The organism is Bauldia sp. (assembly GCA_037200845.1).
In the GTDB taxonomy this organism is placed as follows: domain Bacteria; phylum Pseudomonadota; class Alphaproteobacteria; order Rhizobiales; family Kaistiaceae; genus DASZQY01.
This window is the reverse complement of the sequence record JBBCGQ010000001.1, coordinates 1591595-1647151: the sequence shown is the minus strand read 5'-3', so window position 1 is coordinate 1647151 and position 55557 is coordinate 1591595. Positions and strand designations below refer to the sequence as shown.

Below are 55557 nucleotides of genomic sequence, written 5' to 3'. Positions count from 1 at the left end.
CGAGCAACTGGCCGACGAGGAAGACGCCGACGGTCGCCGCAAGCCACGGCCAGCTCGGCCAGAACTGCACCAGCGCTATGGTGATCGACGTGACGAAGCCGACGGTAAAACCGAGATACGGGATGAAGCTCAGGATGCCCGAGGCGAGACCGATGAGCAGGCCGTAGTTGAGGCCGATGAGGACGAGGCCGGCGGCGTAGAAGATGCCGAGCAGGAAGCCGACGAGAAGCTGGCCGCGGACGAAGGCGGCGACCTTGCGGTCGATCTCGCGGGCGAGGCTGCGGATTTCCTCGGCGTGATCGAGCGGCAGCAGGCGGTCGACACGGGCGACGATCACGTCCCAGTCGCGCAGCAGATAGAACGCAACGAACGGCGTCACCAGCAGCAGCGAAAACAGATCGACCAGCGCGCGCCCGCCGGTCCACACCGAACCGATCAGCGCGGTGGCGACATCGACGCCGCGGCTCATGAAGCTGGCGATCGAGGCGCGGATGCTGTCGGCGTCGATGCCGAGGAACTTGCCCCACTCGCTGTCCAGCGCCGAGCCGAACATTTCCTGCAGCCGCGTGATGTAGCTCGGCAGGCGCTGGAGGAAATCGATGGTCTGGTTGAGCAGCAGCGGCACGAGCAGCACCAGCACCGCGACGAAGGCGACGACGAGCGCCGCGAGGATCAGCGACGTGGCGCCGACACGGTTGAAGCCGTGCCGCTCCAGCCAGTCGGCGGCCGGGTCGAGCGCGTAGGCGATCGCGGCGCCGGCGACGAAGGGCAGCAGGATCTGGCGGAACACCGCCAGCATCAGCAGCAACGCGACGAGCCCGCTGATCCAGAAGACGAGGGTCTGCTGGCGACGCGTCACGCCGCCGTCTCGCCGTCGCGACCGCCGCCGGGCGGCGAGGATGCCGCCTCGCCCGCCCCCATGTGGCGCACCCACTCGACGAGGTAGACGGCGCCGGAGGCGACGGTGAGGACCGCGACCAGATAGATCAGCGTCCAGGTCACCCAGGGCAGATCGATCGAGAAGGCAAGATTCCCGAGCACGAACGCCGCCAGCAGAATCTGCAGGACCGTATTTACCTTGGACAGGCGCAGCGGCTGAACCGAACTCGGCTCGCCCAACACCCACGACAGCACGACCGCGCCGACGATCAGCACGTCGCGCGACACGATCAGGATGGTGAGCCACGCCGGGATCGCGGCAACGACGGCCAGCGTCACGTAGATCGAGACCAGCATGGTCTTGTCGGCGATCGGGTCGAGGTAGGTGCCGAGCTCGGAGCGCAGGTCGAACTGGCGCGCGATGAAGCCATCGACGGCATCGCTGACGCCGGCCACGACCAGCACGGCGAACGCCGCCAGCGGCTGGCTGGCGACGATGAACCAGATGATCAGCGGCACCAGAAGGAGCCGCGCAATGGTGATAAGATTGGGAAGCGTCACGCCGCCGGTCTCCTGATCGTCCCGCCCGAAAGCCCGCCGCCGGGCACGGCCGATCCCGCGAACCCTAGAAATGGCACTCCCGGGCACGGAAGCCAAGCGCCGCGCGGGCCGTCTGGCTTTCGCGCTTCAACGGCAACGGCGCGCCCCACCCACCATGCTTCGCTTGGTCCCCCCCCGGAGCGGGGAGGGATTGGAGTATGCCGACGCGAACTCCGCTTATCCCTCCCCTCCCGCAACAGGAGGGATCGGCGCATGCCGACGCGAACGCCGCTTATCCCTCCCCGTTCCGGGGAGGGGGGACCGCGCGCAAGCGCGGTGGGTGGGGAACCGCCCTCAATTGCGGAGCCAAAGCGAAGCGGAGGTTCAGTCGCCGTCAGCCCCCCCCTCCGCTTCCCCCCGCGAAGGCGGGGGCGCAGGAGCCAGTCTGGCGCGCCGCCGGAGACATCCTCCAGACCTGGATCCCCGCCTGCGCGGGGAAAGCGGAGTTTGGTTAGGGAGCGCTGGACCCCGGCTTTCGCCGGCGTGACCACCGAGGCCCGGTCGCCGTCGGCCCAACTCTCTCCGTTTCCCCCGCGAAGGCGGGGGCGCAGGAGCCAGTCTGGCGCGCCGCCGGAGACATCCTCCAGACCTGGATCCCCGCCTGCGCGGGGGAAAGCGGAGTTTGGTTCGGCAGCGCTGGACCCCGGCTTTCGCCGGGGTGACGACCCGAGGCCCGGTCGCCGTCGGCCCAACTCTCTCCGCTTCCCCCGCGAAGGCGGGGGCCCAGGAGCCCGTTCGGCGCGCCGCCGGAGACATCCTCCAGACCTGGATCCCCGCCTTCGCGGGGAAAGCGGAGTTTGGTTCGGCAGCGCTGGACCCCGGCTTTCGCCGGAGTGACGACCCGAGGCCCGGTCGCCGTCGGCCCCCGCCTTCCCTCGCGAAGGCGGGGGCCCAGGAGCCCGTTCGGCGCGCCGCCGGAGACATCCTCCAGACCTGGCTCCCCGCCTTCGCGGGGAAAGCGGAGTTTGGTTCGGCAGCGCTGGACCCCGGCTTTCGCCGGGGTAACGACCTGAGGCCCGGTCGGCGTCGGTCGACCGTTGCGCCTCCCCCTGAAGCGTGGGCAACCCCATGGCCGGCCTTGCATTCGCCGCCGCCTTGTCGCTCATATGCCGGCACGCGCGGCAACCCCGAATCCCATTGAGAGAGGCACGCGGAATGGCCCAAGAGGCGCGCCGTCCCCTTCGCCCCGTGGCCTATGCCGATTCGGGCGTCAACATCGACGCCGGCAACGCGCTGGTCGAGCTGATCAAGCCGATGGTGCGCTCCACCCGCCGGCCCGGCGCCGACGCCGAGCTGGGCGGCTTCGGCGGGCTGTTCGACCTCAAGGCCGCCGGCTACCGCGACCCGGTGCTGGTCGCCGCCACCGACGGCGTCGGCACCAAGCTGCGCGTCGCCATCGACACCGGCATCCTCGACACGGTCGGCATCGACCTGGTCGCGATGTCGGTCAACGATCTCGTCGTCCAGGGCGCCGAGCCGCTCATCTTCCTCGATTATTTCGCAACCGGCCGGCTGGAGCCGGCGACGGGCGCGCGCATCGTTGCCGGCGTCGCCGAGGGCTGCCGGCAGGCCGGCTGCGCCCTCATCGGCGGCGAGACGGCCGAGATGCCGGGCATCTACGCCGGCAAGGATTTCGACCTCGCCGGCTTCGCCGTCGGCGCAGTCGAACGCGACGGTGTGCTGCCGCGGCCCAACGTCGTGCCCGGCGACGTTGTGCTGGGGCTCGCCTCGTCGGGCGTGCACTCCAATGGCTTCTCGCTGGTGCGCAAGCTGGTCGCCGACAGCGGCCTCAGCTACGAGGACCCGGCGCCCTTCGACAACGCGCGCCCGCTTGGCGCCGCGCTGCTCACGGCGACGCGCATCTACGTCAAGCCGATGCTCGCCGCGATCCGCGCCACCGGCGCGGTGAAGGCGATGGCGCACATCACCGGCGGCGGCATCACGGAGAACGTGCCGCGCGTGCTGCCCGCCGAGATGGCGGCGCGGATCGACCTCGCCGCCCTGCCCGTCCCGCCCGTCTTCCGCTGGCTCGCCGGGCTCGGCGATATCGCCGAAGCCGAGATGCTGCGCACATTCAACTGCGGCGTCGGCATGGCGGTGGTCGTCGCGGCCGACAAGGCCGAGGCTGTCGCGGCGAGTCTGCGAGCCTCCGGCGAGACCGTGGTCGCGATCGGCCGCATCGAGCCGCGCAAGGACGCCGCGGTGGCATACGACGGCGCGCTCGATCTCGGATCGCGCTGATGGCGCGGAAGCGCGTCGGCGTCCTGATCTCCGGCCGCGGTTCCAACATGGCGGCGCTGATCGACGCGGCGGCGAGGCCGGACTACCCGGCCGAGATCGCGCTCGTCGTCTCCAACAAAGCCGAAGCCCTCGGCCTGACGGTGGCGCGCGCCGCCGGCGTTCCGACCGCCGTGGTCGAGGCGACAAACCGCGCCGCGATGGAGGCCGCGATCACCCGCCACCTCGAGGTCGCCGATGTCGAGATCGTGGCACTCGCCGGCTTCATGCGCATCCTGTCGGCGGAGTTCGTGCGCCGCTGGAACCACCGGCTGATCAACATTCATCCGTCGCTGCTGCCGGCCTACCCCGGCATCAACACGCACGCCCGCGCGCTCGCCGACGGCGCAACCCGCCACGGCTGCACCGTGCATTTCGTCACTGCGGAAGTCGACGAGGGCCCGGTCATCGCGCAGGCCGAGGTGCCGGTGCTGGCCGGCGACACGCCGGAGATGCTGGCGGCGCGGGTGCTGGTCGAGGAACACAAACTATATCCCCGCGCGCTGGCGATGGTGGCGGCGCGGGCGGGATAGCTCCTCCTCTCACTGTCATCCCCGCGCAGGCGGGGATCCTGTAGTCATCGGCCGCGATCCTCTTGGATCGGCGGCGAATACTGGGTCCCCGCCTTCGCGAGGACGACAATCGGTATGACCCGCCAGCCTTGCATCGTCCTCCGACAGGTGGCAGGACGCGGCCATGAACTACCGCCACGCCTTCCACGCCGGAAACTTTGCCGACGTGGTGAAGCACGCGACGCTGGCGCTGCTGATCGAGCGGCTGAAGGCGAAGGACACCGCGTTCCGCGTCATCGACACGCACGCCGGCGTCGGCATGTACGACCTCGCCGCCGATGAGGCGACGCGCACGGGCGAGTGGCGTGCGGGCATCGAGCGCGTCTGGTCGGCGACGCGCGCTGCCGAACTCGATGCGTTGCTGGCGCCCTATCTCGCGGCGGTCGCAGCCGCCAACAACGACGACCCCCTCGCCCGCTATCCGGGCTCGCCGTGGATCGCGCGGCATCTGTTCCGCAAGCAGGACCGGCTGACTGCGGTCGAGCTGCATCCGGAAGACGCCGCCGCGCTCGAGGCGCTGTTCGCCGGCGACGTGCAGGTGCGCACGATCGCGCTCGACGGCTGGCTGGCGCTCGGCGCCTTCGTGCCGCCCAAGGAGCGGCGCGGGCTGGTGCTGGTCGATCCGCCGTTCGAGGAGCGCGACGATTTCCGCACGATGTTCGACACCTTCGTCGCCGCCCACCGCAAATGGCCGACCGGCATCTATGCCCTCTGGTATCCGGTGAAGGACCTCGCCGCGGTCGATCGCCTGCGCGTCGATCTCGCCAAGAGCGGCATCCGGCGGCTTCTGCGCGCGGAGCTCACAGTGCGCGACCGCGCCAGCCCGGGCACCTTCAACGGCACCGGCCTGATCATCTGCAACCCGCCGTGGCAGTTCGCCAAGACGCTCGGCGCGCTGCTCCGCGGCCTTACCCCGATCCTGGCGCAGGAACCCGGCGCCGACTGGCAGGTTGACCAGATCGCCGGCGAGTAGCCTCGCCTTGACCGGTTCAGAGCCGGGGCGCATTCTGCTAAGTGGTTCGAATCTAAGGGAGACAGCCCATGCGACGCATCCTGACCAGCCTGCTGTTCGTTGCGTCCCTCGCCGGCACCGCCTCCGCCGCCGACTATTCGACCGGCACCGCCTACCACGGCTGGCATCCCGTCCCCGCCTGCGACTCGTTCAGCGTCACCTGGAAGATCAGCGAGAAATTCGCCTACCAGGACGCGCGCCTGATCCACTCCGGCCTGTCGATCTCGCAGCTCGACGGCATCCACGAAAAGGGCACCGGCGACGTCTGGCAGAGCCGGATCACCCGGCGCTACTGCGGCGCCACGGCGTGGCTGTCGAACGGCAAGAAGGCCGAGGTGGTGTACGTCATCGAGGGTCCGCACCTGTCGGCCTTCTCGAAGGGCTGGCACGTTGAATCGTGCGTCGCGGGCTTCGATCCGTTCCACGTCTACGACGCCAATTGCCGCTCCATCCGCTACTAGCGGCGCTCGCCTGCGCGGCGCTGATCGCGTTCGCGGCGCCCGCCGCGGCTGACGGGCGCGCCGGCGATTTCGATCTCTACGTGCTGTCGCTGTCGTGGACGCCGGCGGCCTGCGCCAGCGGCAAGGCGGACGACGTCGAGTGCGCCAGGCCGCACGCGTTCCTGGTGCACGGCTTCTGGCCCGAGTACGAGCACGGCTACCCCGACTTCTGCGCCACGAGCGAGCCGCGCTTCGTCGATGGCGCGATCCTCAAGGGCGTCGCCGACGTCATGCCGAGCCAGGGCTTAGCCGGCTACGAATGGCGCAGGCATGGCGTCTGCGCCGGCCTCAGCGCCGCCGATTATTTCGGCCTGCTCGGCAAGGCGGCGCGGAAGGTCGCGACGCCGCAGCTTCTCCAGCGGGGCAACGTCCCTGGCCGCACTACACCGGCCAAGATCGAGGCGGCGTTCGTCTCGGCCAATCCCGGCTTGTCGGCGTCCGCCATGGCCGTGCGCTGCGCCGGCAACGAGCTCACCGAGGTGCGCATCTGCTTCACCAAGGATCTGGCGTTCCGCCCGTGCGCCGAGGTCGACGCCGACGCCTGCCGCGCCTCGTCGATCGCGGTAACGCCGATCCCATGAACGACAATACCCCGCCGCGGTGCCGCGACGGGGTATCGGGAAGTCGTCCGATCAGGACGTCAGTAAGCTCAGAACTTGAAGCCGATGCCGACGAGGATGTCGTTCGACGTGTAGTTCACGCCGGTCGACGGGAATTGGCCGAGATCGGTGTGACGATATTCGACGCGGCCGGTGACCTTGTCGGTCAGGGCCATCTCGACGCCGGCGCCTGCGGTCCAGCCGACCTTGGTCGTCGACTCGCTCGGGGCAGTGGAGCCGAGGTTGCCGACAGCCAAACCGCCGGTGCCGTAGATCATGAAGCGATCGACGGCGTACCCGAGGCGGCCGCGAACGGTGCCGTTGAAGTTGTTTGTGATCGTGGTCGTGCCGTTGCTGCCGCTCTTGTTGGCGAACAATGCATCGGCCTCGAGACCGACGACCAGGTTCTGGTTGGTCTGCAGGTTGTAGCCAAGATAGCCGCCGCCGGTCCAACCGCTGTTGGCCGCGGTGCCGCCACCCCAGCCGTAGCCGCCGACGAGGCCGGCGTACGGCCCGGTCCACGTATAGGCAGGCGCCGGCGAGTAGACGGCAGCGGGCGGCGGGACGTAGTTCGGCAAGTCGGCGGCAGACGCGCCGGCGACGGTCGCCAGCGTTGCCCCGGCGCTCACCAGAAGAGTACGGAAATTCAACATCACTTTTCTCCTCGTATCCGGTTCACCGAAAGTGAGCTCGCCCTTGAACGAATTCCGTCCGGTTTCCGGGTGTATGGTGGGGGAGCATTGCGGCGTAACAGTTAACAAAATGCGGCGGCGGACAGGCAAAGCCGTGACCATTCATGGCCGCGCACGGGCGCAGAAAATGGCATCCATGCCTTTGATATCCTTAATCAAACTGCAACGACCCCGTTTTGCTTTCCGTCGTTTGTCCCCTGATGGGACAGCGACTCCTGTTAAACGCGGTTAACCGATGGTTAGTTCCGCGCCTGTGGCGTTAGTCACCGGCGGCGCGCGCCGGGTCGGCCGCGCCATCGTCGAGGATCTCGCCGCCAACGGATGGGCGGTCGCGATCCACCACAACCAGTCGGCGGACGAGGCGAAGGCGGTCGCCGACGCGATCGTGGCGCGCGGCGGCAAGGCGGCGCTGGTCGCCGGCGACCTCGCCGATCCGGGCTGCCACACCGAGATGGTCACCGATGCCGCCAAGGCGCTGGGCACCGTCACGCTGCTGGTCAACAACGCCTCGATCTTCGAGAAGGACACGGTCGGCAGCCTCGACCGCGCGATGTTCGACCGGCACTTCGCGGTCAACCTTGCCGCGCCGGTGTTCCTCGCTGAGGCCTTCGCGGCACAATTGCCGACGGCCGCCGAAGGCAACATCGTCAACCTGCTCGACCAGCGCATCTGGCGGCCGACGCCGGCGTTCTTCTCCTACCAGCTCACCAAATCGGCGCTGTGGGTGGCGACCGAGACGCTGGCGCTGGCGCTCGCCCCGCGCATCCGCGTCAACGGCATCGCGCCCGGGCCGGTGCTGCAGAGCGCCCAGTCGACGCCGGAAAAATTTGCGCAACTGGTCGCCTCGCTGCCGCTGCAACGCGCCCCGGACATCGGCGATTTCGGCCGCACCATCCGCTACATCGTGGCGAACCGGTCGATCACCGGCCAGGTCATCGCGCTCGACGGCGGCCAGCACCTGGAGGCGTGAGCCTGCTGCCGGAATCTTGCCGCAGCCGGGCTACGGTCGCATATATCGCGCATGACTGATCTGCCCCCCGAATCCGAGGCTTCCGGCCGCCCGACACTGGTCGGCGTCGAGGTCATCGCGGACGCCGTGAAGCGGCTGCCGAACGGCCCGGGCGTCTACCGCATGATCGACGCCAAGGGCACGGTGCTCTACGTCGGCAAGGCGCGGAATCTCAAGAAACGCGTCGCCAATTACACGCGCGCCGCCCAGTCGGGCCGCATCTATCGCGCCATCAGCGCGACGGCGTCGATGGAGTTCGTCTCGACGCGCACCGAGACCGAGGCACTGCTGCTCGAGGCGAACCTGATCAAGCGGTTCCGCCCGCGCTACAACGTGCTGCTGCGCGACGACAAGTCGTTCCCCTACATCCTGATCACCGGCGACCACCCTGCCCCGCAGATCGCCAAGCATCGCGGCGCTCGCACCCGCAAGGGCAACTACTTTGGCCCGTTCGCCTCGGCCGGCGCGGTGGCGCGCACCATCAACGCGCTGGAGCGCGCGTTCCTGCTCCGCTCGTGCTCCGACGCCGTCTTCGAAAGCCGGACGCGCCCATGCCTGCTGCACCAGATAAAGCGGTGCTCGGCGCCGTGCACCGGCGAGATTTCGCTGGAGGCGTACGGCCACCTGGTGCAGGAGGCGAACGACTTCCTTTCCGGCAAGAGCCAGGCGGTGCGCGGGGAGATCCAGCGCGACATGCAGGCGGCGTCCGACAAGCTCGATTTCGAGGCGGCGGCACGCTACCGCGACCGCCTCGCCTCGCTGTCCAATGTCGCGACGCACCAGGGGATCAATCCCCAGACGGTCGAGGAGGCCGACGTCTTCGCCATCCACCAGCAAAGCGGGCAGAGCTGCATCGAGGTGTTCTTCTTCCGCACCGGCCAGAACTGGGGCAACCGAGCCTATTTCCCGCGCGCCGACAAGGCGTTCGAGGCAACCGAGGTGCTGGGCGCGTTCCTGACGCAGTTCTACGACGACAAGCCGGCGCCGAAGCTGATCCTCCTGTCGCACGAGATCGAGGAACGGGCGCTGCTCGAGGAGGCGCTGTCGGAGCGCATGGGCCGCCGCGTGCAGGTCAACGTGCCGGAGCGCGGCGAGAAGCGCGATCTGGTGCAGCACGCCCTCGACAACGCGCGCGATGCGCTCGGGCGCCAGTTGGCCGAGTCCTCGACGCAGTTGACGCTGTCGGCCGGGCTCGCCGAACGCTTCGGCCTCGCGGAGCCGCCGCGGCGGATCGAGGTATACGACAACAGCCACATCATGGGCACCAACGCGGTCGGCGCCATGATCGTCTCGGGGCCGGAAGGCTTCGTCAAAAACCAGTACCGCAAATTCAACATCCGCTCGGCCGACCTCACGCCCGGCGACGACTACGGCATGATGCGCGAGGTGCTCGGCCGCCGGTTCTCGCGGCTGGTGCGCGAGAACCCGCGCGACCCGACCACCGTGACGCCGACCGACGACGAGGCGATCGGCCCTTGGCCCGACCTCGTGCTGATCGACGGCGGGCGCGGGCAGCTCGCGGCGGTGACCGAGACGCTGGCCGAGCTCGGCGTCAACGACGTGCCGCTGATCGGCGTCGCCAAGGGACCGGACCGCGATGCCGGGCGCGAGACGTTCTACATGGCCGGCCGCGAGCCGTTCATGCTGCCGCCGCGCGATCCGGTGCTCTATTTCGTCCAACGGTTAAGGGACGAGGCGCATCGATTTGCCGTCGGCTCCCACCGCATCCGGCGGAAATCCGACATCGCGCGCAATCCGCTGGACGAGATCGCCGGCATCGGCCCGACGCGCAAACGCGCGCTTCTCAGCCATTTCGGCACGGCCAAGGCGGTCAGCCGGGCCGATATCGCCGACCTTCGCGCCGTCCCCGGCATCTCGGACGAAATGGCACGGGCAATCCACGGGCACTTTCACGAGAATGCAGAATAGCTTGGCTAGGCGTAGGGTCGCCTCGCGCCGGTCGTGAGGGTAAGGTAGGCGCCCATGGACGATAGCCAGTCGTACACTACACCCGCTCCCGGCTTCCGGCAGTCCGCCCGGTCGCTGGCGCTATCGCTGCCAAATCTCCTGACCTATGCGCGCGTCCTGGCGGTGCCGGCGCTCGTCGTCTGCTTCTATCTCGAAAACAACGCCAGCCGCTGGTTCTCGTTCGCGGTATTCATCGCGGCCAGCGTCTCGGATTTCTTCGACGGCTACCTCGCCCGCGCCTGGCATCAGCAATCGGCCATCGGCCGCATGCTCGACCCGATCGCCGACAAGCTGCTGGTCGCGACCGCGCTGATGCTGCTGGTCGGCGACGGCACCATCGGCTCGTGGTCGATGATCGCCGCGCTGGTCATCCTCATCCGCGAGATCTCGGTCTCCGGCCTGCGCGAATTTCTCGCCGGCCTGAAGAATGTGCGCGTGCCGGTGACGCGGCTCGCCAAGTACAAGACCACGATGCAGATGGTGGCGATCGGCTTCCTGCTCATCGGTCCGGCCGGGGACCGCATCGCGCGCTATTATTTCGGCGACCTCGGCCTGTTCACCTATGTCGGCCTGCTGCTGCTCTGGGTATCGGCCCTGATCACGGTCTACACCGGCTACGATTATTTCCGCGCCGGCGTCCGTCACCTGATGGAAGACGAGGAGCAGACGCCGTGAAGCTCATCTACTTCGCGTGGGTGCGCGAGCGCATCGGCCTGAAGGACGAGGAAGTTTCGCTGCCCGCCGAGGTGACCACCGCCGGCGATCTGCTCGCCTGGCTCAAGCAGCGCGGGCCGGAGTACGAGCACGCGCTGTCGGAGCCGCGCGCCATCCGCGTCGCTATCGACCGCGTGCACGGCGGGCCGGAGACGCCGCTTGCCGGGGCGCGCGAGGTCGCGCTGTTCCCGCCGATGACCGGCGGGTAGCGGTGGCCGAGATCACGGTCCGCATCCACGGCGATCCGTTCGAGATAGCGGCGGAGGTCGCGCGCCTGCACCTGAATCGCGGCATCGGCGCGATCGTCACCTTCACCGGCGTTTGCCGCGATGAAGGCGGACGGCTGAGCGCGCTGGAGCTGGAGCACTATCCCGGCATGACCGAGGCCGAGGTCACGCGCATCGCCAACGAGGCGGCGGAGCGGTGGTCGCTGATCGGGCTGACGATCGTCCACCGCGTCGGCAAGATCGCCGTCGGCGACGACATCGTGCTGGTCGCCGCCGCCGCGACGCACCGCGACGCGGCCTTCGCCGCGGCCGGCTACGTGATGGATTTCCTCAAGACGCGCGCGCCCTTCTGGAAGAAGGAGCACCCGGCCGGCGACTGGGTCGCCGCCAAGGGCTCCGACGACGAAGCGGCGAAGCGCTGGCGCGGGAACGAATAGACACGGGCGTCTGCCGGACGTCGGATCAAGGCACCGCGCCCTCGGGCGCCGGACAGGCGACGCACTCCAGCCGCTGATCGATCCTGGCGATCGCCTCGTCGGTCATCTCGGGCAGCGTCGCCAGATCGAGGAAATTCTGCTCGAAACCGCCCGGCGTGACGACGGTCAGCAGCCGGCCCTGTGTCGTGCCGGTATTCTTCCAGCGGTGCGGGACGTTGGCCGGCAGGACCACGGTGGTGTCCGCACCGGCATCGAACGCCTCGGTCCCGCACCAGAAGCGGAACTGACCGGAGAGAACGTGCATGATCTCAATTTCGCGCGCGTGGACATGCCAGACGGGGCCCGTGCCCGGCTCGATTATCGCTCCGAAGACTCCGACCGCGCCGTTGGTTTCGCCGGCGCGGGCGATCACGTTGATCGCGTCGCCGCGGGTCGTCCTGCCTTTGTGATTTTGCCGCGTCGAAACGATGGCCCTGTCAAAGATGCCCAATTGATCCCCCCGGATTCGTCGCGGCGTGGCGCCGCATGGGGAGGATTCCGCAACCGAGTGACACACTCAAGCCGCATCGGCGCTCCGCCAGGCGACAGGCAAGAGTGCGAAGGAGCGGCAGCCGCGGTTTGCGGCGAACGCAAAGGGGAAGCGCGTAAGCCGCTTACCTGAGCAGGCCGGCGACGCTTTGCACGACCGAGGCCACCGGCTGGGTGACGTTCTGCGCCATCGTCTGCACCGTTGCCGTGACCGGCGCGACGACAGTCGCCGTCGATGCGACCGCAGCGCTGACGGCGCCCTCCGCACCGGTCGTGGTCTGCCGCAACGCATTCCCCGTCTGCGCCACGCTCGTGCCGACCGCGGGCACCACGTCGCGGAGCAGCAGCCGGTCGAGGCTGCCGTCGGCGGCGTCGATCACCGGCGTCGCGATCGCAGCAACGCGCTCCAGCGGGCGCAGGCGCGGCGTCGGCACGGGCGTGGGTGCCGCGACCGGCGGCGCGGGCTCTACGGCGGCAACAGCGGCCGGCGGCGTTTCAAAACTGGATGACGAAGAGGACGGAGCGGCGAACGTGAAGCCGCGGTCGATCATGGCGACGGGCCTGGCGAACATCACCGCGGCGTCCGGCATCGCCGCCAGGGCGCGCGGCGCCGGCACGAGACGGCGCGTCGGCGGGACCAGCGGCGTGGTGGCCGCGACCGGTTCGGTGGCGGCGCTCACCGGCGGAATAAGCTGGGGAATATTGCTGCCGCCGACCATCATGCCGGTCAGGTGGATCGCGCCGAAGGCCAGCGCCACGGCCAGCACATCGACAGCGGCGATGACCGCGATCGGCCTCGCCCGGCCGCGAATTGCGCCGGCAAATCCGGCATAGCCCGCAAGCTGCGCGCGCCTGGCCACAACAAGATCGGTGCCCATGGAAGCTCCCCTCTTCTGCCGCAGGGCAAGCTTCGATTGTGACTGTGGCGATCGTTGGGCTGGTCGTCGAGGCCGAGGTTGTCCCTCCCCACCGCTCATCCCCGCGAAAGCGGGGATCCATGCCACAAAGACGTCAGCCTGATAGTTGCACCCCCAGCCTCCCGGTGGATCCCCGCTTTCGCGGGGATGAGTGGAGGGGGTGCAGAGGATCGCGCCGGATTCCGGCTTTCGCCGGAGTGGTGAAGGTGCGGAGGAAACGCGGAGGAAAGCGGGTCCTACCCGACGATCTCGGTCCCGGAGAACCAATACGCCATCTCTTCCTTCGCGGTTTCGGCGGCGTCCGAGCCGTGGACCGAATTCTCGCCGATCGACAGCGCGAAGTCCTTGCGGATGGTTCCCGGCGCGGCGTTCGCCGGATTAGTGGCGCCCATCACTTCGCGGTTCTTGAGGATGGCGTTCTCGCCTTCCAGCACCTGGACCACGGTCGGGCCCGACGACATGAACTCGCACAGCTCGTCGAAGAAGGGACGCGCGCGGTGCACGGCGTAGAAACCTTCCGCCTGCTTGCGGCTCATCCACACGCGCTTCTGCGCGACGATGCGCAGCCCCGCGGCTTCCAGCTTGGCATTGATCGCGCCGGTGAGGTTACGCTTGGTCGCGTCCGGCTTGATCATGGAGAAGGTGCGCTCGACGGCCATGTCACGTCCTTGTCATCAGAAAGGGTTCGGCGGGTCGCGCTGTTTAGCCCGGCCCGCCGTTCCCTCGCAAGGTGTCGCGTGCGCGCCTCGGTGCTCCCCCGTTTACGGGGGAGTTGTCGGCGAAGCCGACCGAGGGGCATGCCGTGGAGCCCCCCCTCCACCATGCTGCGCATGGTCTCCCTCCCCCGTTTTGCGGGGGGAGGATCATCGGCGCCTATTCCGGAATGAGAATTTCGGTGCCGCTGCCGTCTTCGTCGGCCACCGTCCAGATGCCGTCGAGCGTGCCGTCGTCGCGGATCTCGTAGATGACGAGGCCGACCTTGTCCTCGAGCACGTAGCCGGCGGCGAGGGCGATGCCGTTGCGCATGCAGATGCCGGAAGATTCCGTGCCGACGTCCCAGGTGATGCGGCAGGTGGTGCTCGAGGTGACCTCGATCTCCGCCGTGCCCTTGTATTTCGATCCGTTCGGGTTGGTGCCGCGCACCTCGTACTTGCCGCCGACGTCGGCGGCCATGGCGCCCGTCGCAAAAGTCGCCGCAAGGAAAGCCGCGGCAATTGCCGTCCTGATCATTGTCGTCGCTCCCAAAATCATGAAAACAGCCGAGGGAGCCGACGCTAGGCGCGCCGCGATTTTCCGGCAAGTGGCCGACGACACTCCCGCACCAGCGCCGCCAGCGCGCGGAAATCGCGCTCGCGCGGCGAGCTCCGCCGCCAGGCGACGCCGATGGCGCGATGCGGCGCGGGGTCGGCGAAACGCACCAGCGCCAGGTCGCGGTTGGCGCGCAGCGCCGCGTCGACCGCCATCGCCGGCACGAAGGTAATGCCGTGGCCGGCGGCGACCAGATGCAGCACGGTGGCGAGGCTGGTGGCGCCGTAGCTGCGCAGGCGGCGCGGATCGATGGTGCCGCACACCGCGAGCGCCTGATCGCGCAGGCAGTGGCCGTCCTCCAGCAGCAGCAGTTCGTCGGCGGAGATCAGTTCGGTCAGCGCCGGCTTGCGCTTGGCGTGCGGCGAGTTGGCCGGTGCGGCGAGCAGGAACGGATCGTCGAAGGCCGGCGCCTCGGCGAGGTCGTCGTTGCCGAGCGGCACGCTGGCGACGATCGCGTCGAGATTGCCGGCGACAAGCTCGGCGACGAGCGCGCGGGTGATGCTCTCGCGGATCGTCAGGCGGAGCTCGGGATATTGCTTGGCCCCGGCGGCGATGAGGTGCGGCAGCAAGTAGGGCGCCACCGACGGGATGACGCCGAGGCGCAGCGGGCCGCTCAGCGGATCGGCGCGCGACGCCGGCAATTCCTCGATGTCGCGGATGAGGGCCAGGATGCGGGCGCTCCGCCCGACCACCTCGCCGCCGAATTCGGTGAGCGTCGCGCCGGCGGGGCCGCGCTCGACCAGCGCGCCGCCCAGCGCCTGCTCCAGGTCGCGGATCTGCATCGACAGCGCCGGCTGCGAAATGCCGGCGGCTTCGGCGGCGCGGCCGAAATGGCGGTGGGCGGCGAGCGCATCAAGATAGCGGAGCTGGCGCAGCGTGATCGTCATCAGTTCTGCTTATCATTGATCGCGATCAATGTGATTGGTTTTTATCGGATCAGTTTGGCATCGTTCCACACGACGAAGCCGGCAGAGACCGGCCCGTACCGATTCAAGATGCGAGGGAAGACGGACCATGGACGCGAAAACCGACAAGCGTACGGGCGGCAGGACCAACCGCGACTGGTGGCCGAAGCAGCTCAACATCAACATCCTCAACCAGAATTCCTCCCGGTCCGATCCCATGGGCACGGACTTCAACTACGCGGCGGAGTTCAAGAAGCTCGACCTCAACGCGGTCGTCGCCGACCTGCGCGCCCTGATGACCAGTTCGCAGCCGTGGTGGCCGGCGGATTTCGGCCACTACGGCGGCCTGTTCATCCGCATGGCGTGGCACAGCGCCGGCACCTACCGCATCACCGACGGACGCGGCGGCGCCGGCGGCGGCCAGCAGCGCTTCGCGCCGCTCAACTCGTGGCCGGACAACGCCAACCTCGACAAGGCGCGCCGCCTGCTCTGGCCGATCAAGCAGAAGTACGGCCGCCAGATTTCGTGGGCCGATCTTTTCGTGCTCACCGGCAACGTCGCGCTGGAGTCGATGGGTTTCAAGACGTTCGGCTTCGCCGGCGGCCGCGCCGACACGTGGGAGCCGGAGGAACTCTACTGGGGCCCGGAAGGCACGTGGCTGGGCGACTCGCGCTACAGCGGCGAGCGCCAGCTCGAGCATCCGCTGGGCGCGGTGCAGATGGGCCTCATCTACGTCAACCCGGAAGGTCCGAACGGCAAGCCCGATCCGCTGGCGGCGGCGCGCGACATCCGCGAGACGTTCTTCCGCATGGCGATGAACGATGAGGAGACCGTTGCGCTGATCGCCGGCGGCCACAGCTTCGGCAAGACGCACGGCGCCGGCGATCCGTCGCTGGTCGGTCCCGAGCCGGAAGGCGAAAACATCGCCGCCCAGGGTCTCGGCTGGAAGGGCGGTCACGGCACCGGCATGGCCGGCGACACCATCACCAGCGGGCTTGAGGTGACGTGGACGCAGACGCCGACCAAGTGGAGCAACTACTTCTTCGACAACCTGTTCAATTTCGAATGGGAGCTGACGAAGAGCCCGGCCGGCGCGCAGCAGTGGCAGGCGAAGAATGCGCCGGCGACGATCCCCGATGCGCACGACCCGTCGAAGAAGCGCGTGCCGACGATGCTGACCACCGATCTCGCGCTGCGCTTCGATCCGGCCTACGAGAAAATCTCGCGCCGCTTCCATGAGCATCCCGATCAGTTCGCCGATGCCTTCGCGCGCGCGTGGTTCAAGCTGACCCATCGCGACATGGGCCCGCGGGTGCGCTACCTCGGCCCGCTGGTGCCGAAGGAAGTGCTGATCTGGCAGGACCCGGTGCCCGCCGTCGATCATCCGCTGGTCGACGACAAGGACGTCGCCGACCTCAAGGCGAAGGTTCTGGCGTCCGGCCTGTCGGTGTCCGAACTCGTCTCGACTGCGTGGGCCTCGGCCTCGACCTTCCGCGGCTCCGACAAGCGCGGCGGCGCCAATGGCGCCCGCATCCGTCTCGCGCCGCAGAAGGACTGGGAGGTCAACCAGCCGAAGCAGCTCGCCAAGGTGCTGCCGATCCTGGAGGGCATCCAGAAGGCGTTCAACGGATCGGCTGCCGGCGGCAAGAAGATCTCGCTCGCCGACCTGATCGTCCTTGCCGGCGGCGCCGCCGTCGAGAAGGCCGCTAAGGACGCCGGCATCGACGTCAAGGTGCCCTTCACGCCGGGCCGCGGGGATGCCTCGCAGGAGCAGACCGACGTGCAGTCGTTCGCCGCGCTGGAGCCGCGCGCCGACGGCTTCCGCAACTATCTCGGGCCGCGCCAGTTCATGCTGCCCGAGGAAGCGCTGGTCGACCGGGCGCAGTTGCTGCGGCTGACCTCGCCGGAGATGACGGTGCTGCTCGGTGGCCTGCGTGTGCTTGGCGCCAATGCCGGGCAGTCGAAGCACGGCGTCTTCACGAAGAAGCCGGGCGCGCTCACCAACGACTTCTTCATCAACCTGCTCGACATGAGCACGGAGTGGAAGGCGACCGACGACGCCGAGCAGGTGTTCGAAGGCCGCGACCGCAAGACCGGCGAGATCAAGTGGACGGGAACGCGAGTCGATCTGATCTTCGGCTCGCACGCCCAACTCCGCGCGCTGGCCGAGGTCTACGGCTCCAGCGACGCCCACGCGAAGTTCGTCAAGGATTTCGCCGCGGCGTGGGCCAAGGTGATGAACGCCGACCGCTTCGGCTGACATGTGGAGCGGAGGGTGTACGCCACCCTCCGCTCGTTCATTCCCTTGCTGAAGCTGGCGGAGCGGGAGCCAGCCTCCCCCTACTCCGACAGCAGTATCTTGCTGCGGAACGCCCAGCCCGCGATGGCGCCGCCGATCAGCGGCATCACCAGGAACAGCCAGACCTGCGCCAGTGCCTGGCCGCCGACGAAGATCGCCGGGCCGAGGCTGCGCGCCGGGTTCACCGAGACGCCGGTGACCTGGATGAAGACGATGTGGATCAGCACCAGCGTCAGGCCGATGATCAGGCCGGCCGGATGGTTCGCGGTCGACTGCGAGCGGTGCGTGACGCCGAGGATCACCGCCGTGAAGACGAACGTCGCGATGATTTCGACGAGGATCGCCGAGGCGATGCTGTAGCCGCCCTGATAGCCCGGGCCCCAGCCGTTCTGGCCGAGCCCGCCGACGGCGATGTCGTAGCCGCCGCCCTTGCCGCTCAGGATGACGTAGAGCAGCAGCGCGCCGACGATGCCGCCGACCAGTTGCGAGACGATGTAGCCGATCGCCTCGTTGATCTCCATGCGGCCGGCGACGACCATCGCCACCGTCACCGCCGGGTTGATGTGGCAGCCGGAGACCGGGCCGATGGCGTAGGCCATCGCCGTCACCGACAGGCCGAACGCAAAGGCCACCGGCAGCATGCCGATCGGGAAGACGCCGTTGTACGTGCCGATCACGACCGAGCCGCAGCCAAACAGCACCAGAACCGCCGTGCCGATCAGTTCGGCGAGGTATTTCTTGACGGAACCCGAGATCATGTTGCCTCCCGTTTCAGGCGCGGCGGAGAATCACCGCTGGCGCGCAATGCGCCCGCATGTGCCACAGCGGGCGCCGTCAATGAAGAGTCATCGAAGGGGAAGCGGCTATTGCAGCGGCGCGATCGTATCGCTGGCGACGTAGCCGATCGGCTGGCCGTCGCGGGCCACCAGCGTCCAGGCGCCGTCGTCCTCGACCACGGCCACCTGCATGCCGGGCGTCAGTTCGTCGCCCGCGGCGGAGGTGGCGTCCGGCTTTTCGCGCAGCGAGGTGCGGGCGATGACGACATGCGTCGGTTTGGCCTCGGCATCGCCGGGGCCACCTGACGCGACCGCGCCATCAAGCGCGGCGTTGAGGTCCAGCGACTTTGCCGCGGCCTTCACCGTCGCCTCGTCGCCGGCGATCTTGGCGGCGACGACGTCGGGCCGCACCAGCAGCGCCGCCGCCTTGCCGAGCGGATACGCATCGAGATTGCGCACCAGCCGCACGCCGGCGGCAAAATCGCCGGTGCCGTCGAGGAAACCTTCCGGCGTCATGGTCACCGCCGCTCCGTCCGCCAGCCGCGCCGTCGTCGTCAGCAGCGCGCCCGTCTTCAGCGACCAGCGCCACGCCAAGCCGTTGTTGAGCACCGTCGTCAGCGTCTTGCCGTCCTTGGAGAAGCGGACGAGATCGGGGTCGACGTCGTGCATCAGCGGCGGCAGCGCCTTGCCCGTCTTCAGGTTCCACAGGCGCAGGCCGCCATCGCGCCCCGAGACGTAGACGAACGCGCCGTCCGGCGAGAAGCCGACGGCGGTGTTCGTCGTGCCGGTGGCGAGAGTCTTCGCCGCCTTGCCGGTCTTGGCGTTCCACAACGCGACCGCGCCCTTCTCGTCGGCGCCGAGCAGCGTCTTGCCGTCCGGCGAGAAGGCGAGGCTGGCGTAAGTCGTGAGGCCGGCGAACGTCGCTGGCGGCGCCTTGGCCGCGGCCTTCGCGGCCGGCGCCGGCGCCGCGGCAAATGCGCCGACGGTGACGACGCCGTCCCGGTCGGCGACGGCGTACGACGTGCCGTCCGGCGAAAGCGCAAAGGTGGTGGCGCCTTCGATCTTCGGTCCCGTCACGACCGCATCGAGGGTCGTCATGTCGAGGGTGCGCAGCGTGTCGCCGACGCGGATCGCGGCCACCTTGCCGTCGGCGCTGAAGGCGACGCCGCGGATGGTGCCGGCGCCGACGTTGAACGTCGCCAGCACATCGCCGCTGTCGGCATCCCAGACGTTGACCGCGCCGGTCGCCTTGCGATCCTCGGCGCCGGCGATCCGGCTGCCGTCCGGCGAGACCGCCGCCACGCCGCCGCCGTCGAAGGTGCGGACGCTGGCGCCGGTGTCGAGGTTCCACAGGATCATGTCGTCGTGCTGCGGGTAGGTCGATAGCACCAGCGCGCCGTCCGCGGTCAGGCTTTCGAAGGCGCCGACCAGCGTGCCGTCGCCGAAGGTGCGCACCACCGCGCCGGTCTCGGCATCCTCGATAAAGATGCCGCCGCGGCCGCCGAGCGCCACCGTCTTGCCGTCCGGCGCGATGGCGTCGATGTCGTCGCCGAAGTCGATGCGCTTCTCTTCCGTCCCGGTCTGGCCGTTCCAGAAGACGGTCTGGCCGCTGTCGTCATCTTCCGCCGCGGCGCCGGTCAGGAAGCGCTTGCCGTCGGGGAAGGCGAAGGCCCACACGTTCCGCTTCGGCGTCATCGCGAAACTCTGCACCAGCCCGCCCTTGCCGTAGTCCCAGAGGCTCAACGCGCCGTCGTAGGTCGGGATCAGGATGCGCGTCGAGTTCGGCACGAACAGCGGCGCCACCGTCAGCCCGCCCGGGCCGAACGTGTCGATCTTGTCCAGCGTATCGAGCTTCAGCGTTTCGATGTCGCCGTGCGTGGCGGCGACCAGCAGCCCGGCGGCGGCATCGATCTTCAGCGCCATGACGGGATAGTCCAGCGTTACCGTGCGCTCGCCTTTCGCGCCCGGCGAAAAGTCCTGCAGGATGACGCCGCCCTCGTCGTCGCCGGAAGCGAGCATCAGCCCGTTCGGCGAGAAGGCCAGCGCCTCGACGCCTGCCGTGTGCTCGGTCAGCGTATTGACGATCTTGCCGGTCGCGACGTTCCAGATGCGCACGCTCTTGTCGTCGCTGCCCGAAGCGAAGTAGGCGCCGTCCGGCGAGAAGGTCAGCGCCGTGATCGAGTCGGCGTGGCCGGGATACGTGCGGATCAGTTCGCCGGTGGCGACGTTCCACAGCTTGATCTGGTGGATGTAATCGCCGGTGAGCAGGAAACGCCCGTCGGGCGAATATGCCATGATGTCCGGCGTCGTCGCGTGCGATACCGGCAGCGTCACGGTGACCGTCGGCGCAGGCGGCGCGGCGGCCGGGGCCGGCGCTTCCTTGGCGAAGGCCGGCGGCGCCAGAAGCAGCAGAGCCGCGAACGGCAGGAGGGCGCGGTTCATGGCCGCAAAAATGAGGGCAATCGCCCTCGCCCGTCCAGCACGCGCCCACCTATTTTTGCCGGTATGCTGAACGACGCCGGCGTTAAGAAATGGAAGGAGATGTGCCCATGTCCAAGACCGCGCTTCGCTTCGGCCTTATCGCCGCCGCGCTGCTCCTCTCGGGAGGCGCAGAGGCCGCCAGCTTCAACTGCGCCAAGGCCAAGACGCCCGACGAGAAGGCGATCTGCGCCAGCCGTTCGCTCTCCGAACTCGACGTTCAGATGGCGACGCTCTACGGCGTGCGCATGAAGCTGCCGATGCTGATGGGCAGCCGCGGTGCCGCGCAGGACGAGCAGCACCAGTTTCTGATCGACCGGGGAAGCTGCGGCGCCAACAAGGCGTGCATCGGCGCGGTCTACCAGTCACGCATCGACGTGCTGAATCAGACGCTCGACGCCGCGATGCAGGACTATTGCGTCAAGCTCGGGATCTGCGGGTAGCGACGCTCAGCCGCGACCGCCGCGCCGCACGCATTCCCAGTCGTCCTTGCCCTGCCCGTCGGCGGACAGGATGATGTTGACGAACAGATCGCCGGAAAGGTCATGCTGATGACCGCGCGGCCCACGCATGCCGATGCCCAGCGCGTGCACCTCGTCTTTCAGGTGCCCGTCGAGGATGGCAAAATGCGGCAAGTCGAAATTCTCGCGGATGAGAAACAGCTTGCCGTAGCCGGCTAACTTGCCGTCGGCCTTGATGAAGGCGTAGCTCTTGTCGGCGAGCACGACGGCGCCGACGCCCGCCCCGTTCGGATCCTTGCAGTCCCAGTGGCCGTCCGCGGTAACGTCCGCCAGACGAACGGCCGACGATGCCGGCGAGACGCCCAGCAGGGCAACGCACATTGCGATGGCGGAAGCGTATCTCGTCATGGGGCCTCTCCTCGTTGACCACGGCGCCGAGCACCCATCATCGTAACACCCCTGATTGAAGGGGCCAGTGCCGGTTGCAATGGCGCCGGTCATCGCGCTTTGCGCCTTGCCGCCGATGCCGGCTCGGGCCACAAAGCCCGCCCGACGCCAGAGCTGCCCGTGACCGATTCCGCCGCCCCGCCCGCCGCCTCCGCCATCCAGCCGATTTCCGCCGGCCTGCTCGCCGCCATCGTCGGCTTCGCCAGCTCGTTCGCCATCGTGCTCGCCGGCTTCACCGCCGTCGGCGCCACGCCGGCCGAGGCCGCGTCCGGCCTCTTCGCCATCTGCCTCGGCCAGGGCCTGCTCGGCATGGGCTTCGCCCTCGCCACCCGCACGCCGATCACCATCGCCTGGTCGACGCCCGGCGCCGCGCTGCTCATCGCCACCGGCGCGCCGGCCGGCGGCTTTCCGGTCGCGGTCGGCGCCTTCCTCATCGCCGGGCTGCTGGTCATCGTCGCCGGCATCTGGCGTCCGTTCGGCCGCGCCGTCGCCTCGATCCCGCTGTCGCTCGCCGGCGCCATGCTTGCCGGCGTGCTGCTCGAGCTGTGCCTGGCGCCGGTGCACGCCGTCGCCGCCGCGCCGGGCCTCGCGTTGCCGATCGTCGCGACCTGGGCGATCGCGCTCCGCTTCGCCCGGCCCTACGCCGTGCCGATTGCCGTCGTCGCCACGGCCATCGTCGTCGGCATCACGACGCAACTGCCGCCGGCGACCTTCGCGACGCTGCTGCCGCACCCGGTGCTGGTGCTGCCGAGCTTCACGTTTGCGGCGCTCATCGGCATCGCCGTGCCGCTGTTCATCGTCACGATGGCCTCGCAGAACGTGCCCGGCCTCGCGGTGCTGCGCGTCAACGGCTACCACCCGAACGTCGGGCCGATCTTCGTGTGGACCGGGCTCGGCAGCGTCGCCACCGCCTTCTTCGGCGGCCATTCGCTCAACCTCGCCGCGATCACCGCCGCGCTCTGCGCCGGACCGGATGCCCATCCGGACCCGGCCCGCCGCTGGATCGCGTCGTTCACCGGCGCCGCCGCCTACATCGTCATCGCGCTGGCGGTGCCGTTTGCCGCGGCGTTCGTCACCGCCTCGCCCCCGCTGCTGATCGAGGCGGTCGCGGGCCTGGCGCTGCTCGGCAGCCTCGGCGGGGCGCTGTCGTCGGCATTGGCAAAGGAAGACGAGCGCCTGCCGGCAGTGGTCACTTTCGTCATCGCCGCCTCCGGCGTCTCCTTCCTCGGCATCGGCGCCGCCTTCTGGGGCCTCATTGCCGGCGGGGCGCTGATGGCACTCATCAAATGGCGGCCGGCCCTCGCTCCATAAACGGCGCTTGCCCTTCTTGCTGCGGCGCGGCAAAACCCCCGCGCCATGCTGCACATCAACGACCTCAGCTACCGGATCGGCGAGCGCCTGCTGATCGACCACGCCTCCGTCGCCATCCCGACGGGGGCGAAGGTCGGCCTTGTCGGCAAGAACGGCGCCGGCAAGACGACGCTGTTCAAGCTGATCGCCGGTGAGCTGGGCTCGGAAACCGGCGGCGTTTCGCGGCCGAGAAATTCGCGGATCGGCCAGGTGGCGCAGGAAGCCCCGGGCGGACCGGAGACGCTGATCGACGTCGTGATCTCGGCCGATCTCGAGCGCACCGCCCTGCTGGCGGAAGCCGAGACCGCACACGACCCGCACCGCATCGCCGAGATCCACACGCGCCTCGCCGACATCGAGTCGCATTCGGCCGAGTCGCGCGCCGCCTCGATCCTCGCCGGCCTCGGCTTCGACGAGGACACGCAACACGGCCCCTGCTCCGCGCTGTCCGGCGGCTGGCGGATGCGCGTCGCGCTCGCCGCGACGCTGTTCACCGCGCCCGACATCCTGCTCCTCGACGAGCCGACCAACTACCTCGACCTCGAGGGCACGGTGTGGCTGGAAAATTTCATCGCGCGCTACCCGTACACGGTGGTGATGATCAGCCACGACCGCGACCTGCTCAACCGCGCCGTCGATACCATCATCCATCTCGACCAGGGCAAGCTGACGCTCTACCGCGGCAACTACGACTCGTTCGACCGGCAGCGGCGCGAGCGCCAGGCGCTGCTCGCCAAGGCGAAGCACAAGCAGGACGAACAGCGCGCCCACATGCAGGCGTTCGTCGACCGCTTCCGCTACACCGCGTCGAAGGCGCGGCAGGCGCAGTCGCGCCTCAAGATGCTGGAGAGGATGGAGCCGATCGCGGCGCTCGCCGACGAGTCGATCCTGCCGTTCTCCTTCCCCGATCCGGCGAAGCCGATGGCGCCGCCGATCATCCAGCTCGAGGACGCGTCGGTCGGCTACGTCGAGGGCGTGCCGGTGCTGAAGAAACTCGATCTGCGCATCGACGATGACGACCGCATCGGCCTGCTCGGCTCCAACGGCAACGGCAAGTCGACGCTCGCCAAGCTGCTCGCCGGCCGCATGCAGGTGATGGGCGGGCGCATGCGCCGCCTGCACCGGATGGAGGTCGCCTTCTTCGCGCAGCACCAGCTCGATGAGCTGAAGCCGAACCAGTCGGCCTACGACCACGTCCGCGAGCTGATGCCCGACGCCTTCGAGGCGCAGGTGCGCGCCCGCACCGGCGCCATGGGCTTCACGCGCCAGAAGATGGAGACGCCGGCCAAGGATCTGTCGGGCGGCGAGAAGGCGCGGCTGCTGCTCGGCCTTGCGACCTTCACCGGCCCCAACCTGATGATCCTCGACGAGCCGACCAACCATCTCGACATCGACAGCCGCGAGGCGCTGGTCGCCGCGCTCGCCGAATACACCGGCGCGGTCATCCTGATCAGCCACGACCGCCATCTGCTGGAGGCCTCGGTCGACCGCCTGTGGCTGGTCGCCGGCGGCACCGCCTCGCCCTTCGACGGCGACCTCGCCGACTACCGCTCCATGGTGCTGGATTCGCGCGCGGGCCGCGGCGCCGGCCGCGCGCCGGCCGCCAGCATCAAGGGCGGCCAGGACAAGCGCCGCGAGTCTGCGAAGAAACGCGAGGAAAGCGCGCCGCTGCGCAAGCGCGTCAAAGACGCCGAGGCCGCGATCGCCAAGCTGCAGAAGGACCTCGCCGACATCGACAGGAAGCTGGCCGACCCGAAACTCTACAACCGCCCGATCGACGCCGCGTTCCTGGCCAAGGAACGCTCCGACATGGTCCGCGCCATCGCCGCGGCGGAAGACAAGTGGCTGGCAGCCAGCGCCGCAGTCGAAGAAGCCACGGCGGCGGAATAGGACTCAGATCAACCTCCCCCTTGAGGGGAGGTCGAAATCGCGCAGCGATTTCGGGAGGGGGTATGCCGCATCGGGAAGTGCCTCCGGCTAATCGCGCCTTCGGCAAGACAATGCGCCAGGCAATGACGCCGGCCGAGGCGCGCCTTTGGCAGTGGCTACGGAAGCCCGGCATCGCCGGACTTCGCTTTCGTCGCCAGGTACCTCTCGGACCTTACATCGTGGATTTCTTGTGTCCGCAAAAGGCACTGATCGTCGAGGTCGACGGCGGACATCACGCCTCGCCCGGACCGGGCACGCGCGACGCGAGGCGTGACGTGTGGCTGTCCGATCAGGGATATAAAGTTGTGCGGGTATGGAACAGCGACGTGATGACGAACATCGAGGGAGTCTGTGCAGCGATTGTTGCTGCGGTCGCCGAAGGCACCCGCTCCCGAAATCGCTAAAGCGATTTCGACCTCCCCTCAAGGGGGAGGTTGATCTACCCCTTCTTCTCCCAGCGTCCGCGCTCCGACTGCTGCCAGTACGTCGCATCGTGCCCGGCCGATTTGATCGCGGTCCATGATGCCCGCGCCCTGTCCACCGCGTCCGCATCGTTGCCGTCGAACAGCACGACGATGCGCCGGTAGTCGGAATAGTTAGCCGCCTCAGCACCGTCGGCGAGAAAGCGCACGTCGGCCGCGTTCGGGTTGTCGTCGGCGGCCGTGAGCCACACCGGCTGCTCGGCCGCGTGCCCGTCCTTCGCCGTGCCGTGCGGCAGGAAGCCGTCGTCGCGATAGGTCCACAGGTGCGCGTCGATCGCGTCGCGCCGCTCCTCCGAGCCGAGCTGCACGACCGCCCGCCATTTACGCTCGAGGCACTTTTCGAGCATATCCGGCAGCACGCGCTCTAGCGGCTGGTTCTGCAGATGGTAGAACAGGACCTCGGTCACCAACGCCTCCGGCGCGACAAGACGGTTTCATGACTACACGTCAATCGGGCCTGCTGTGAAGCGTCTCGCGACCGCGTTGGCCGATGCCTTCGAGCAGCGGCCGGAAGCCTTCTTCGTCGCCGTGCTGGCGGTGCAGGTCGCGCTGTGGACGCTGGTCCCGGCCTTCACCTACCGCAACGCCCCAATCGACGTCATGGAAAACATCGGCTGGGGCCGCGAGTGGCAGCTTGGCTACGCCTCGCACCCGCCGCTGCAGGCGTGGCTGACGATGGCGGCGGTGACGCTCGGCGGCGGCGCGATCTGGCCGGCGTACGTGCTGTCGCAGGTGGCGATCGCGCTCACCTTCGTGCCGCTCTATCTGCTCGGGCGCGAGGCCGGCGGGGCAAAGGTCGCGCTGTTCGCGGTCGTGATCTACAGCCTCGTCTTCTACGCCAACCTGCCGACGCCGGAGTTCAACGCCAACGTCGTGCAGATGCCGATCTGGGCCTTCGCGGCGCTGGCCTTGTGGCGCGCGATCGATAGCGGCCGCCTGCTCTGGTGGGTGGCGCTCGGCGTCATCGCGGCGCTGGCGGTCTACGCCAAGTACAGCGCCGTCATCCTGTTCGGCGCGCTGATCCTTGCCTCGCTGGCGGTGCCGAGCGGGCGCCGCGCGTACCGCACGATCGGACCGTACGTGTCGGTCGCGCTGGCGCTGGTGCTCATCGCACCGCATCTGCGCTGGCTGTGGTCGGTCGATTTCCTGCCGGTGACTTTCGCCGAGGGGCGTGCCGGCCGGCCGGAGGGTATCCAGCGGCTGATCAGGCCGTTCGGCTTCCTCGGCGCGCAGTTGCTGGATCACCTGCTGCCGGCCCTGCTGCTTCTCGCCAGCGGCATCCGCTTCCGGCAGATCGGCGCGCCCAACACGCCGGCGCGCGACCTCTGGCGGTTCATCCTGGTGATGGCGTTCGCTCCCTACGCGCTGTCGCTGATCTTCTCGGTCGCCACCGGCTACGGCCTCCGCGACCCGTGGGGTGCGCCGATGCCGGCGTGGATCAGCCTGGTCGCCGCGCTCGTGCTGCTGCCGGTGATCGCGCGGCTGCCGGCGCTGCTGCTCACGTGGGGGCTGCTGTTCGTGCTGATGCCGATCGGGCTCGGCGTTGTGACGATCGTCTCGCCGCACTTTCCCTCGCCGCTGTGGCAGGTGTGGCCCGGCCCGGCGATGGCCAGCCAGCTCACCGACATCTGGCGCGCGCACACCGGCAACGCGCCGCTGCGCATCGTTGCCGGCGACAAATGGGCGATCGGCATCGTGACGGTCTATGCGCCCGAGCACCCGCACGTGCTCACCGATGCGCGTTACGTGCTGAGCCCGTGGGTGACGCCCGCGGACGTCGCCCGCGACGGCGCGCTTCTCGTCTGGCAGCGCGGTTCGCCGGATGTCCTGGCGCCGGAATACGCCGCCTTCGGCCCGTTCAGCGCGACGGGCGCGCTGCGCATTCCCTTCGCCGGGCCGGGCAGCGACACCGCCGACATCGGCTGGGCGATAAAGCCGCCGGGCTAGCCCTCGTAGTTGTCCGCCACCAGCCGGTCGAGCAGGCGGACGCCCCAGCCCGACGACCACGAGCGGTTGACGTCGGTCTGCGGCGAACCCATCGCCGTGCCGGCGATGTCGAGGTGGACCCAGGGCGTGTTCTTGACGAACCGCTTGATGAAATGGGCGGCGGTGATCGAGCCCGCGTCGCGGCCGCCGGCGTTCTTCACGTCGGCGAATTTCGAGTCGATCTGCTTGTCGTATTCCTTGCCGAGCGGCATGCGCCACACCGTCTCGCCGGTCGCGGTGCCGGCGGCGGTCAGCGCGGCGGCGAGCGCGTCGTCGGTGGCGAACATGCCGGCGTTGAGGTGGCCGAGCGCGACGATGATCGCGCCGGTCAGCGTCGCGAGGTCGATGATGAATTTCGGCGTGAAGCGATCCTCGGTGTAGGCGACGGCGTCGGCGAGCACGAGGCGGCCCTCGGCGTCGGTGTTGATGATCTCGATGGTGCGCCCGGTCATCGCGGTGACGATGTCGCCGGGGCGCTGGGCGTTGCCATCCGGCATGTTCTCGACGATGCCGATGACGCCGACGGCGTTGACCTTGGCCTTGCGCGCGGCGAGCGCGTAGAGCAGGCCGGTGACGGCGGCGGCGCCGGCCATGTCGCCCTTCATGTCCTCCATGCCGCCGGCCGGCTTGATCGAGATGCCGCCGGTGTCGAAGACGACGCCCTTGCCGACGAAGGCGACCGGCGCGTCCTTGGCCTTGCCGCCGTTCCAGCGCATGACGACCAGGCGCGGCGGACGCGACGAGCCCTGCGCCACGCCGAGGATTGCGCGCATGCCGAGCTTCTTCAATTCCGGCTCGCCCAGCACCTCGACGGTGACGCCGACCTTCTTCAGTGCCTTGGCGCGGTCGGCGAATTCGATCGGGCCCAGAACATTCGGCGGCTCGTTGACGAGATCGCGCGCGAGCAGCACGCCTTCGGCAATGCCCTCGCGCGTGCCCCATGCCTTCTTTACCGCCGCCGGATCGGCGACCGCGATGGTGACCTCCGTCGGCGGGCGCGACTTCGGCGCGTCCTCCTTATCGATCTTGTAGTTGTCGAAGGCGTAGGCGCGGAGCTTCATGCCGAGCGCGAAGTCGGCGGCCTCCGCCGGCGTGCGGTCGAAATACACCGTCGCCTTCTTCGCCTTGCCGAGCGCGCCCATGACGGCGCCGCCGAGCTCGACCCAGCCGTTGGCGCCGAGGTCGGCGATCTTGCCGGTGCCGACGACGATCAGCCGCTCGAGATTGGAATCGGCGGGCGCGATCAGGTCCAGCGACGTCTTCGCCTTGCCCTTGAAGTCGGCGGTCGCGGCGGCGCGCTTGACGAGCTTGTCGACGCCCAAAGCGGCGGCCGACTTGCCCGGCGCCAGGTCGTCGCCGACGAGAATGGCGACGGTGCCGGCGGCCTTGGCGGCGGGCTTGGCGAACGAAATCGTGGCGAGGTCGGTCATGGCTATCGGCTTACCGGCTTGAGGGAGTCTGGGAATTGGACGTCAGCGGCTTGGGCGGCGCAACGTCCGCGTCACATACGGCGCGAATGCCACGTTGGCAAGGAGTTGCGCGCCTCCGCCCTGCCCGCCCATAATCCCGGCGAAGCCGTCGCTCGTGAAGCTCTGACGCCCAGGTTCCTGAATGAAGCTCATCGAGCGATACATCCTTCGCCGGATCGTCAGCGCCACGGTCCTGACGTTCCTGGCGCTCGGCGCGATGCTGTGGCTCAGCCAGGCGCTCACCCAGTTCGACCTCGTCACCGCCAACGGCCAGGCGGTCACCACCTTCCTGCAGGTGTCGGCGCTGCTCGTGCCGGTGCTGGTCGCCATCGTCTTCCCGGTCTCGATCCTGATCGCGGTGATCTATTCCTTCACCTCGCTGAACAGCGACGCCGAGCTGGTCGTCATCAACGCCAGCGGCGCGCGCCAGACGGCGATCCTGAAGCCGGTGCTGGTCGTGGCGTTCGTCTCGACGCTGATCGTCGCCTCGATGACGCTCTACTTCGCGCCGCTGGCGCTGCGCACCTGGCAGGTGCTGATCACCAACGTGCGCGGCAACATCATCACCCAGTTCATGCAGGAGGGCGCGTTCGTCTCGCTGTCGCCGAAGCTGACCTTCTCGATCCGCAACCGCAACCAGGATGGGTCGCTCGGCGGCATCTTCGTTTCCGACGATCGCGACGCCGACAAGACCATCTCCTACCTCGCCGAGAAGGGCGCGATCCTGGAAAATCCGCTGGGCGTGTTCCTGATCATGGGCAATGGCACCATCCAGCAGCGCAGCAAGATCGACCAGTCGATCTCGATGATCGAATTTTCCTCGTACGCCTTCGATCTGTCGAGCTTCTCCAGCACGGGCACGGTTCCGGTGCTGAAGCCGCTCGAACGGCCGACCGAATACCTGATCCATCCCGATCCGGAGGATCCCTACTTCCAGGAATTCCCGGCGAAGTTCCACGCCGAGCTCAACGACCGGCTGACCTCGCCGCTCTACTGCTTCCTGTTCGCGCTGATCCCGCTGCTGTTCCTTGGCCAGGCGGAATCGACGCGCCAAAGCCGCAGCGCCAGCATCGCCGCCGCCGGTTTTCTCGCGGTCGTCATCCGCGCCGTGCCGTTCTTCCTGCCGGTCGAGACGAGCCTGGTGGCGCAGGTCCTGGTCTATGCCATCCCGATCGGGCTGACGCTGCTCGTCATCATCCTCGTGCTGTCGGGAGCGCAATGGCGGCCGCCCGACCGGATCGTCGCGATCGGCGAGCGGTTCTTCGCGCGCGCCAGCGGCGTGGTCGCGCGCGCGCCGGCGGCGTCGAAATAGGAGCGGCGGAAAATGCTCGGCCGCACCCTGTCGTTCTACTTCGCCCGCCACTTCGCCAAGATGGTCGGCGCGATTTTCCTGCTGGCGTTCATGCTGACCGCGCTGGTCACCTACTTCGAGTTCTTCAGCCGCGCCTTCAAAGGCGACGCGACGGTGGGCCTGGGGCTCGCCGCGATGGCGCTGTTCAAGGTGCCCAGCCTGACGGAAGACTCCCTGCCCTTCGCCGTGCTCTACGGCTCGATCGCGGCGTTCGTCATCGCCAACCGGCGGCTGGAAGTCGTGGTGGCGCGCGCCGCCGGTGTCTCGGCGTGGCAATTCCTGCTGCCGGCCTGTGTCGTCGGGCTACTCGCCGGCACCATCGCGACCGGTGTCTACAACCCCGTCGCGGCGACACTCCTGTCGTGGTCGAACAGCCTCGGCGCCTCGGTCTTCATCGACCAGTCGAAGCCGGTCGACGTGACGGGCGGCAATGGCCCGGTCTGGGCCCGGCAGAAGGCCGACGACGGCACCGAGTCGATCATCGGTTCGGTCCAGTCGTTCGACGACGGGCTGGGGCTGACCGCGGTCACGGTGTTCGTCTTCGACGCGAACGGGCACTTCCGCGAGCGGATCGATGCCGCCCGCGCGCACTACTATCCGGGCGCGTGGAAGCTCGAGGACGCCACGGTGACGGCGGTGAGCAGCAATCCGAAACGGGCTGACACCTACGAGCTTTCGACCAATCTGTCGGCAAACGAGGTGAAGCGAACCTTCTTGTCCCTTGATTCGGTTTCGTTTTGGTCACTGCGTGACTTATCTGCCGCAGCGCGTCATGCGGGCGTTCCTTCGGACCGCTACGACCTGCGCTACAACGTGCTCCTCTCGCGCCCGATTCTCCTTTTGGCAATGGTACTTATCGCTGCCAACGTGTCGCTCCGCTTCTCGCGTTCGAGGGACCTCGGACGCGTGATTATTACTGGCGTGGCCGTAGGCTTCATGCTTTATGTTGTGATGAAAATTGCGTGGGATTTGGGGAGTGGCGGCATCGTGTCGCCACCGCTGGCAGCTTGGCTACCTGCAATCGTAGCCACGCTGGTCGGGATTACGGTGCTGTTGCACCTGGAGGACGGATGAGGGGGGCGCTTCCGCGCCACGTCGTTCCAGCGTCACAGGCCTTGGCGGGTTTTGTCGCCGTGGCCGTGCTGACTCTGCTCGTCCTCGTTTCGCCATCGGTTGCAGCCAACCCGGTCGATGCCGCCACCAAAGCCGTCGATGTGCCGTTCAGCGCGCCGATCACCGTGTCGCCGAACGAGAAGATGCTCGTCGAGTCCGACCAGCTCGTCTACGACTACGACCGCAACACCGTCGCCGCCGTCGGCAACGTCAAAATCTACTTCGCGGGCTATACGCTCGAGGCCGAAAAGGTCTCCTACAACAAGGGCAACGGTCGCCTGATCGCGACGGGCAGCGTCAAGCTCGTCGATCCGTCCGGCTCGGCCTTCTATTCCGAATACATCGACATCACCGACGACTTCCGCGAAGGCTTCGTGCAGTCGCTGCGCGTCGATACCATCGACCATGCCCATTTCGCCGCCGAGCGGGCGGAGCGCAGCGGCGGCGACACGACGACCTTCGTCAACGGCACCTACACGGCGTGCGAGCCGTGCGCCGAGCATCCGGAGAAGCCGGTGCTGTGGAGCGTCAAGGCCGAGAAGATCGTCGTCAATCAGCAAGAGCACATGGTGTACTTCACCAACGCCAGCCTCGAATTCTTCGGGCTGCCGATCGCGTACCTGCCGTACTTCGGCGCGCCGGACGCGACGGTGAAGCGCAAGAGCGGCTTCCTCACGCCGATCGTCGGCTACTCGGCCCGGGTCGGCGCCTTCGGCGCGCTGCCCTACTTCCACGTGATCTCGCCCGACAAGGACGCGACGATCACGCCGACCGTCTTCTCGAAACAGGGCCTGCTGCTTGACGGCGAATATCGCCAGCGCACCGCCAACGGCCAGTACTCGGTCGATGTCGCCGGCATCTACCAACTCGACCCGAACAGCTTCGTGATCGGCTCGCCGGCCAACCGGACGGTGCGCGGCGGCGTGCGCACCACCGGCGAGTTCGCGGTCAACAACGACTGGACGCTCGGCTGGGACGGCACGCTGTCCACCGACCGCTCCTTCACGCGCGACTACGGCGTGCTGAACCAGGACACGGCGATAACGACGTCCACCGTCCACCTCACCGGCATCCACGACCGCAACTACCTCGAGGCGCGGTCGTCCTACTTCCAGGTGCTGACCGACCCGGCAAGCGCCCCCTCCATCGATACCGGCCTCTACAATCAGGGGCGGCAGGGCGTCGTCGCTCCGGTGGTGGACTACCAGCGCGTCGCCGCCAACGATGTCCTCGGCGGCGAGGTTTCGTACATCTCCAACATCGCCAACGTCGTGCGCGAGGAGAACGATCCGTTCTTCGTCGATGGCGTCGTCGATCCCTATTTCCACGGCACCGCCGGCGACGTGGTGCGCATCACCAAGGAACTCGACTGGCAGCGCCGTATCGTCGGCCCGGGCGGCCAGTTGTTCACGCCGTTCGCCTCGGTGCGCGGTGATGCCTTCTTCATGAACGGCGTCACCGCCTCGCCGCTGACGACCTCGACTTCGGCCTTCCGCTTCATGCCGACCGTCGGCGCCGAATGGAGCCTGCCGATCCTCGCCACCGTCGGCGGCTCGACGCACATCATCGAGCCGATGGTCCAGGTCATCGCGCGTCCCGACGAGATGGATGCCGGCGTCCTGCCCAACAACGACGCGCAGAGCCTGGTGTTCGACGTCTCGAACCTGTTCGACCGCGACAAGTTCTCCGGCTTCGATCGCGTCGAGGGCGGCACGCGCGCGAACCTCGGGGTCAACTACACCGGCACGTTCACCAACGGCGCGCAGGTGCAGGGCACCTTCGGCCAGTCGATCCTGCTTGCCGGCACCAATTCGTTCGCCGTCGATCCGGGCTCGAACGTCGGCGCCTATTCCGGCCTCGAGACGTCGATGTCCGACTACGTCGCCGGCGTTTCGGTCGACACCGGCACCGGCCCGCGCGTGGCGGCGCGCGGCCGCTTCGACGAGAAATCGTTCAACGTCAACCGCGCCGAGCTGCAGGCGACGACGGCGTTCGGCCCGATCACGGCCTCGGCCTCCTACCTCTACCTGCGCTCAAACCAGAATGTCGGCGTGACGTCGGCGGCATCGGTGATCCGCGGCGCCGCCTCGGTCAACATGTCGGAGACGTGGCGCGCCTTCGGCACCGTGACATACGACTTCGCCAAGGAGGCGGTCGCCGGCGACAGCATCGGCGTCGCCTTCGACAACGAGTGCCTGACGCTGTCGCTCGCCTACAGCGAAACCTACGCCAGCGACCAGCCGAGCCGGTGGCTCAACCTGCGCATTGCGCTGCGCACCTTCGGCGACGCGGCGGTCTCCGGCAACCTCAGCAAGCTGCAGAACTAGGCCGAACGGTTCTGCCGCGGCCGGCGCCCATCATTTCGCCCGAATCCGCCCTGTGTATGCTGGTCAGATGTTGATCCTCCGTCCCTACTCGACCCCCCACCCGCCATGCTAGTTTCATCGCTTCGTCATGGTGCCCTGCCTGCGGCGGGGCGCATCGTGAGGGTGGCTTCCGTGTCGCATTTCCGTATCCGTCTTGCCGCCGCCGGCGCGGCCGTGCTCATCGCCGCCGGCGCGCTCGCCGGCTGCAACAGCACACCCGACATCCCGGCCTCCGCGGTCACGGTGGCGAGCAGCGACAACCTCGGCAAGCCGACCGGCAAGCCCAGCGGCAACAGCTCGATCCCGATTCTCGTCAACGACGTGCCGATCACCGCCTACGACATCAGCCAGCGTCTCAAGCTCAACAAGCTCGGCGGCGGCAAGGGCACGCAGGCGGACGCGCAGGAGGAGCTGATCAGCGAGACGCTGGAACTGCTCGAGGCGCAGCGCCGCGGCGTCGACGTCTCCAACGCTCAGGTCGAGGCCGCCTTCGCCACGATCAGCACCCGCCTCAAGATGTCGCCGGCGGCGTTCACGCAGGCGCTGGGCAGCCAGGGCATCGACGCCAGTTCGCTGAAGAAGCGGCTGCGGGCGCAGATGATCTGGGGGCAACTGGTCCAGCAGCGCACGGCGTTGAAAGCCTCGGTCAAGAGCGAGGACATCCAGGCGGCGCTCGAGACCAAGGATCCGAAGTCGCTGACCATCAGTGAGTACACGCTGCAGCAGATCGTGTTCGTCGTGCCGTCGGGCTCCAGCGCCGGCGCCTACATGCAGCGGCGCAACGAGGCCAACGCCTTCCGCCAGGCCTTCCCGGGCTGCGACCAGAGCCTCAACAAGGCCAAGCAGCTGCGCGGCGTCGTGGTCAAGGACATCGGCCGCCGCGATTCGACCCAGCTCCAGGGGCCGGACGGCGAGGCGATCCAGAAGACCGAGGTCGGCCACACCTCGCCGCCGACGCAGACTTCGCTCGGCATCGAGCTCGTCGCCGTGTGCTCGGCGCATTCGATCCAGAGCGCCACGGCGGCGCGCGACGCGGCCGAGAACGACCTCTACCTCAAGCAGGCCGAGGGCCTCGGCAAGGACTACCTCAAGGAACTGCGCGACCGCGCCATCATTCAGTATCGCTGATCGGCGATGGCGGGCCCGACGGACACTCGCCCGCCGCTCGCCCTGACGATGGGCGAGCCGGCCGGCATCGGCCCGGACGTGACGCTTGCCGCCTGGTCGCGCCGCGCCGAATTCAGGCTGCCGCCGTTCTACTGCCTCGGCGATCCCACGCTCTACGCCGACCTCGCCCGCCGCCTCAACCTTGACGTTCCGGTCGAGGCGACCTCGCCCGGCGAGGCCAACGCCATTTTCGGCCGCGCGCTGCCGGTCGTGCCGCTGTCCGCCCCGGTCAGGGCGACTCCGGGCGCGCCCAGCACGGCCACGGCGCAGTCGGTGATCGAGGCGATCGCCCGCGCCGTCGGCGACGTCCGCGCCGGCATGGCGAGCGCCGTCGTCACCTGCCCGATCTCGAAGAAGACGCTGTTCGACGCCGGCTTCCGTCATCCCGGCCACACCGAGTTTCTCGGCACGCTGTCGGCGACGTGGACCGGGTCGCAGGCGCGACCGGTGATGATGATCGCGGGCCCGGAATTGAAGACGGTGCCGGTGACCATCCACATCCCGCTGCACGACGTCGCGACAACGCTCACCACCGCGCTCATCGTCGATACCGCGCGCATCGTCGCCGACGAACTCCGCCGGCGTTTTGCCCGGCCGCAACCGCGCCTCGCCGTCGCCGGCCTCAATCCGCACGCCGGCGAGAACGGCGCCTTCGGCGACGAGGACGAGCGCATCGTCCGCCCGGCCGTCGCGATGCTGCGCGCCGAGGGCATCGACGCGCGCGGCCCGCTGTCGTCGGACGCGATGTTCCACGCCAGGGCGCGCGCCACCTACGACGCGGCGATCTGCATGTACCACGACCAGGCGCTGATCCCGGCGAAGACCATCGACTTCACCGAGACGGTCAACGTCACGCTCGGCCTCGCCTTCATCCGCACCTCGCCCGACCACGGCACCGCCTTCGACATCGCCGGCTCCGGCAAGGCGGACGCCTCGAGCCTCGCCGCGGCGCTGCGCATGGCGGCCGAGCTGGTCGCCAACGAAACGGCGGCATGAGCCAGATCGACGACCTGCCGCCGCTGCGCGAGGTCATCGCCCGCTACGACATCGCGCCGAAGAAAAATCTCGGCCAGAATTTTCTGCTCGACCTCAACCTCACCTCGCGCATCGCGCGCGCCGCCGGCCGGCTCACCGACGCCACCGTCATCGAGATCGGCCCCGGACCCGGCGGCCTGACGCGCGCGCTGCTCGCCGAGGGCGCCGCCCACGTCGTCGCCATCGAGCGCGACGAGCGCTGCATCGCCGCGCTCAACGAGATCGCCGCGCACTACCCCAGCCGCCTGACGATCGTCGCCGGCGACGCCCTCAGCGTCGACCTGACGCCGTTCGCCGACGGACGGACGCTGGTCGTCGCCAACCTGCCCTACAACATCGCGACGCCGCTGCTGGTCGGGTGGCTGCGCACCGAGCCGTGGCCGCCGTGGTTCGAGTCGCTGACGCTGATGTTCCAGCGCGAGGTCGCCGAGCGCATCGTGGCGCCGCCGGGCAGCAAGACGTACGGCCGCCTCGGCGTGCTCGCCGGCTGGCGGAGCGAGGCCGAGATCCTGTTCGACATCGACCCGCGCGCCTTCACGCCGCCGCCGAGGGTGACGTCGTCGCTGGTGCAGCTCATCCCGCGCCCGCGGCCGCTGGCGTGCGACCCGGACGTGCTGGAACGCGTCGTCGCCGCCGCCTTCGGCCAGCGGCGCAAGATGCTGCGCCAGAGCCTCAAATCTCTTGGCGGGGACACGCTGGCGCTGCTCGCGGCGGCAGGAATCGAGGAGACGCGGCGGGCGGAGGAGATTGACGTTGCGGGATTTGTTGCGCTGGCGAATGCGGTGGGCGAACGGTGACGCTGGGTTCCCTCTCCCTTCGTGGGAGAGGGCTCTTTCTCTTGGCGAGCGCAGCGAGACTAGAGAAAGAGGGTGAGGGGGCGCGGCCCCGCTTCACGATCTCCGCCGACAGCCCCCTCACCCTTCGCCTCTAGTTCGCTTTGCTCTCAAGAGGCGAAGCCCTCTCCCACAAGGGGAGAGGGGAACAACCACGACCTGAGCTTGCTACCGCTTCAACAACCCCGCGACAAACCCCGGCATCCCGGTCTGCCGCGCCCGCTTCAGCCGCTCGGCCGCGAGGATGGCGCGGACCGAACCCAGCGCCCGCTCGAGCTGGTCGTTGATCACGACGTAGTCGTACTCCGTCCAGTGCCCGATCTCGCTGGTCGCATTGGCGAGGCGGTTGGCGATGACCTTGGCGTTGTCCTCGGCGCGCCGCTCCAGCCGCGCCTGCAATTCCTTCATGCTCGGCGGCAGGATGAAGATGGTGACGATGTCCTCCGGCATCGCGGCGACGAGCTGCTGCGTGCCCTGCCAGTCGATGTCGAAGAGCACGTCCTCGCCCTTGGCGAGCGCGGCCTCGACCGGCGCGCGCGGCGTGGCGTAGAGGTTGCCGTGCACCTCGGCCCATTCGAGCAGTTCGCCGCCCTGGCGCATCGAGGAGAAGCGCACCGGATCGATGAAATAATAATGGATGCCCTCGATCTCGCTCGGCCGCTTGGCGCGCGTCGTCACCGAGATCGACAGGAACAGGCGCTCGCCCTCCTCCTGCACCAGCGCCCGCGTGATCGACGATTTGCCGGCGCCGGAAGGCGAGGAAAGCACCAGCAGGACGCCGCGGCGCGGCAGGTTGATCGTCTCGGCCATCGTCATTCCAGGTTCTGGATCTGCTCGCGGAACTGGTCGACCACGGCCTTGAGGTCGAGGCCGATGGCGGTGAGGCCGCGGTCGTTCGACTTCGAGCAGAGCGTGTTGACCTCGCGGTTGAATTCCTGCGCCAGGAAATCGAGGCGGCGGCCAACGGCGCCGTCCTCGGCGAGCAGCGCGCGGGCGGCGGCGATGTGCGCCGCCAGCCGGTCGAGCTCCTCGCGGATGTCGGCGCGGGTGGCGAGCATCACCGCCTCCTGATGCAGCCGGTCGGCATCGAGCGCGGAACTCGCCTCGACCAGCATCGCGATCTGCTCGGAAAGCTTCGCGCGGATCGCTTCCGGCGTGCGCGCCGGCGAAGCCTCGGCGGCGGCCGTCAGCCGCTCGATCTCGGCGAGGCGCCCGGCAAGCACGACGGCGATGGCGTGCCCCTCGCGTACGCGGTCGGCGGTGAGAGCCGCCAGCGCTACGTCGAGATCGGCGAGAATAGCGGCGGCGAGCGCGGCGCGTGTCGCCTCATCCTCGACGCCCTCGAAAGTCTCCAGCACGCCGCGGATGGCGAGGATGCCGTCGAGCGTCGGCGGCTGCACCTCGATGCGGCCGCGAACATGCGCCATCGCGGCGGCGACTTCCGCCAGCACCGCGTCGTTGACGCGGATGTGGACGGCGCCGGCGTCGCTCTGCACGCTCAGCGTCACCTGCAGGTTGCCGCGCGTCAGCGCCGCGCCGATCTTCTCCCGCGCCGCGGCTTCCAGATGCTCGAAGCCGGTCGGCAGGCGGAGGCGCAGGTCGAGACCCTTGCCGTTGACGCTCCTCAGTTCCCACGTCCAGCGATAGCCGCTGCCGGCGCCATCGGCGCGGGCAAAGCCGGTCATCGAGGACAGGGGCATCGGCGGCCTACTTCGGCAGGAGAGAATCGGTCGCGGCGGCTGGCGGGCATCAAAGCCGCCAAAGCCCGCCGGTTCAAGGGCGCTGCCGGCAGCGCTACTGGCCGGCGGCGCCTTCCGGGTCGGGCTGGTCGTCGGTCGGCGTCAGCGCCATCGGCTGGTCGCTCGTGGTCTGCGCGCTCGGCAGCGGCTTGGCCTTCGGCTTCGCCGTCGGGTTGGGCACCGCCGGACGGGCAGTCGGCGTCGGCACCGTCGTCGCGTCGGCCGGCGCCGCGGCAGCAGGCGGCGCATCGTCGGCGGGCGGCGTGTTCGCCGGCGGGGCCTGGGTCTCGCCGGCAGAAGCGGCGGCGCCGGAGTTGGCGCTGATGTCGCGCCAGCGCGTCACGTTCTTGAGGTGCGCCTCGTAGGTCTCGGCGAAGGCGTGGCCGCCGGTGCCGTCGGCGACGAAGAACAGATCGCGGGTGCGCGACGGGTTGGCGACGGCTTCCAGCGAGGCGCGGCCCGGGTTGGCGATCGGCCCCGCCGGCAGGCCGGCGATGACATAGGTGTTGTAGGGCGACGACTTCTCGAGATCGGCGCGCGACAGCGTGTAGCCCGAGGGTTTGCCGGCGCCCTTGAACAGGCCGTAGATCACGGTCGGGTCCGACTGCAGGCGCATGTTGAGGCGCAGGCGATTGACGAACACGGCGGCGACGCGGCTGCGCTCGTCGGCCAGCGCGGTTTCCTTCTCGACCACCGAGGCGAGCACGACCAGCTCGTCCGGCGTCGTCACGGGAAGATCGGGCGCGCGGCGCGACCAGACGTCGGCGACCACGCGGTCGCGTTCGCGCTGCATGCGCGTGATGATCGACTGGCGCGTATCGCCGCGCGTGAATTTGTACGTCTCGGGAAGCAGCGAGCCTTCCGGGGGCGTCTCGGCGATGTCGCCGACGAGAATGTCTTCCGAGTTCAGGCGGTCGACGATCTGCTGGCTGGTCAGCCCCTCGGGGATCGAGATCGAGTAGAGGATGCCCTTGCCGGTGACCATGGCATCCATGATGTCGCGCATCGAGGCGTGCGCCGGGATGAGGTACTCGCCGGCCTTCAGCGCGTTCTGCTGGCGCGCGATGGTGACGCCGCCGACGAACAGCCACTTCGACGAGATGACGCCGTCCTTCTGGAGCTGGTCGGCGATGGTGCCGAGGCTGCCGCCGCGGTCGACCGTGATGGCACGGGCCTGGTCGAGCGTGCCGGCGCGCTCGAATTGCACCTTGGCGGCGAAGATGCCGGCGCCCAGCGCGACGATGCCGACGATCACCACCGTCAGCACGAAATTGAGGAAGACGACCAGCGGATGGCGGACGGCGCGCGAACGCAACGGCGGCGGCGGCACGGCCTCCGGTTGCAGCGCCTCGGTCGGCGACTTCGGCGAGGAGCGGCCCAGCGACGACGACAGGCGCTTCGACAGAACCTCGGCGTCGTCGGCGTATGGCTCGCGCCGGTAGTCCACCCTCAGGTCAGCCATGCCACTCGAACTCTTTCTACCGCTTCACAGATTCGCCCTCGCATCGGCGGCGAACATAGCACCGATAATGGCGAAAACGGGAGAGGCAGTTCAAGCGTGGCGGCGGAATACCAGCGAGGCGTTGGTGCCGCCGAAACCGAAGGAATTCGACAGCGCCACGTCGATTTTGCGGGAGCGCGCCGTGTGCGGCACAAGGTCCAAGGCGGTGACCACCGACGGATTGTCGAGGTTCAGCGTCGGCGGCGCGAGGTTGTCGCGGATGGCGAGCAGCGAGAAGATCGCCTCGACCGCGCCGGCCGCTCCGAGCAGGTGCCCGGTCGCCGACTTGGTCGACGACATGGAAACCTTGGCTGCGGCGTTGCCGACGACGCGCTCGACCGCGTGCAATTCGATCTCGTCGGCCATGGTCGAGGTGCCGTGGGCGTTGATGTAGTCGATGTCGTCGGCGCTGATGCCGGCGCGCTTCATCGCCATGCGCATGCAGCGCTCGGCGCCGTCGCCATCCTCGGCCGGCGCGGTGATGTGATAGGCGTCGCCCGACAGGCCGTAGCCGACGACCTCGCCGTAAATCTTGGCGCCGCGCGCCAGCGCATGCTCGCGCTCCTCGAGCACGACGACGCCGGCGCCCTCGCCCATGACGAAGCCGTCGCGATCCTGGTCGTAGGGGCGCGATCCCTTTTCCGGCGCATCGTTGAAATGCGTCGACAGCGCCTTGCACGCCGCGAAGCCGGCGATCGCCAGGCGGCAGACCGGCGACTCCGTGCCGCCGGCGACCATGACGTCGGCATCGCCCAGCGCGATCAGCCGGCTGGCATCGCCGATGGCGTGCGCACCGGTCGAGCAGGCGGTGACGACGGAATGGTTCGGGCCCTTGAGGCCGTGGCGGATCGAGACCTGCCCCGAGGCCAGATTGATCAGCCGGCCCGGAATGAAGAACGGCGAGATGCGGCGCGGCCCGCGTTCCTTGAGCGTGATCGCCGCATCGTCGATGCCCTGCAGGCCGCCGATGCCGGAGCCGATCAGCACGCCGGTGGCGATCTGGTCGTCGCGCGTCTCGGGATGCCAGTTGGCATCGTCGAGCGCCTGGTCGGCCGCGGCCACCGCGTAGATGATGAACGGATCGACCTTGCGGCTTTCCTTCGGCTCCATCCAGTCGTCCGCCTGGAACTTGCCGTCCGCCTTCGAGCCCTTGGGCAGCGTGCCCGCGATCTGGCACGCCAGATCGGAAACCTCGAAGTCGGTGATGCGCGTGATGCCGCTCTTGCCGCCGACGGCGTTCGCCCACGCCGCATCCACGCCGACGCCCAGAGGCGTCACCATGCCAAGTCCGGTGACGACGACGCGTCTCATGGGCAGCTCATGGGGTTTGGCGCCAAACGAGGCTGCCGGTCCCGCGAAGCCCGCAAGGCCCGGCACAACTTCAGGCGCGTCCGATCAGGCGGAGTTCTTTTCCAGGAAGCCGATGGCGTCGCCAACGGTCAGGATCGTCTCGGCGGCATCGTCCGGGATTTCGACACCGAACTCTTCCTCGAAGGCCATGACCAGCTCGACCGTGTCGAGGGAGTCCGCGCCGAGGTCGTCGATGAAGCTCGCCCCCTCGACCACCTTCTCGGCTTCGACGCCGAGATGCTCGACCACGATCTTCTTTACCCGGTCACCGATGTCGCTCATGTGTGCAGAATCCCATTGCCCTTCGTGTGATCATCAGTGAGGCGCCTTCGCCTCGCAAGCGATCGTTTGTCGGCCGCTGCACAAAACCGAGGAAATACCCCTGGGAATTTCAGTGCAGATTCGCCGCCGTGACCGGCAGAAAGCCAAGCTTTTCCATCGGTATTGCGGAGCCAAGTAACATACTTTCCCGGGCATTGCCAGCCGGCTTCCGGGCCTCATCCAGCCCTGCCGGCTACGGCAAATTCCCCAGTCAAATCATGGCCATGCCGCCGTTGACGTGGATTGTCTGGCCGGTCACGTAGGCGGCCTCGTCGGAGGCGAGATAGACCACCGCGGCGGCGATTTCGGCGGGCGTTCCGAGGCGGCGGACCGGCACGCGCTCCATGATCGCCGCCTTCTGCTTCTCGTTCAGCGCGTCGGTCATCGCCGAGGTCGTGAAGCCCGGCGCGACGCAGTTGACGGTGACGTTGCGGCTGGCGATCTCCGCCGCGAGCGACCGCGTCATCGCCTGCAGTCCGGCCTTCGAAGCCGAGTAGTTGGCCTGGCCGGGATTGCCGACCACCGCCACCACCGACGAGATCGAAACGATGCGGCCGGCGCGGCGGCGCATCATGCCGCGCAGCGCCGCGCGGATCAGGCGGAACGCCGAGGTGAGGTTCACGTCCAGCACCGACTGCCAGTCCTCGTCCGACATGCGGGCGAACAGCATGTCGCGGTTCATGCCGGCGTTGTTGACGAGAATGTCGATCTCGCCGCCGGTCGCCGCCTCGACGTCGGGCACCAGCTTCTCGACTTCGTCCTTCTTGCTGAGGTCGGCCGGCGTGATGAAGACATTGGAGCCGAGCTCGGCCGCCAGTGTCTCGAGCGCGGCGACCTTGGTGCCGGAGAGCGCCACGATGGCGCCCTGCCTGTGCAGCGCGCGGGCGATGCCCGCACCGATGGCGCCGCTGGCGCCGGTGACCAATGCGCGCTTGCCGGTCAGTTCGAACATCGGATGATCCCCCTCACGCGAGTTTCACTACCGCCGCGTCGATTTCCGCCGGCGTGCCGACGGTCAGCGTCTCCGCGCCGTCGACGATCCGCTTGGCCAGCCCGGACAGCACCTTGCCGGCGCCGATCTCGACGAACGTGTTGACGCCGCCGGCCGCCAGCATCTGCACCGACTCGCGCCAGCGCACCATGCCGGTCACCTGCTCGACCAGCCGCGCGCGGATTTCGTCCGGCGTCGTCACCGGCGCCGCCGTCACGTTGGCGATCAGCGGCACGTGCGGTTCCTTTATCTCGGCCGCCGCGAGCGCCATCTCCATCACCTTCGCCGCCGGCTCCATCAGCCGGCAATGGAAGGGCGCGCTCACCGGCAGAAGGATGGCGCGCTTGGCGCCCTTCGCCTTGGCGATCTCGACGGCGCGTTCCACCGCCGCCTTGTGGCCGGAGATGACGACCTGCCCGCCGCCGTTGTCGTTGGCGGTCTCGCAGACTTCCGACATCGCCGCTTCCGCCGCGACTTCGCGCGCCTGCTCCAGGTCCATGCCGAGCAGCGCCGCCATCGCACCAACGCCGAACGGCACCGCCTGCTGCATGGCGCGCCCGCGGGTGCGCAACAGCTTCGCCGCATCGCCGACGGTCAGCGCCCCGGCGGCGGCCAGCGCGGAATATTCGCCGAGCGAATGGCCGGCGACGAACGCCACCTTCTCCCGGATGCGCACGCCGCGCGCTTCCAGCACGCGGATCGCGGCGAGGCTCACCGCCATCAGCGCCGGCTGCGCGTTCTCGGTCAGCGTCAGCGTCTCGATCGGGCCTTCGAAGATGACGGTCGACAGCTTCTCGCCCAGCGCATCGTCGACCGCCTCGAACACGGCGTTCGCCTCGAAGAAGGCGTCGGCGAGGGCCTTGCCCATGCCGACCACCTGGCTCCCCTGCCCCGGAAACGTGAAGGCTGTCGTCATGCGCTTGCGGCTTCCCCTGCCCCGGCGGAGTCGCCCCGCCGTTGCCGGCCTTTGAGCCTTGCATGGCCGTGGGAGTCAAGCCGAGGCGCACTCCTGCGCCCGAGCCCTCCCCTTGCGGGAGGGCAAAAACCGCACTTTGCGGTTTTGGCGAGGGTGTCTCAACCCTCCGCGAGCGCCCGAGCCCACGCATCGAACAGCGGCTGCCGGCTCGGCGGCTGGCGCGGGAAATTCGGCACCGCCGGATCGATCACGACCCACGGCGCCTTGCTGTCCGTCCAGATGTTGCCGACAGGCTTCGCCCAGCTCATGTCGTCGAGCGTGCCGGGGCGGACGACCAGAAACTCTGGGAACGACAGCGGCTCGTTCCACACCCGCGTGCCGCACTGGCCGCAGCCGCAGGTGCGCACCGTACGTCCGCTGTCGGCCGCCTTGTCGTATCTGACCAATGTCCCCTGCAGCAGCTCGACGTCGTCGCGCCGCATGAACATCGACAGCGTATGCGTCGTGCCGCTCGCCCGCTGGCAGTCCTTGCAATGGCAGGCATAAACGGAGAGCGGCCCGGCCGTCACGCGATAGCGCACGGCGCGGCACTGGCACCCGCCCTCGACGGGAAAATTCGGCAACTTCATTAGACGCTCCATCGGCGCCGGCGTTTCAGCGCGACGACACGGGACAAGTCAAGCCGGGCGCCTCGTGTCGCGTTGCGCCCGGCGTCCGCGATGCTAGTGTTTTTGGCAAGCGCTAGGGGGCGGGTATTGGCATACGGTATTGCAGAACGCGCGGAAGCGCGCGGATGGCTCGTCACGGATCGCGGCAGCTCCATCGCGCTGGCCGTGATCCTCGTGGTCGCCGCCTACGTTCGCCTGCACGGCCTCGGCGACGACAGCCTGTGGCGCGACGAAGCGTCCTCGTGGGGGGAAGCACAGGGAAGCTTCTTCGACATCCTCGCGGCGACGGCCGGCGACAACTACCCACCCCTGCACAATCTCATCCTCGCCGCCTCGATGCGTCTGTTCGGACAGGGCGAGTGGGCGCTGCGCATCAGCTCCGCGGTCTTCGGCGCTGCCAATGTGCTCGCGCTCTACTGGGTGGGCACGATCGTCGGCGGCCGGATCACCGGGCTGATCGCGGCGTCGCTCCTGGCGCTGTCGCCCTTCCACATCTGGTACTCGCAGGAGGCGCGCAACTATGCCCTCTTGTCGCTGAACGCGACGCTGTTCGCCGGAACGTCGCTATGGCTGATGCGCAAGGCGACGCTGGGGCGCGTGATCGCCGCGTTCGCCGCCGCCGTGCTCCTGCTCTACACGCACCCTTACGGTGCCTTCGCCTGGCTCTGCGTGAGCGCGGCCGTCCTCGTCGTCCTCTTCCTGCGTCCCGACCCGGAAGCGCCGAGTCCGGTGATCTGGGTGCTGCTGCAGTTGGCCGCCGGGCTGGCCTTTGCGCCGTGGGCCTGGCTGCTGCTCGGACGCGCGAACGATATCCACGAGAAGGGGTTCTGGATCTCCTACCCCGACCTCGGCTACGTCATGACCCAGCTATTCAATGTCGCGTCGGGGGCGCTCGTCTTCATCGCGCTGATGCTCGCGATCGCGGCCGCCTTCGTTCAGCCGCGGCCCGGCGACGGCGACCATGCGCAGGCCGGGCGGATCGGGCTCGCGGCATCTCCCGACCTGTGGGTCGTGCTCGCATGGATGCTGGGACCGGTGGTCATCGGCATCGCGATCTCCCTCGTCAGCACGCCCATCTTCATCGGCCGCTACATCATCGGTTCGCTGCCCGCCTTCCTGCTGCTGGCGTCGGTCGGGCTCAGCCGCTTCGTAGACGGATGGAGAAGCGCCACGGCGGTCGCGCTTGTCGTCGCCTTCACCATCACCCTCGGCCTTGCCTATGGCAGGCCTGCCCCGCACGAAGATTGGCGGCGTGCCGCGCCATACCTCGCGTCGCACGTCGGGACCGACGGTTGCGTGCTCGTTCCCGACGCCGGTTATGCGCGCGTCCTGTCCTACTATCTCAAGCAGCCTCTGCCCTGCGTCATCGACGCCAGCCGGTTACCGCCCGGCGGCCTGCAGGGCAACTTTGTGATCGTGGCGATGTCGGGAGGCGCCAACCGCAAGATCCTGTCGGCGCTGTCGCCGCCGACCTGGCAAAACGGCGACGTCGTCTCTTTCCAGGGAATCATCGTCATCCCCTTCCGGCGGACCGGCACCTAGTCGGCAGCCCGGTCGCCCTACCCGCGCTTGCCGGACAGCAGCCGCTGCAGCGCCCGCCGGATCGGGCCGCCCTCCGACTCCCTCGTCGTGAATTCGACGCCCATCAGCAGCGCCTCGCGCCACACGACGCGGCACGAGCGGCGCGACCAGTCGGGGTCGTCGAAAACCAGATCGAAGGTGTGCGACAGGAACACCGGCGTCTGCAATTGCAGGCAGGCGCCCGTCTCCGAGATGTTGCGCACGATGCAGGCTACAGACGAACCCGCCGGCACGATGATCTGGGCACCCTTCAGCGTACGCATGCGCGGCGAGCGCCGGCGCGCCAGTTCGGCCTTGCGCCGTTCGTCGGCGCGGCGACCGCTGCGGCTGCGGCGCCGGTCGTCGATCGTGAAGCTGTTGTTGTCGGAACTCATGGTCGCCTGGGGAAGAGCATCGCGCTGATCGCCCGAAGGCAATGACAAGCGAACGCCAGCGCGGCAACCACAGTGGCAGGTGTTGGTTACTCAATTCTCCCTGCGCAGCGAGCACGGCGCTGCGCGCGTGACATCCCCACTGTGAATACTACGGAGGCTAAGAGCCACGCCCGGCGACATCCATCTTGAACAATGTTCAAAGACTTGGCATCCGTTTTTCGTCACGACGCAGGAGGACAGCGATGTCATTGCCGGCCGACGCTCCGGAAAACGCCGGCAGGCCTTCGCGCGGCCGGCGCGGCTCGCTTGTCTTGTCGTGTACGCCTCGCTCGGGGCGGCGAGCTGGATCGTCTGGAACCGGATCGTGACGCCGCCCGCCATCGTCCTCTGGGTCGCCCTCGTCATGGCGGTGCGGAAAACCGCGCGCCGCGGGCCCTACACCATCGGCCGCAGCCTGGCCCCGGCCCTTGCATTCCGCCAATTCCCGCGTATAACCCCGGCCGTCCCGCAAGGGACCCCGGCCGGGGGCTGAACGGAAGGCGGCGCAAGCCGCAGGACCAATGGTGGTCCGTCTTCCGGTGTTCCCGCTCACGAAGGATCTCCGATAGTCCTTTCCTCAGGACTTCGGCGAGGCTTGGCGCCGGCGAACAAAGAAGGAAAGGCAACGTATGCCTCTATACGAACACGTATTCATGGCGCGGCAGGATGTGTCGAGCCAGCAGGTCGATGCGCTCGTCGAGCAGTTCAAGGGCGTCATCGAAGGCGCCGGCGGCAAGATCGCCAAGATCGAAAACTGGGGCCTCAAGTCCCTGACCTACCGCATCCAGAAGAACCGCAAGGCGCACTTCACGCTCCTCAACATCGACGCGCCGCCCGCGGCCGTCGCCGAGGTCGAGCGCCAGGAGCGCCTCAACGAAGACGTTATCCGCTTCCTCACCATCCGCGTCGATGAGCTGGAAGAAGGCCCGTCGGCGATGCTGCGCAAGAGCGACCGCGACGACCGCGACGGCGGACGCCCGGGTGGCGGTGGCCGCTTCGGCGATCGCGACCGCGGCCCGCGCCGCGATTTCGGCGACCGCCCGCGCCGCGACTTCGGGGACCGGCCGGCCCGCGATGATGCCGAAGTCGGAGGTGCAGAATAATGTCTGAAGCAGCAACCTCGCAGGGCGCCCGCCGGCCGTTCTTCCGCCGCCGCAAGACCTGCCCGTTCTCCGGCGCTAACGCCCCGAAGATCGACTACAAGGACGCCCGCCTCCTGCAGCGCTACATCTCGGAGCGCGGCAAGATCGTGCCGTCGCGCATCACCGCGGTGTCGGCCAACAAGCAGCGCGAGCTCGCCAAGGCGATCAAGCGCGCCCGCTTCCTGGGCCTCCTGCCCTACGTGATCCGGTAAGGAGCGACCCCGATGGAAGTCATCCTGCTTGAACGCATCGCAACGCTGGGCCAGATGGGCGACGTCGTCCGCGTCAAGGACGGCTTTGCACGCAACTTCCTGCTGCCGCAGGGCAAGGCGCTGCGCGCATCCGAAGCCAGCCGCAAGAAGTTCGAGGCCGAGCGCCACACGCTCGAAGCCCGCAACCTCGAGCGCAAGTCCGAGGCCGAGAAGATCGCCACCAAGCTCAGCGGCCAGTCGTTCGTCGTCGTCCGCCAGGCGGGCGAAGCCGGCCATCTCTACGGCTCGGTGACGACGCGCGATCTCGCCGAGGCGATCGAGGCCGCCGGCTTCACGGTCGCGCGCAGCCAGGTCGAGCTCAACCAGCCGATCAAGACGATCGGCCTGCACGAAGTCTCGATCGCGCTCCATCCGGAAGTCGATACGCGCGTCACCGTCAACGTCGCGCGCAGCGAGGAAGAAGCCGTGCGCCAGGCGCGCGGCGAGGTCCTCACCGGCTCGCGCCGCGACGAGGACGAAGACGATGCGGCGCCGAGCGCTGCCGAAGTCTTCGAGGAAGGCGCGGCGCCGAAGGCCGACGGCGAGGAAGCCGACGCCGAGACGGAGACCGAGGCTTCGGCCTAGTCCCGCTCCACTACCCCAGATCAGCCGGCGTGGACCTCCACGCCGGCTTTTTTATTTCGGCTGGTAGCCGTGGATGTCTTCCGGCCTCGGCACGAACAGCCGCATTCCTTTTGACGCGTTGATCGTCGCCCCGATCCGCTTCAGCTCGCCGTGGGCGTGGAGGATCTTTACCTCGCCGGCGACGTTCTGCGGCACCAGCGCGCGGAGATTATAGTTGTTGGGCAGCGTCGCGATGCGCAGGCCGCTCCTGACCAGCGCGACGCGCAGCGCCGGCTGGTCGAGCTCGAACCCGACCTTGGCACACTGCGCAAACAGCGCGATCCAGTCGGTGACGAACCGGCGGAAGCCGTCGTCGGCGCGCGCCACCATCAGGCCGCCGTTCCACTCCGGAATCGCATCCGGCGTTTTCGGCAACAGCTTCGGTATCCCCATGCGCACGCCGAGCGGGCTGATGTACTGCGGCGCCGCGGCGAGCCCGATGTCGAACGGCCCCAGAATGTCGAACAGCTCGTAGACCGGCGCCAGGAACAGCGTGTCGCCGTCGATGTAGATGCCTTCGTCGACCTCGGCCCTCAGCGCTGCCTCGAAGCGCGGCCGGTGCGCGTGTTCGGCCGCATCGAGCACGACGATGTCGGTGAACAGGCCCTTGAGCCGGTCGCCGACCCTGGAGTTCAGGTCGCGGGTGATGAACATGTGGCGCCCGAGGTCGGGCATGTGGTGGCGGGCCGACTCGGCCGATACCAGCGTCTCGCCGAACCAGCGCTCGTTGGAGCAGGCGTAGACGATGCCGCGCTTGGCCATCGGACGCCTATCCCGTGCCCGGCGCGACGCGGAAGACCAGCGCGTCCCGGGTCAGGCAGCGCGTCGGCTCGCCGGGGACGGTGACCGTGTCCAGCTCCCATTCGGCCATGACGGCGTAGACCTCGCGCTCGGCCCCGCCCTTCCGCGACTGCAGGAAGGCGCGGGCCTCGGCCGCCGTCCGCCATACCCAGCCGCCGTTCTGGTGCTTGCCCTGGGCATCGGGATGCGGCCCGGCCTTCAAGGCCGTGCCGGAATCGATGCGCGGCTCGTATTTTTCACGCAGCCCAACGGTGTAAATCATAGCCGGCATGTAGCCGCGACCGGCGGCCTCTCGTCAATTGCCGGGCTATATGCCGCCGGCTGGCGAGTAACTTGTTGAACGGTTCCATCTTTCGGGACTAGATTTGACCGCGTGGGCGCGTCCCCTATTTCCGGGAACGTCCTTGGGCAACGTCTTCAGAGGCATCCGGCAGTCATGCCGGGCACCGCTCCATGTATGGCAGAATCGAAAAATTCCTTCGCCGCGCGATAAAGCGGGGCTCGCTGGAGATTGTCGATGCGGATGGCAAGTCCCACCGCTACGGCGACGGCACCGGCGACCCGGTCAGGGCCCGCTTCACCAGTGAGGCGGCCGAACGGGCGGTCGCCAACAATCCCGACCTGAAGCTCGGCGAGGAATACGTCGACCAGGGCTTCGTCCTCGAGCAGGGCACGCTCTACGACTTCATGATGCTCCTGTTCCTCAACGTCGAGGGCGTCATCCCGCCGTGGCCGGTGGTCGCCCGCGCGGCCTACCACTACGCCACCCGCCGGCTCGACCAGGCCAACAACCGCAAGCGCTCGCGGGCCAACGTCCATTCGCACTACGACCTCGACGGGCGCCTCTATTCCCTCTTCCTCGACGAGGACATGCAGTATTCCTGCGCCTACTTCGAGGACGGCGTCGAAAGCCTCGACGAGGCCCAGCTCGCCAAGAAGCGCCACCTCGCCGCCAAGCTCGACATCAAGCCGGGGCAGCGCATCCTCGACATCGGCTCCGGCTGGGGCGGCCTCGGCCTCTACCTCGCCCAGCATTTCGACGTCGAGGTCACCGGCGTCACGCTCTCCGACGAGCAGTTTGCCGTGTCCAATCGTCGCGCCGAGGAGCGCGGCCTCGCCAAGAAGGCGCGCTTCCTGCTGCAGGACTACCGGACGCTGGAAGGGCCGTTCGACCGCATCGTCTCGGTCGGCATGTTCGAGCACGTCGGCGTCGGCCACTACCGCGAATTCTTCAACCAGGTGAAGCGCCTGCTCACCGCCGACGGCACGATGCTGCTCCACTCGATCGGCCGCGTCGGCTCGCCCGGCTACACCAGCGAGTGGATCCAGAAATACATCTTCCCCGGCGGCTACATTCCGTCCGTGTCGGAGGTCATGCCGGCGATCGAGAAGTCCGGCCTGTTCACCACCGACGTCGAGATCCTTCGCCTGCACTACGCCAAGACGCTGCGGGCGTGGCGCGATCGCTTCATGGCGCACCGGGATCAGGTGCTGACGTTCTTCGACGAGCGCTTCGTGCGCCTGTGGGAGTTCTACCTCGTGTCGTCCGAGGTCGCGTTCCGCGTCGGCAACCTCGACAACTTCCAGATCCAGTTGTCGAAGAAGCTCGAGTCGCTGCCGCTGACGCGGCGCTACATGGTTGAGGCCGAGGACGCGCTGCGTCGCAAGGAAAGCGTCGCCGGCGATCGCTCGCCGGTGCGCATCGCGGGGGAATAGCGCCCTCGTTGCCCGTTGGTCACCTCTCCCTCCAGGGAGAGGTGTGCCAACCGAGACCGCACAGAGACAACAGGCGTCGCAACGCACCGCCCCAATTTCTCCCAAACGAATCGGCTACCACCGTCGTCGGCGGTGCCCTTCGGCAACATGCAAGCTGCTGTCATATTTTCGCACCGCGCCGTGTGAACACCGGGCGGTAAGGACGCGCGTCGCTTCCGAGGGCCGCCACCTGTCGCTACACAGGGATCGCGGAACGAGACACGTTCAGCATTGTGTGGTTGCGTTCTCGGTACCCCCGCGTTCCCCACGTAGCAAGAATCAGAAGACTGCCCGCCGGCTCGCCGTACGGGCGCTGTCGCAGCGCGACAGAGTGAGGAGACTGTCCGAATGGCCCTCGCGGCCCGCGTCATCGAAAGTGCAGCCACGGCGGAGGCCTACCGCTCGGCGCCGCAGAACGTCGAGGCCGAGCAGGCGCTGCTCGGCGCCATCCTCGTCAACAACGAGGCGTTCTACCGCGTCTCCGATTTCCTCGAGCCGCAGCATTTCTTCGAGCCGGTCCACCGCGTCATCTTCGAGGTCGCCGGGCAACTGATCCGCGCCAACAAGGTGGCGACCCCGGTCACCATCAAGACGTTCCTCCCTGCCGATCTCGCCATCGGCGACATCAACCTCGCGCAATACCTCGCGCGGCTGGCCGCCGAAGCCACCACCATCATCAACGCCGAGGACTACGGCCGCTCGGTCTACGACCTCGCCATCCGCCGCTCGCTGATCACCATCGGCGAGGACATGGTCAACGTCGCCTACGACGCGTCCGTCGATCAGCCGCCGAAGGCGCAGATCGAGGACACCGAAAAGCGCCTGTTCGAGCTCGCCGAAAAAGGCAGCTTCGGCTCCGGCTTCGAGAGTTTCGACGCCGCGCTCTACACCGCCATCGACATGGCCTCCAACGCCTACCGGCGCGACGGCCACCTGTCCGGCATGGCGACCGGCCTCACCGACCTCGACCGCCTGATGGGCGGCCTGCAGTCGTCCGACCTCGTCATCGTCGCCGGCCGCCCGGGCATGGGCAAGACCGCGCTCGGCACCAACATCGCCTTCAACATCGCCAAGGCGTGGGCGGGCGAACTGCAGCCGGACGGCTCGATGAAGACGGTCAACGGCGGCATCGTCGGCTTCTTCTCGCTCGAAATGAGCGCCGAGCAGCTCGCCACCCGTATCATCGCCGAGCAGTCGGGCGTGCCCTCCTCCAACATCCGCCGCGGCCGCATCGATGAAAGCGAATTCGGCCGCATCGTCGAGGCGGCGCGCGAGATGAACAAGATCCCGCTCTACGTCGACCAGACCGGCGGCCTGTCGATCGCGCAGCTTGCGGCGCGCGCCCGCCGCCTCAAGCGCCAGCGCGGCCTCGACCTGATCGTGGTGGACTACATCCAGTTGCTCTCCGGCTCGTCCAAGAAGGGCGACAACCGCGTTCAGGAAGTCACCGAGATCACCAACGCGCTGAAGGCGCTGGCGAAGGAACTCGTCGTGCCGATCCTCGCCCTCTCCCAGCTTTCGCGTCAGGTCGAAAACCGCGACGACAAGCGCCCGCAGCTCTCCGACCTCCGCGAGTCGGGCTCGATCGAGCAGGACGCCGACGTCGTGCTCTTCGTCTACCGCGAGGAGTACTACCTGAAGAACAAGGAGCCCAAGCCCGGCACGGTCGAATACGTGCAGTGGCAGGACCAGATGGGCCAGGTCCATGGCCTCGCCGAAGTCATCATCGGCAAACAGCGCCACGGCCCCACCGGCACGGTCCGCCTGCAATTCACCGACGAACTGACGCGCTTCTCGAACTTGTCGGAAGACGCGCTACCCGTGCCGTTCGAGGGGTGAGGATCGGTTCGCGAAGCGAACGAAACATGCCGGTGGCATGTTTCGAGCGACGAACGCCGGAGCGTAAGCGACGGCCGGAGGGCCGGAGTCCGGTGTCAGACCAGGAACCCAACCCTCCCCTTGCGGGAGGGTCAAAACCGCGCAGCGGTTTGGGGAGGGGCCGCGGTCCCTCCACCTCCTCTCAGGGCTAAGGTTGCGCCCTCCGCCATTCCGCGCGAATAAGACGCCATGTTCAAATGGCTGTTCGGCAAATCTGAAGACAAGGCGCCCGCCGCCGGCGGCACGCCGGAGATCGTCGTGGTGAGCCGCAAGGTGAAGGCGCCGCGCGAGCAGGCCTTCGCCGCCTTCGTCGATCGCTTCGATGCGTGGTGGCCGCGCGAGCGCCGCGTCGCCGGCGGCGCGCTCAGCATCGAGCCGAGCTTCAACGGCACGGTCAGCGAGGCGGGCGACCCGGTCGGCATGGTGCTCAGCTTCAACCGGCCGGAGCAGATCGTCATCGCCTGGCAGATCGGCCCCGACGGCCGCCGCGAACCGACCGAAAGCAGCGCCAGCCGCATCGACGTGCGCTTCGTCGCCGTCGACCCGCAGACGACCGACGTCATCGTCGTGCATCGCGACTTCCCGCGCCACGGCGAAGGCTGGCAGGGCTACCGCGCCGAGATGGGCGCCAGGACCGGCTGGCCGCAGATCGTCGAGGCCTACGCGAAGGCGGTGGAAGGATCGCGGCAACACTAATGTCGTCCCCGCGCAGGCGGGGACCCAGTAAACGCCGCCCGGCTCGCGGATACTGGATGCCCGCCTACGCGGGCACGACAACGAGTGCGTTGGAGCCGTGGTGGGCACGCTTCCGCACCGCTACACTCGCGCACCAATGACCGAAGCATCCCCCACCCCCACGCGCCTGACCATCGACCTCGCCGCGCTCACCGCCAACTGGCGCGCCGTCGCCGCCAAGGTCGCGACCGAAACATCGGCGGTGGTGAAAGCCGACGCCTACGGCATGGGCATCGAGTTCGCCGGCGCGGCGCTGGCCAAAGCCGGCTGCCGCACGTTCTTTGTCGCAACCGCGGACGAAGGCCGCCGCCTGCGGAAGGCCGCGCCGGCCGCCACGATCTACATCCTCGCCGGCCTCCTGCCCGGCGAAGGTGCGGCGCTCGTCGCCGACAACCTCCGCCCGGTCCTCGGCTCGATGCCCGAGGTCGCCGAGTGGCAGGCGGCCGGTGCGCCGATCGGCGCCGCGCTCCACGTCGATACCGGCATGAACCGCCTCGGCGTCACGCCGGGCGAGGCGCTCGCCGTCGACATCGCGCGCACAAAACCGTCGCTGCTGATGAGCCACCTCGTCATCTCCGAGGAGCCCGATCATCCGCTCAACCGCCGCCAGCTCGATGCCTTCCGCGCGGTGCGCGCCGCGATGCCGGCCGTCCCGGCGTCGCTCGCCAATTCCGCCGGCGTCTACCTCGGCCGCGATTTCCATTTCGATCTCGTCCGCCCGGGCATCGCGCTCTACGGCGCCAGCCCCGGCCCCAACGTCGCGGCGCCAATGAACGTCGTCGCCACAGCGGAGGCGCGCGTGCTGATGGTGCGCGAGGCGGCGCCCGGCGAGACGGTCGGCTACGGCGCCACCCGCCGCCTCACGCGCCCAACCAGAATCGCGGTGCTCGGCGTCGGCTATGCCGACGGCTACCACCGCGTCAGCGCCGGCGACGGCGCCCACGTCGCCATCCGCGGCAGGCCGGCGCCGCTGCTCGGCCGCGTCTCGATGGACCTGATGGCGGTCGACGCCACCGACATCCCCGGCGCGACGCGCGGCGACTGGGCCGAGCTGTTCGGCAAGCAAGTGCCGGTCGACGACGTCGCCGCCCGCGCCGGCACCGTCGGCTACGAATTCCTCACCGGCCTCGGCAAGCGCTACGAGCGGCGCTACCTCGGCGGATAGCCGCCGTCATGCATCGAGCGCGCTGAGACACACCCCTCTCCAAACGGCCTTCGGCCGTTTGACCCTCCCACAAGGGGAGGGTTCATCGTTGTTGAAACACCGCGCTTGACCAAACTCCACTTGAGCCCTCCCCTTGTGGGAGGGCCAAAACCGCAAAGCGGCTTTGGGGAGGGGTGTCTCTCCACGAGTCCGACCGCATGTTGGTCCCGAGGCAGAGATGACGCCGATGGCTAGGCACCTGTCTCCGCGAAAATAAGTTATCCCCGCGACCCAAACCTCCCCGACAATGCACCCATCCCCGCTCACCCGAGGGCGCAACTCGAGGCGTCGTGGTGCGGAGCGGGGATGCGGTTCCCCGCCGCTCCGGTTACGCAACCGGGTCGCGGGGCGAAGCGTGGCTGGTCCGTCGGCACTACGACAGTCCGCCCACCTCGGGCTTGAGTTCGTCGCGTTGAGGCCCCGCCGGCACGCCGGAGAGGCGCTTCCCCAAAGCTACGTCGGGGAGCTAGCCGCGATGGACCGAAGTGCCGGCCGGCTTCGACAACGGCCGCGGCGGGCGCCCGGAAGGCGCCCACAAACGCGGGAACTACCCGCTCGGCACCAGCCGGGCGCCCGCCACCCCTCGGACGTGCCGGGGGAGAGAAAAGGAAGGATCAAGACTCGGATGCTCAGGCGTCGCGAGAGCGCGCAGTCACGCCTCCTTACCGCTTATCCCCGCGAAAGCGGGGATCCACGTGCCGAGCGCGAACCGCATGAGCAGCATCAATCCCGCCACCTGGATCTCCGCTTTCGCGGGGAAACCGGAGGAGCAGTTGCCTCGGCCCCCAAATTCACGTAGAACATAACAAGAACATCGAGGCAAACCATGGCGCGCGCGGCGGCACTCAAGATTCAGTTCGTCTGCCAGAACTGCGGCGTCAGCTCCAACCGCTGGCAGGGCCGCTGCGAGGATTGCGGCGAGTGGAACTCGTTCGTCGAGGAGGCGGCGAGCTCCGGCGTCGGCGCCGGGCCGGCGGTGCGCACCATCGGGCGGGGCCGCG

The 55557-nt window shown here is 68.4% G+C and carries 54 protein-coding genes and 1 pseudogene (2 of these 55 only partly in view); 31 read left to right on the top strand and 24 right to left on the bottom strand.

Annotated features, from left to right (window positions below):
- Positions 1–859 carry the 5' portion of an AI-2E family transporter gene (locus WDM94_07970; protein ID MEJ0012549.1) on the bottom strand. Its footprint begins 221 nt before the window's first position, so 859 of the gene's 1080 nt are visible here — the first part of the coding sequence; the start codon lies at positions 857–859; its stop codon lies off the left edge, out of view.
- Positions 856–1440, bottom strand: a complete 585-nt coding sequence (locus tag WDM94_07965; protein ID MEJ0012548.1) for a CDP-alcohol phosphatidyltransferase family protein — start codon at positions 1438–1440, stop codon at positions 856–858. The genes WDM94_07970 and WDM94_07965 overlap by 4 nt, the downstream gene beginning before the upstream one ends.
- A 1194-nt stretch (positions 1441–2634) precedes the next feature.
- Between WDM94_07965 and purM the strand changes: the two genes are divergently transcribed.
- The 5 genes from purM to WDM94_07940 all read left to right on the top strand — a co-directional run bounded on the left by purM (position 2635) and on the right by WDM94_07940 (position 6421).
- Positions 2635–3720: a phosphoribosylformylglycinamidine cyclo-ligase gene (gene purM, locus WDM94_07960; protein ID MEJ0012547.1), complete on the top strand. Its 1086-nt coding sequence runs from the start codon at positions 2635–2637 to the stop codon at positions 3718–3720.
- Entirely contained in the window at positions 3720–4289 is a 570-nt protein-coding gene (gene purN, locus WDM94_07955; protein MEJ0012546.1) for a phosphoribosylglycinamide formyltransferase, read from the top strand. Before purM ends, purN begins: the two co-directional genes overlap by 1 nt.
- Before the next feature lie 163 nt (positions 4290–4452).
- Positions 4453–5301, top strand: a complete 849-nt coding sequence (gene rlmJ / locus WDM94_07950) for a 23S rRNA (adenine(2030)-N(6))-methyltransferase RlmJ (protein MEJ0012545.1) — start codon at positions 4453–4455, stop codon at positions 5299–5301.
- Positions 5302–5369: 68 nt separating this feature from the next.
- Positions 5370–5801: a hypothetical protein gene (locus tag WDM94_07945; protein ID MEJ0012544.1), complete on the top strand. Its 432-nt coding sequence runs from the start codon at positions 5370–5372 to the stop codon at positions 5799–5801.
- A complete protein-coding gene (locus WDM94_07940; protein ID MEJ0012543.1) occupies positions 5780–6421 on the top strand; it encodes a ribonuclease T2 in 642 nt (213 codons plus the stop codon). Before WDM94_07945 ends, WDM94_07940 begins: the two co-directional genes overlap by 22 nt.
- Before the next feature lie 68 nt (positions 6422–6489).
- Here the strand turns inward: WDM94_07940 and WDM94_07935 are convergent, their stop codons facing one another.
- Complete coding sequence (locus tag WDM94_07935; GenBank protein MEJ0012542.1) at positions 6490–7092, bottom strand: outer membrane protein; 603 nt, start codon at positions 7090–7092, stop codon at positions 6490–6492.
- A gap of 274 nt (positions 7093–7366) precedes the next feature.
- Between WDM94_07935 and WDM94_07930 the strand changes: the two genes are divergently transcribed.
- The 5 genes from WDM94_07930 to WDM94_07910 are packed head-to-tail and all read left to right on the top strand — an operon-like array spanning position 7367 to position 11486.
- Positions 7367–8101, top strand: a complete 735-nt coding sequence (locus WDM94_07930) for an SDR family oxidoreductase (GenBank protein ID MEJ0012541.1) — start codon at positions 7367–7369, stop codon at positions 8099–8101.
- Between the two features lie 51 nt (positions 8102–8152).
- Positions 8153–10069 carry an excinuclease ABC subunit UvrC gene (gene uvrC, locus WDM94_07925; protein MEJ0012540.1) on the top strand — a complete coding sequence of 639 codons (1917 nt, stop codon included), beginning with the start codon at positions 8153–8155 and terminating at the stop codon, positions 10067–10069.
- Positions 10070–10123: 54 nt separating this feature from the next.
- Positions 10124–10783 carry a CDP-diacylglycerol--glycerol-3-phosphate 3-phosphatidyltransferase gene (gene pgsA / locus WDM94_07920; protein ID MEJ0012539.1) on the top strand — a complete coding sequence of 220 codons (660 nt, stop codon included), beginning with the start codon at positions 10124–10126 and terminating at the stop codon, positions 10781–10783.
- Entirely contained in the window at positions 10780–11031 is a 252-nt protein-coding gene (gene moaD / locus WDM94_07915; GenBank protein ID MEJ0012538.1) for a molybdopterin converting factor subunit 1, read from the top strand. The genes pgsA and moaD overlap by 4 nt, the downstream gene beginning before the upstream one ends.
- Before the next feature lie 2 nt (positions 11032–11033).
- On the top strand, positions 11034–11486 hold the full coding sequence (locus WDM94_07910) for a molybdenum cofactor biosynthesis protein MoaE (GenBank protein MEJ0012537.1): 453 nt from the start codon (positions 11034–11036) through the stop codon (positions 11484–11486).
- Positions 11487–11511: 25 nt separating this feature from the next.
- On the opposite strand, the gene WDM94_07905 is transcribed toward WDM94_07910, so the two are convergent.
- The 5 genes from WDM94_07905 to WDM94_07885 form a co-directional block, all read right to left on the bottom strand.
- Complete coding sequence (locus tag WDM94_07905) at positions 11512–11976, bottom strand: cupin domain-containing protein (protein ID MEJ0012536.1); 465 nt, start codon at positions 11974–11976, stop codon at positions 11512–11514.
- Between the two features lie 163 nt (positions 11977–12139).
- Positions 12140–12892 carry a hypothetical protein gene (locus WDM94_07900; GenBank protein MEJ0012535.1) on the bottom strand — a complete coding sequence of 251 codons (753 nt, stop codon included), beginning with the start codon at positions 12890–12892 and terminating at the stop codon, positions 12140–12142.
- Positions 12893–13167: 275 nt separating this feature from the next.
- Positions 13168–13590, bottom strand: coding sequence for a nucleoside-diphosphate kinase (gene ndk, locus WDM94_07895; GenBank protein ID MEJ0012534.1), 423 nt, complete (start codon positions 13588–13590; stop codon positions 13168–13170).
- A 214-nt stretch (positions 13591–13804) separates the two neighbouring features.
- A complete protein-coding gene (locus WDM94_07890) occupies positions 13805–14161 on the bottom strand; it encodes a hypothetical protein (protein ID MEJ0012533.1) in 357 nt (118 codons plus the stop codon).
- A 44-nt stretch (positions 14162–14205) separates the two neighbouring features.
- Positions 14206–15126: a hydrogen peroxide-inducible genes activator gene (locus WDM94_07885; protein ID MEJ0012532.1), complete on the bottom strand. Its 921-nt coding sequence runs from the start codon at positions 15124–15126 to the stop codon at positions 14206–14208.
- A gap of 127 nt (positions 15127–15253) precedes the next feature.
- Between WDM94_07885 and katG the strand changes: the two genes are divergently transcribed.
- The gene (gene katG, locus WDM94_07880) at positions 15254–17404 is read left to right on the top strand and encodes a catalase/peroxidase HPI (protein MEJ0012531.1); all 2151 of its coding nucleotides are present in this window, start codon (positions 15254–15256) and stop codon (positions 17402–17404) included.
- A gap of 80 nt (positions 17405–17484) precedes the next feature.
- On the opposite strand, the gene WDM94_07875 is transcribed toward katG, so the two are convergent.
- On the bottom strand, positions 17485–18201 hold the full coding sequence (locus tag WDM94_07875; GenBank protein MEJ0012530.1) for an MIP family channel protein: 717 nt from the start codon (positions 18199–18201) through the stop codon (positions 17485–17487).
- Positions 18202–18306: 105 nt separating this feature from the next.
- Positions 18307–20661, bottom strand: coding sequence for an SH3 domain-containing protein (locus WDM94_07870; protein MEJ0012529.1), 2355 nt, complete (start codon positions 20659–20661; stop codon positions 18307–18309).
- 107 nt (positions 20662–20768) lie between these two features.
- On the opposite strand from WDM94_07870, the gene WDM94_07865 reads away from it, so the two are divergent.
- Positions 20769–21140 carry a hypothetical protein gene (locus WDM94_07865; protein ID MEJ0012528.1) on the top strand — a complete coding sequence of 124 codons (372 nt, stop codon included), beginning with the start codon at positions 20769–20771 and terminating at the stop codon, positions 21138–21140.
- Between the two features lie 6 nt (positions 21141–21146).
- Here the strand turns inward: WDM94_07865 and WDM94_07860 are convergent, their stop codons facing one another.
- A complete protein-coding gene (locus WDM94_07860; protein ID MEJ0012527.1) occupies positions 21147–21566 on the bottom strand; it encodes a hypothetical protein in 420 nt (139 codons plus the stop codon).
- 159 nt (positions 21567–21725) lie between these two features.
- Here WDM94_07860 and WDM94_07855 point away from each other — a divergent pair, with 159 nt between their 5' ends.
- From WDM94_07855 to WDM94_07845, 3 genes are all read left to right on the top strand, one after another.
- Positions 21726–22916 (top strand): benzoate/H(+) symporter BenE family transporter, encoded by a 1191-nt coding sequence (locus WDM94_07855; GenBank protein MEJ0012526.1) that lies wholly within the window; start codon positions 21726–21728, stop codon positions 22914–22916.
- Positions 22917–22961: 45 nt separating this feature from the next.
- Positions 22962–24845 carry an ABC-F family ATP-binding cassette domain-containing protein gene (locus WDM94_07850; GenBank protein MEJ0012525.1) on the top strand — a complete coding sequence of 628 codons (1884 nt, stop codon included), beginning with the start codon at positions 22962–22964 and terminating at the stop codon, positions 24843–24845.
- A gap of 62 nt (positions 24846–24907) precedes the next feature.
- Positions 24908–25288 (top strand): endonuclease domain-containing protein, encoded by a 381-nt coding sequence (locus tag WDM94_07845; protein MEJ0012524.1) that lies wholly within the window; start codon positions 24908–24910, stop codon positions 25286–25288.
- 35 nt (positions 25289–25323) lie between these two features.
- On the opposite strand, the gene WDM94_07840 is transcribed toward WDM94_07845, so the two are convergent.
- Positions 25324–25773, bottom strand: a complete 450-nt coding sequence (locus WDM94_07840) for a DNA polymerase III subunit chi (GenBank protein ID MEJ0012523.1) — start codon at positions 25771–25773, stop codon at positions 25324–25326.
- Between the two features lie 55 nt (positions 25774–25828).
- Between WDM94_07840 and WDM94_07835 the strand changes: the two genes are divergently transcribed.
- On the top strand, positions 25829–27313 hold the full coding sequence (locus WDM94_07835) for a glycosyltransferase family 39 protein (protein ID MEJ0012522.1): 1485 nt from the start codon (positions 25829–25831) through the stop codon (positions 27311–27313).
- On the opposite strand, the gene WDM94_07830 is transcribed toward WDM94_07835, so the two are convergent.
- Positions 27310–28782, bottom strand: a complete 1473-nt coding sequence (locus WDM94_07830) for a leucyl aminopeptidase (GenBank protein ID MEJ0012521.1) — start codon at positions 28780–28782, stop codon at positions 27310–27312. The two genes, WDM94_07835 and WDM94_07830, sit on opposite strands and share 4 nt — an antisense overlap.
- A 181-nt stretch (positions 28783–28963) precedes the next feature.
- Between WDM94_07830 and WDM94_07825 the strand changes: the two genes are divergently transcribed.
- From WDM94_07825 to rsmA, 6 genes are all read left to right on the top strand, one after another.
- Positions 28964–30133, top strand: a complete 1170-nt coding sequence (locus WDM94_07825; GenBank protein MEJ0012520.1) for an LptF/LptG family permease — start codon at positions 28964–28966, stop codon at positions 30131–30133.
- 12 nt (positions 30134–30145) lie between these two features.
- Complete coding sequence (locus WDM94_07820) at positions 30146–31246, top strand: LptF/LptG family permease (protein MEJ0012519.1); 1101 nt, start codon at positions 30146–30148, stop codon at positions 31244–31246.
- Between the two features lie 59 nt (positions 31247–31305).
- Positions 31306–33612 (top strand): LPS-assembly protein LptD, encoded by a 2307-nt coding sequence (locus WDM94_07815; protein ID MEJ0012518.1) that lies wholly within the window; start codon positions 31306–31308, stop codon positions 33610–33612.
- A gap of 171 nt (positions 33613–33783) precedes the next feature.
- Positions 33784–34779, top strand: coding sequence for a SurA N-terminal domain-containing protein (locus WDM94_07810; protein MEJ0012517.1), 996 nt, complete (start codon positions 33784–33786; stop codon positions 34777–34779).
- Positions 34780–34785: 6 nt separating this feature from the next.
- Complete coding sequence (gene pdxA, locus WDM94_07805) at positions 34786–35814, top strand: 4-hydroxythreonine-4-phosphate dehydrogenase PdxA (protein ID MEJ0012516.1); 1029 nt, start codon at positions 34786–34788, stop codon at positions 35812–35814.
- Complete coding sequence (rsmA, locus tag WDM94_07800) at positions 35811–36650, top strand: 16S rRNA (adenine(1518)-N(6)/adenine(1519)-N(6))-dimethyltransferase RsmA (protein ID MEJ0012515.1); 840 nt, start codon at positions 35811–35813, stop codon at positions 36648–36650. The genes pdxA and rsmA overlap by 4 nt, the downstream gene beginning before the upstream one ends.
- A gap of 204 nt (positions 36651–36854) precedes the next feature.
- Here the strand turns inward: rsmA and gmk are convergent, their stop codons facing one another.
- The 8 genes from gmk to WDM94_07760 form a co-directional block, all read right to left on the bottom strand.
- A complete protein-coding gene (gene gmk, locus WDM94_07795; GenBank protein ID MEJ0012514.1) occupies positions 36855–37502 on the bottom strand; it encodes a guanylate kinase in 648 nt (215 codons plus the stop codon).
- The gene (locus WDM94_07790; protein ID MEJ0012513.1) at positions 37499–38386 is read right to left on the bottom strand and encodes a YicC/YloC family endoribonuclease; all 888 of its coding nucleotides are present in this window, start codon (positions 38384–38386) and stop codon (positions 37499–37501) included. Before WDM94_07790 ends, gmk begins: the two co-directional genes overlap by 4 nt.
- 94 nt (positions 38387–38480) lie before the next feature.
- Positions 38481–39887 (bottom strand): endolytic transglycosylase MltG, encoded by a 1407-nt coding sequence (gene mltG, locus WDM94_07785; protein ID MEJ0012512.1) that lies wholly within the window; start codon positions 39885–39887, stop codon positions 38481–38483.
- Positions 39888–39977: 90 nt separating this feature from the next.
- The gene (gene fabF, locus WDM94_07780; protein ID MEJ0012511.1) at positions 39978–41237 is read right to left on the bottom strand and encodes a beta-ketoacyl-ACP synthase II; all 1260 of its coding nucleotides are present in this window, start codon (positions 41235–41237) and stop codon (positions 39978–39980) included.
- A gap of 84 nt (positions 41238–41321) precedes the next feature.
- Entirely contained in the window at positions 41322–41558 is a 237-nt protein-coding gene (locus WDM94_07775; GenBank protein MEJ0012510.1) for an acyl carrier protein, read from the bottom strand.
- A 250-nt stretch (positions 41559–41808) separates the two neighbouring features.
- Entirely contained in the window at positions 41809–42549 is a 741-nt protein-coding gene (fabG, locus tag WDM94_07770; protein ID MEJ0012509.1) for a 3-oxoacyl-[acyl-carrier-protein] reductase, read from the bottom strand.
- Between the two features lie 13 nt (positions 42550–42562).
- Positions 42563–43504, bottom strand: coding sequence for an ACP S-malonyltransferase (gene fabD / locus WDM94_07765; protein MEJ0012508.1), 942 nt, complete (start codon positions 43502–43504; stop codon positions 42563–42565).
- 158 nt (positions 43505–43662) lie between these two features.
- Positions 43663–44133 carry a GFA family protein gene (locus WDM94_07760; GenBank protein MEJ0012507.1) on the bottom strand — a complete coding sequence of 157 codons (471 nt, stop codon included), beginning with the start codon at positions 44131–44133 and terminating at the stop codon, positions 43663–43665.
- Positions 44134–44259: 126 nt separating this feature from the next.
- On the opposite strand from WDM94_07760, the gene WDM94_07755 reads away from it, so the two are divergent.
- A complete protein-coding gene (locus WDM94_07755; protein ID MEJ0012506.1) occupies positions 44260–45714 on the top strand; it encodes a glycosyltransferase family 39 protein in 1455 nt (484 codons plus the stop codon).
- A 17-nt stretch (positions 45715–45731) separates the two neighbouring features.
- On the opposite strand, the gene WDM94_07750 is transcribed toward WDM94_07755, so the two are convergent.
- On the bottom strand, positions 45732–46127 hold the full coding sequence (locus WDM94_07750; protein MEJ0012505.1) for a PilZ domain-containing protein: 396 nt from the start codon (positions 46125–46127) through the stop codon (positions 45732–45734).
- 668 nt (positions 46128–46795) lie between these two features.
- Here WDM94_07750 and rpsF point away from each other — a divergent pair.
- From rpsF to rplI, 3 genes are read left to right on the top strand one after another with little or no spacing between them, the layout of a single operon-like run.
- Positions 46796–47269: a 30S ribosomal protein S6 gene (gene rpsF / locus WDM94_07745; GenBank protein ID MEJ0012504.1), complete on the top strand. Its 474-nt coding sequence runs from the start codon at positions 46796–46798 to the stop codon at positions 47267–47269.
- Positions 47269–47520: a 30S ribosomal protein S18 gene (rpsR, locus tag WDM94_07740; protein MEJ0012503.1), complete on the top strand. Its 252-nt coding sequence runs from the start codon at positions 47269–47271 to the stop codon at positions 47518–47520. Before rpsF ends, rpsR begins: the two co-directional genes overlap by 1 nt.
- Before the next feature lie 12 nt (positions 47521–47532).
- Positions 47533–48144 carry a 50S ribosomal protein L9 gene (gene rplI / locus WDM94_07735; protein ID MEJ0012502.1) on the top strand — a complete coding sequence of 204 codons (612 nt, stop codon included), beginning with the start codon at positions 47533–47535 and terminating at the stop codon, positions 48142–48144.
- A gap of 51 nt (positions 48145–48195) precedes the next feature.
- Here rplI and WDM94_07730 read toward each other — a convergent pair whose 3' ends face one another.
- Positions 48196–48945: a hypothetical protein gene (locus tag WDM94_07730; GenBank protein MEJ0012501.1), complete on the bottom strand. Its 750-nt coding sequence runs from the start codon at positions 48943–48945 to the stop codon at positions 48196–48198.
- A 7-nt stretch (positions 48946–48952) separates the two neighbouring features.
- Entirely contained in the window at positions 48953–49246 is a 294-nt protein-coding gene (locus WDM94_07725; protein ID MEJ0012500.1) for a hypothetical protein, read from the bottom strand.
- A 191-nt stretch (positions 49247–49437) separates the two neighbouring features.
- Here WDM94_07725 and WDM94_07720 point away from each other — a divergent pair, with 191 nt between their 5' ends.
- The 5 genes and pseudogenes from WDM94_07720 to radA form a co-directional block, all read left to right on the top strand.
- The gene (locus WDM94_07720; GenBank protein MEJ0012499.1) at positions 49438–50700 is read left to right on the top strand and encodes a cyclopropane-fatty-acyl-phospholipid synthase family protein; all 1263 of its coding nucleotides are present in this window, start codon (positions 49438–49440) and stop codon (positions 50698–50700) included.
- A 387-nt stretch (positions 50701–51087) separates the two neighbouring features.
- A complete protein-coding gene (locus WDM94_07715; GenBank protein MEJ0012498.1) occupies positions 51088–52578 on the top strand; it encodes a replicative DNA helicase in 1491 nt (496 codons plus the stop codon).
- A 228-nt stretch (positions 52579–52806) separates the two neighbouring features.
- Positions 52807–53313: an SRPBCC domain-containing protein gene (locus WDM94_07710; GenBank protein MEJ0012497.1), complete on the top strand. Its 507-nt coding sequence runs from the start codon at positions 52807–52809 to the stop codon at positions 53311–53313.
- Between the two features lie 136 nt (positions 53314–53449).
- Complete coding sequence (gene alr / locus WDM94_07705) at positions 53450–54517, top strand: alanine racemase (protein ID MEJ0012496.1); 1068 nt, start codon at positions 53450–53452, stop codon at positions 54515–54517.
- 865 nt (positions 54518–55382) lie between these two features.
- Positions 55383–55557 (top strand): annotated as a pseudogene (radA, locus tag WDM94_07700) (DNA repair protein RadA); it runs 1212 nt beyond the window's last position.

What these genes read in the sequence shown, in the direction of transcription:
- purM (MEJ0012547.1), top strand. Translation starts at nt 2,635, where the DNA reads ATGGCCCAAGAGGCGCGCCGTCCCCTTCGCCCCGTGGCCTATGCCGAT.
- alr (MEJ0012496.1), top strand. Translation starts at nt 53,450, where the DNA reads ATGACCGAAGCATCCCCCACCCCCACGCGCCTGACCATCGACCTCGCC.
- pgsA (MEJ0012539.1), top strand. Translation starts at nt 10,124, where the DNA reads ATGGACGATAGCCAGTCGTACACTACACCCGCTCCCGGCTTCCGGCAG.
- ndk (MEJ0012534.1), bottom strand. Translation starts at nt 13,590, where the DNA reads ATGGCCGTCGAGCGCACCTTCTCCATGATCAAGCCGGACGCGACCAAG.
- rsmA (MEJ0012515.1), top strand. Translation starts at nt 35,811, where the DNA reads ATGAGCCAGATCGACGACCTGCCGCCGCTGCGCGAGGTCATCGCCCGC.
- WDM94_07710 (MEJ0012497.1), top strand. Translation starts at nt 52,807, where the DNA reads ATGTTCAAATGGCTGTTCGGCAAATCTGAAGACAAGGCGCCCGCCGCC.
- WDM94_07860 (MEJ0012527.1), bottom strand. Translation starts at nt 21,566, where the DNA reads ATGACGAGATACGCTTCCGCCATCGCAATGTGCGTTGCCCTGCTGGGC.
- WDM94_07845 (MEJ0012524.1), top strand. Translation starts at nt 24,908, where the DNA reads ATGCCGCATCGGGAAGTGCCTCCGGCTAATCGCGCCTTCGGCAAGACA.
- WDM94_07945 (MEJ0012544.1), top strand. Translation starts at nt 5,370, where the DNA reads ATGCGACGCATCCTGACCAGCCTGCTGTTCGTTGCGTCCCTCGCCGGC.
- WDM94_07820 (MEJ0012519.1), top strand. Translation starts at nt 30,146, where the DNA reads ATGCTCGGCCGCACCCTGTCGTTCTACTTCGCCCGCCACTTCGCCAAG.
- WDM94_07885 (MEJ0012532.1), bottom strand. Translation starts at nt 15,126, where the DNA reads ATGACGATCACGCTGCGCCAGCTCCGCTATCTTGATGCGCTCGCCGCC.
- uvrC (MEJ0012540.1), top strand. Translation starts at nt 8,153, where the DNA reads ATGACTGATCTGCCCCCCGAATCCGAGGCTTCCGGCCGCCCGACACTG.
- fabD (MEJ0012508.1), bottom strand. Translation starts at nt 43,504, where the DNA reads ATGACGACAGCCTTCACGTTTCCGGGGCAGGGGAGCCAGGTGGTCGGC.
- WDM94_07875 (MEJ0012530.1), bottom strand. Translation starts at nt 18,201, where the DNA reads ATGATCTCGGGTTCCGTCAAGAAATACCTCGCCGAACTGATCGGCACG.
- fabG (MEJ0012509.1), bottom strand. Translation starts at nt 42,549, where the DNA reads ATGTTCGAACTGACCGGCAAGCGCGCATTGGTCACCGGCGCCAGCGGC.
- gmk (MEJ0012514.1), bottom strand. Translation starts at nt 37,502, where the DNA reads ATGACGATGGCCGAGACGATCAACCTGCCGCGCCGCGGCGTCCTGCTG.
- WDM94_07870 (MEJ0012529.1), bottom strand. Translation starts at nt 20,661, where the DNA reads ATGAACCGCGCCCTCCTGCCGTTCGCGGCTCTGCTGCTTCTGGCGCCG.
- WDM94_07720 (MEJ0012499.1), top strand. Translation starts at nt 49,438, where the DNA reads ATGTATGGCAGAATCGAAAAATTCCTTCGCCGCGCGATAAAGCGGGGC.
- WDM94_07775 (MEJ0012510.1), bottom strand. Translation starts at nt 41,558, where the DNA reads ATGAGCGACATCGGTGACCGGGTAAAGAAGATCGTGGTCGAGCATCTC.
- WDM94_07850 (MEJ0012525.1), top strand. Translation starts at nt 22,962, where the DNA reads ATGCTGCACATCAACGACCTCAGCTACCGGATCGGCGAGCGCCTGCTG.
- katG (MEJ0012531.1), top strand. Translation starts at nt 15,254, where the DNA reads ATGGACGCGAAAACCGACAAGCGTACGGGCGGCAGGACCAACCGCGAC.
- WDM94_07750 (MEJ0012505.1), bottom strand. Translation starts at nt 46,127, where the DNA reads ATGAGTTCCGACAACAACAGCTTCACGATCGACGACCGGCGCCGCAGC.
- WDM94_07890 (MEJ0012533.1), bottom strand. Translation starts at nt 14,161, where the DNA reads ATGATCAGGACGGCAATTGCCGCGGCTTTCCTTGCGGCGACTTTTGCG.
- WDM94_07760 (MEJ0012507.1), bottom strand. Translation starts at nt 44,133, where the DNA reads ATGAAGTTGCCGAATTTTCCCGTCGAGGGCGGGTGCCAGTGCCGCGCC.
- WDM94_07725 (MEJ0012500.1), bottom strand. Translation starts at nt 49,246, where the DNA reads ATGATTTACACCGTTGGGCTGCGTGAAAAATACGAGCCGCGCATCGAT.
- rlmJ (MEJ0012545.1), top strand. Translation starts at nt 4,453, where the DNA reads ATGAACTACCGCCACGCCTTCCACGCCGGAAACTTTGCCGACGTGGTG.
- WDM94_07900 (MEJ0012535.1), bottom strand. Translation starts at nt 12,892, where the DNA reads ATGGGCACCGATCTTGTTGTGGCCAGGCGCGCGCAGCTTGCGGGCTAT.
- rplI (MEJ0012502.1), top strand. Translation starts at nt 47,533, where the DNA reads ATGGAAGTCATCCTGCTTGAACGCATCGCAACGCTGGGCCAGATGGGC.
- pdxA (MEJ0012516.1), top strand. Translation starts at nt 34,786, where the DNA reads ATGGCGGGCCCGACGGACACTCGCCCGCCGCTCGCCCTGACGATGGGC.
- WDM94_07930 (MEJ0012541.1), top strand. Translation starts at nt 7,367, where the DNA reads ATGGTTAGTTCCGCGCCTGTGGCGTTAGTCACCGGCGGCGCGCGCCGG.
- rpsF (MEJ0012504.1), top strand. Translation starts at nt 46,796, where the DNA reads ATGCCTCTATACGAACACGTATTCATGGCGCGGCAGGATGTGTCGAGC.
- WDM94_07730 (MEJ0012501.1), bottom strand. Translation starts at nt 48,945, where the DNA reads ATGGCCAAGCGCGGCATCGTCTACGCCTGCTCCAACGAGCGCTGGTTC.
- WDM94_07935 (MEJ0012542.1), bottom strand. Translation starts at nt 7,092, where the DNA reads ATGTTGAATTTCCGTACTCTTCTGGTGAGCGCCGGGGCAACGCTGGCG.
- fabF (MEJ0012511.1), bottom strand. Translation starts at nt 41,237, where the DNA reads ATGAGACGCGTCGTCGTCACCGGACTTGGCATGGTGACGCCTCTGGGC.
- mltG (MEJ0012512.1), bottom strand. Translation starts at nt 39,887, where the DNA reads ATGGCTGACCTGAGGGTGGACTACCGGCGCGAGCCATACGCCGACGAC.
- WDM94_07865 (MEJ0012528.1), top strand. Translation starts at nt 20,769, where the DNA reads ATGTCCAAGACCGCGCTTCGCTTCGGCCTTATCGCCGCCGCGCTGCTC.
- purN (MEJ0012546.1), top strand. Translation starts at nt 3,720, where the DNA reads ATGGCGCGGAAGCGCGTCGGCGTCCTGATCTCCGGCCGCGGTTCCAAC.
- rpsR (MEJ0012503.1), top strand. Translation starts at nt 47,269, where the DNA reads ATGTCTGAAGCAGCAACCTCGCAGGGCGCCCGCCGGCCGTTCTTCCGC.
- WDM94_07825 (MEJ0012520.1), top strand. Translation starts at nt 28,964, where the DNA reads ATGAAGCTCATCGAGCGATACATCCTTCGCCGGATCGTCAGCGCCACG.
- WDM94_07715 (MEJ0012498.1), top strand. Translation starts at nt 51,088, where the DNA reads ATGGCCCTCGCGGCCCGCGTCATCGAAAGTGCAGCCACGGCGGAGGCC.
- WDM94_07790 (MEJ0012513.1), bottom strand. Translation starts at nt 38,386, where the DNA reads ATGCCCCTGTCCTCGATGACCGGCTTTGCCCGCGCCGATGGCGCCGGC.
- WDM94_07830 (MEJ0012521.1), bottom strand. Translation starts at nt 28,782, where the DNA reads ATGACCGACCTCGCCACGATTTCGTTCGCCAAGCCCGCCGCCAAGGCC.